Origin of the sequence: Streptomyces albidicamelliae (assembly GCF_025642175.1) — a bacterium.
Classification (GTDB): Bacteria; Actinomycetota; Actinomycetes; order Streptomycetales; family Streptomycetaceae; genus Streptomyces; species Streptomyces albidocamelliae.
Genome location: NZ_CP106797.1, coordinates 1 through 56,411 on the forward strand (window position 1 = coordinate 1; position 56,411 = coordinate 56,411).

Sequence of the window (56,411 nt, forward strand, 5' to 3'; positions counted from 1 at the left end):
GAGGCAAGCGAATTCGCTGCGCGAATTCTGGAAAGGCGCTTCGCGCCTTTCGCCCAACCCGCTCCGCGTGTTGGGGAATTCACGCTGCGCGTGAATAGCGGGTCTCCGCTTCGCTCCACCCTTAGGCCTCGGCCGCTGCGCGGCCCGAGGCGGGGGCGTCCGCTGCGCTCCCGCCCCAACCGGCTACGCCGGGCAGCGAGGAGAGAGGGTGGCTGGGGCCGGAACTCCCCTTACCCGCTCCCCCGGTGAGGGTGCATCAAAAACCTGTACCGGATGAACTCTGGAACCATACCCCACCCCCACTGCATCAACCCGGATCCGCATGTACCGATGGCAGAACCAGACCACTGCCCCGGCCGGTGCTTCAAAGTGAACACCGGATAGAGACTGGAACTAGGGCCTACTCCCGATGGCGCTCAATGTGGGCTACCCACGTCACGGCTTGGACGGTGCTGGGTACCTCTCCGATTCGCTGCGCGGCTTCGCGGTAGCAGTCGGCGAGCAGGTTGTAGCGGCCGGATGCTCCCAATCCCCGTTCCCGCTGGCCGTAGATCTCGCGTACCGCGATGTCGTGCGCGTGGCGGTCGATCACTACGGCTTCTGTATTCTCTGGGTCGGCGATGCATAGAAAGAAGCAGCCGGTTTTGATGTGCATCGGAAGAACTGTGCGGGGGTCTTCTCCTGCCATGATGCGGTTCGCCTTGTTGATTGCGTCGCGGACGTGTCCGCTTGCCTCTCCGTCGGCGAATGCCTTACGGGCCAATCGGCAATTTTCTGCCCACGATTTGTTGGCGGAGAGCGCTGCGAGCACTCCCGCGCCCGCTTCGGTGTCTCCTGAGGCGATGTCAGCGGCGAATCGATGTGCCGTGGCGTACCACTCGCGTCCGCGTCGCCGCTGGTCGGGCGTAGCAGTGGTCCACTTTTCAATGATGGCTCGGGTGTAGGTGGTGCGCTGGTTTTGGGTGCTCTTGACCGGGATCACGGGTGCCCTTTGGGGTGGGGTGAGCGCGCGCGAGGGGGCGTGAGGAGCGGGCCCGATGGGCGGCTCAACTCAGGCCGGCATGCGCGGGAAAGGGGGGCCGGGCAGGATGGTGAGCCCCTGCCCGGGGTGGGAGTGGGAGGCCCTGCGCGGGCCTCCCACTTCCGAGTGATCCGGTGGGGTTAGGTGACCGGCTGGCCCAGGGTGCGGCGTGCGCGGGTGCGCTGGTCGTGTGCGAGTCGCAGTGCGGCCGCGCGGAGGGTGGAGGCGGGGCAGGGCTCCAGGAGGGCGCGGGCGTGGATGGTGGCGCTCAGCATGGCGCCACCGCGCAGTGCGTCTCCCAGGTCGTTCAGGACGGTGCGGGCCGCTTCCACGGTGGTGGGATGGGTGACCGGGCAGGGGCACGTCCTGCGGCGTTCCTGGCCGAGGTTGAGCAGTGCGTCGCGCATGTCGGCGACGGGGATGCAGCCGGGGTGCCGGTTGATGGGCCTCGGGGTCTGGTCACCGTTGCGGCCGCGCAGGTGGGACCAGAACCGGTGGCCCTTCCAGCCGCAGAGGCGGCATTCCATGAACCAGCCCTGGTCGGCGCCCGGGTAGCCCTCCAGCGGCGTCCAGCCGAGCTGGGCGAGGCGCGCCATCGCTTCCACGGCCCGGATCAGGTTGGGCAGGGTGGGGCGCAGGTCGGGCACGAGGTGCTGGTACGTGCGGGTGGCGGCAAGTCCGGTGCCTGCGGTGCGCATGTCCAGGCCGACGGCGGGCCGGTCACCGGGCGCGGGAACGGTGGGCCGGCTTCCCCTGTCCGTCAGGGTCACGAGGTGCTCGGCTGCATCGAACCGGTTGCGGAACCGCGCCTCGATTCGGTGACCGGGAATGGTCGCGTACCAGCTGCCGTGGCGACGGTGCACGGTCCCGGTGGGGGTGCCGTCGACCGTGACGGGATAGCGGCCGTCCTGCGCGCGCTTATCGAGGGAATACCGCGTCTGCTGCTTTTCCATTGTTTTCCTGTTCTGTTTCTTTTCGTCTTCAGGTTGCCGGTCGGGGTACCACGCCCTTCCGGCATGAGAAACAATACCAAATTGGCGAACCGAAAACAGCGAAAACTCGCGGCTCAGGGATCTTTTTTATTTTCTTTTTCGGGGGTCGAATTACTCGCGTCCGGGCCTTTTTCGGGGTAAGCGGGGCGGGGCGCGGTGCCGGTCGTTGCCCCGACGCAAGCGAAGCGGCGTCGGTGCCCGGCGCCGCGCAGCGGGGTCGGCAAGGGAGGCGGGGTCGCGCAGCGAGGACACCGCGCAGCGGGGTCCGGTGCCCCGTCTCCCGCAGCACTCGGCCGGGGCGCGCAGCGAGGGCGGGAGCGCAGCGGACGCCCGGCCCCGGCCGAGTGGCAGGCGGCGTCCGGTGCCGCGCCCCGCCCCGCCTACCCCGAAAAAGGGCTCTGCTGCGCCCTGTCGCCCGCGCCGCGCCCTGCTACGCCCCGCTGCGCCCCGGTCCCGCCGACAGCGCGTCAGAGAGCCATAGCGCGGCGCCTGCTCCCTGCGTTGCGTCGGGCTATCCTGGTGGTGGATTCCTTTCTGTTTCGGAAGGTTTTCAGGTTGGCCGGTACCCCGTACCACCCGCCCCCTGGGGCGGTCGGGGGTGCCGGCCACTTCACGTGCTGGGCGGCTTCGCAATGCTTTTGCACACGCTCCAGAGCCCGTACGCCGGGACGTATGCTTTTCGACCATGGGAATCACGCCTGTGATAGCCACGCTCATCGGGGCGGGGTTCGGCTCGCTGACAACAGCGTTCGTGGCCGTAGCGGTTCAGAAGGCGACCTTGAGGCGCGAACGCGACCACAAGCTGTGGGAGCGTCAGATCGCTGTCATCGAGGAGATGATCAGGCACGAGCGGAACGTCGCCCAGGAGAGGCAACGGGTGATGCGCGACCCGGATCCGGGAGTCGACGTGTTCCTCTCCCTGCAGTCGGCTTTCGCCGAGGCTGACATAAGCAAGATCACGGCAAACCTGGAGCTGTACGGGTCGCCCGCACTGAAGGCGGCGCACCAGGCAGCTTTTGAAGCGTGGCGGGGTTGGCTTGTGGAGTTTGTCGGGTGGCAAAACTGCAGCAAGCGAACCGGCCCCGGGCATGCCGAGGAGGAACGTGCCGAGGCTGTGCGGGAGACGACCAAGCGGTGGCCGAGCGTTGAGAAGCTCTCGGCTAAGGCTGATGAGGCGTACGAGGACCTAGTCAGGGTTATGCGCGCCACCGCGGTTTTCGAGCCGGCTGTCAGTCGGATCGCGGCCCCCGAGCTGACTCGGTAGGGGAACTGGCACAGTTGTCATGACGATCACGCCTGTTGCCCTCGCTCTGATCAGTACCGGTGCCGGGCTCTTAGGGTCCGTCATCGGCACGGTGGGCGCCTTGGTCTCATCCAGCCTCTCTCAGCGCGCCACTCGCGACCGTGAAGCCGACTTCAAGGTGTGGGAGCGGCGGGCCGACGCCATCGAGGAGGCGCACCGAAAGATGCTCGCGCTCGGCAACGCCCGCGAGCTCGCCTGGGCCCGGAGAGAACTGCCCTCAGGTCTGAGTCCGGCAGATCTCGATCCAGGACACCAGGATGAGCAGTTCCGACTAGTCGTCACCAAGCTGACGCTCTATACGACGCCTGAGCTGGTGCGGGCATATCGCAACTCGAACGAGGCATTCCTGAAGTCGCTGCTCGGCATACAGAGAGTGCAGCTTGCTCTGGCCCAACCCGGCGGTGAGAGCGATCGACCGAGAAGGCAGCGGAATATCAACGCGGCAGTGGCTGTGGCCACCAGGGCAATCGAAGAGTCAAAGGCTGCCGACGAACAGCTTGAAGCCGCGCTCCGTACAGCGGCTGCGCTCACGGCCAGCCGCCGCCGTCGTTAGCCGGTCAGGCGGGGTGGTCCCGCCAGCCGCGGCGGGGGCGGCCTAGGTCACCGCGCAGCGCGGCGGGATTCCCAGCGCGGTGCCCGGTCGGCAAGGGCGGCCGAGGCCACGCCCGTCAGTTGAGCTGGACGCGGGTGAGGACGATGTGTGGCGGGTCGGCGTCGGCGACGATGACGTACTCGGCGATGCCGAGCGTGCCGTCCCGGCCGAGCGGCATGCGCCGCTGCTCGGGCCACTTCGCCGACGCGGAGCTGCCAGGCACCTCGCTCCGGGTTTCGTTGATCACGACGGTGGCGGCGACGATCGCGCCGAACACGTCGCCGGGCAGGGAGCCCTCCATGACGAGTTCAGTGACTTCGTCCGAGAGCAGGCACGGCCGGCCCTGCGGTTCCCCCTCCTCGTCGCGGTCACTCAACGGGCAGGCCCGCCTCGCGCCGACGGCGCACGATGTCGGCGACCGCCGTCGTCGACAGCGTGCCGTCCAGCGCGGCTGCGGTGAGCCGGTCCCCGGCCGGGTCGGTGTCGAGCATCGCCTCGCACCACCACCGGCGCAGCACGCCCTCGGCCTCCTCGGGCGCGGCGCCCAGCAGCTCGCGGTAGAACTCCATCCGGCGCTCACCGGTCAGCGCGCCTGCGATGCCCTCGGCGTTGCGCGGCACCCACTCCGGGTCCTGCGGATGGATCGGCTGTGCGGTCATCGCGGCGGCCCCTCTCGTTCCGCTCCGAGTCTGCCCTTTCACCTGGCTGCCGTCACGCCCGCCGGCACCCTGGAGGATGACGGCCACCGCGACGGTACGGCCCTGACACACGACGCCGCGGTGCCGGCCCCGTACTCCTGACCGCGAAAGGAGCCATAGCCATCGGCCGGCGCCGGAGCAGCAGATGCGGCACCCCGTGGGAGAGACCCGCGCCCCTGGGAAGGGAGCGCGGGTCTCACAGCAGGTCCGCTGGTCCTTGCGAGCCGTACCCGGCTGCGGATGCCCGTGAGGTCTTGCAGGGCGATACCGGGAGTCAGGGCAGGGTGACCGGTTCGTAGAGGAGGTAGTCGGATTGAGATGGGGCCGGGAGCAGGGTGTTCTGCTCCCAGGTGTCGTCGAGGAAGCCGGGACAGAACCACATGTTGTCGTTGACGCGCCGGAACGCGATGCGGAACCCCGCGGCGAGTCGCAGGTCGGTGAACCGGTGGTCGGCCGGGGGGACTGCCGAGTGCGGGCCCTTCTGCCAGGCGGGGATCTGGTCGGCGGGCCGGCCGGTGGGGCCGAGGTCCACGACGGTCTGGGCGCATGTGTCGTCGAGGGTGGCGACCCACAGTCCTCCCGAGGTTCCGTCCCAGGAGGTGGTGCCGGTCTCCTCGTCGTACTCGGCGACCAGCGGCTCGCACACGGTCACGCCGTCACGGGCGGAGACCCGCAAGCCGACCATGACGTACTTGGGGTCGAAGACGAAGGGCTGCGCGTAGTAGCGCAGGTAGTTGTGCTCCGTCCCGGTGGCGGGATTTTCCGCTTTGCGCGCGGTCATGAGCGTGGGCGACATGAGGGTGTTGCCGTCCGCCCACTCGGTCACGGTCTTCACCGAGGCGGGGTCGATGCGGCGGCTGCCGGGCACGGGCCGGCCAACGTAGAACTCCGCCTTGCCGCGCGACGAGGAGGAGGGGTCCCACGGGAAGGCCATGGCGGCGATCACCTGGCGGTTGTCCTCCACGACGAAGTACTTGGTCTCCGGGACCACGGCGTTGCCGTAGGCCGGGATTCTGTGGGTGAGCATGTCCTTTCTGGTGACCGCGTCCTGCCACTCCGCGACCCCGTACGTCAGCTCCAGGGCCGCGTTGACGCTCTGCGTCTGGAGCAGGAGCCGCTCGCGCAAAATCCGGGCGAAGTCGATCTCGGGCAGGTGGATGGCCTGACGGGCCTTGCTGAGTGCGGCATAGCCCTCGGCCTGGACGGCGGCGAGCTTGAAGAAGTAGCGGGCCGCTTCCCGGTAGTCGATCTCCTGCTTGTGTGCCATGAGATGGCAGAAGACATGCATCAGCGACTTGCCGAGCAGGTTGTCGCCGACGAGGACGCGGTGGAGGCAGTACAGCGAGTACGGCAGCCCGTTCACCTCGTCGGTGACCGACCGTGCCCAGCCGTCCAGTCCGTCGGCGTCCACCCGCAGAACCGGGCCGCCGTCGCGCTGCTCCCCCGGATCGGTGGGCATGACATTGATCGCCATCATCATCTCGATGCAGTAGCCGACCCGGTGCTCGTGCTCGGTGAACATCGAGATGACCGCGTTCCAGTCGACCCGGTCGTGGAGCTCGGCGATCTCCGCCAGCACCTCTTCGAGGAGCTGCTCGATGCGGGCGAGCTGCTGCTGGATCTCCGCGAGGGTGTCGGCCAGGCCGGCGATCGCGGTGATCGTCAGCGCGAACCAGTTGTTCATCTCCGTCCACATGCCCTGGACCTGGTTGGAGATGACCTGGAGATTGCGGTTGATCTCCCGCGCCATCCGGCGCTGGTCGGCGAGGATCTGGGACAGGAGTTTCTTGGCTTCCTCCTGGCCTTCGCCGATCTGGCCGATGAGGTCCTTGATCTGGTCGACGTCGGAGCCGATGCCCTGAATGTTGTCGTTGATCCCGCCGATGCTGTCCTGGATCTCCCTCTGCTCCTTGAGGATCTGATCCAGGATCTGCTGGTGGTTGTCGAGGATGTCCTCGACGTCCATGCCCGGCCCGCCGCCCGCGATGGAGTCCACCAAGTCGACAAGATCGATGATTGTGCCGATATGGTCGAGAAAGCGCCCGTGCCGCTGCCCCTTGCGCAGCGCCACTCCCGCCGGAGTGGCGAGGAAGTCCCGCGCGGTCATGGGGCGTACCGCCACCGTAGTGGTCACCCGTGTTCCCTCTCCATCGAGGATGGCGCGGCCGGTGCAGCCCGGCCGGCTCTCAGTCGTGGCGACATTAAGTGACGAGGAGACTGTGAAGGGTGCCGCGCGCCGGTCGTGGCATTGCGCTTCACCGGGAGGGCGGCGCGGGCCGCGGTGCTGCCCGACACGGGTAAGCGGCGTGGCTTTGCCCACGAGAACGGGTTCTGGCACAACTTCTGGGGAGCTATGCCGACCGGGCTTCTGTCTGCCTCATGACAACCCCCTGACGCTGCCGGTTCCCGGCGCACTCCGGCCCCGGACACCGAGCTTCGGCTCAACACCACAGAAGTTGTGCCAGAGCCCGTTCTCGTAACCAAAGCCAGTCTCCGCTGCACGGGAGGGAACTCGGCTGGCGCCGCATGGTGGCGGCAGGGTGAATCAGGCGACACGGTGAGGTGACGACCGTGCCGCCGTCCCATGCCTCCCCCGCCGCTGGCTTCCCGAGGTCGCATGGCCGCCGAACGGGTGTGCCGCGGGCGGCAATATCCTGGACGGTGCGGGTCCGGGCGTGCCCAGCCCGGACCCGTGGACAGTGCGCGCTGCTGTGCAGGGTCAGTCCGCGGCGTGCCGGCCGGAGCGTTCGACTTGGATGGCTTAGACGGCGGTGTCGTAGCGGGCGGCGAGGGGGGGTCGGCGTCCCGGATGCGCTCCCATCGCTCCTGTCGCACATGTGCGGCGTATGCGCGGGACGCGTCGGTGGCGGCAGCCAGCCGCTCGGGCGTGACCCGGTAGGCCGGCACCGCCCCACACCTCCCACGGCAGCCAGGCATCCGTCTGCGGGCTGTAGCGGGCGCGGGCGCCCCGGCCGACGTGGCCGGTGGCCTCCAACTGCCGGTAGGTCTCCTCCCCCATCAGTGAACACCTGCAGGTGCACCAGCCGCTTCGACCTCGAGGGTGCACAGCCCGGCCGGGTGGTTGGCGCCCCCCGCTTCTGCGGCCGCAACCGCGCCCGGATGGCCACGACTCTGAACCGCGCGGGCGATCTGGGCCACCGAGACACCGAACCTGGTTAGGGGGCAAAGGCCGAGGGCAAGGCAGACGGCCGGCCTGGCTGCTCCACCGCAGAGGTCCCGGGCCGCGAAGTCCCGGACCGCACAGCTGGGATTGGGCTCGCGTTCCGGGGGCACCGGCAGCGTGTGCGGGACGAGCACACGGGCGCAGAGTCGGACCCGGCCGCAGGGACAGCGGCCGGGTCCGACGATGTCCCCCCGGACCTCCTGCAACAGCTCACGGACGCGATCACGGCCATCCGCTCCCAGGGCGCCCTGCTCAGCGGCCTGGAACCAGGCGATCCCGGTCAGGCATCCGACGGCGACGCACCGCAGCCCGGACCGTCCTGACGGCGGGTGGCATCCCTGAAGACCTCAACTGCGCCCAGGCGTTACTGGGGAGGGCGGCCGGATACGGCGCCGTCGGGGTCGTCGAGCAGGGCCAGGCGGGCGGTGACGCGTTTGCCGACCGGCTGGCGCTGGGCCTCGAAACCCTGGGCGACGGCCATGACGATCTCCAGGCCGTGCTGGCCGATCCGGCCCGGGTCGGCCGCCTGGGCCAGGGGAAGCACCGGATCGCTGTCCCACACGATCACTTCCACCAGGTCGCCGTCGATCCGCAGCTCCAGCAGCACCGGGCCGGGTGCGTACTTCAGGGCGTTGGTCACCAGCTCGCTGACCACCAGCTGGGTCAGATCCATTGCCCGGGCGGACACCGGCAGGCCGTGCACACCCTGCACCTCGGCGAGGAAGCGGGCCGCGTGGTGGCGGGCTGCGGCGATGCAGGTACCGTCGCCCTCCAGAGCGACGGTCAGCTGTATCGGGGCATCCGCAGCGACGCCCTCCCCGTCCTCGACCGGTCCGGCCTGGCCCATGCACGTGCTCCTGTCGACGCAGGCGCAAGTACCCCGCGATCCCTGCCACACGCAGCCGTTACGGAAAGGTCATCGGATAGGGGTTCACTGCCAGCCGTTCATGGACACCCGGAAGGGTTACTGCGTTTCCCGTTGTGAGCCCCGAGCACCCCGTGCCGTTGTCCATCACGACCCAGACGGTGGACTGCATCACCGTGATCGCCCTGAGCGGCCAGATCGACTACACCGACCGCGAGCAGCTGCAGCAGGCCCTGGCCCCGCCCGGAAGCCATCCCCTGCGAGTGGTCGTCGACCTCAGCGGCGTCACCTTCATGGACTCCACCGGCCTCAACCTGCTCATCGGCGCCTATCACGCCCTCACCGCCGCCCACGGTTGGCTCCGGCTCGCCGAACCCGCCGAGACCGTGACCCGGGCCCTGCAGATCACCGGAATCGACAGACTCATCCCCTGCTACCCCAACCTCCAGCACGCCCTGCCCGACCACTGAAACCGGAGCACTGCGGGAGCGTTGCCCCAGCCGGCCGCCGCCCTGAGGGCCCGGCCGTGGAGCCACCGCCCCACGGCGCGGGGCCTTCTCGGCGGCGAGGTCCTCGGCGCAGGCCGTGGCCCAGGCGTCAGCGTCGGTCGCCCGCGGCTGCTCCTCCTGGTGGGGACCGGACGCGGGACGCTCCGCTGGGCACCGGACCCGCCGTCGCTGATCCCGCTCGCACCGCCAGGCACCGCGACCCGGTGCCGCGCGCGCAGCTCGCCACCGAGCGCCTGCCCGCCGTTCCTGCCGCCGAGCCGACCACCGGGCGCCGCAGACTCCGAGTCTGCCCACCACACCCGAACCGCGTGCAAGGCGGCACCCGCGGCACGTAGCGGGCGGGTCCGGCGCATCAGGCCTTCCGATCCTGCCTTTTCCTTGCCGGATGCGCCGGGGTGTGCGCGCCCGAGACCTCCGGCGACACGGCCCTGTCGTCCGCCATGACCACGGCCGTACCACCACGGGTCACAACCGCTGCCATCTCCCCCCGGGGTCTACCCCGGCCGGCCGGCGCCCCCGTACACGAGCGAATTCTCGGCGCGCGGCCATTCGCGGGGCCGGTGCTGCGCCCCCGGTCAGCTTCGGCAAATGCAGAAGGGATGACCAGCCGGATCGGTGAGAACCCGCGCCCTGGTTGCCTCATGAGGTTGATGGCCAGGCTTGCCTGCGCCTAGCTCCAGCAGCCGGGCTTCGGCCTCGTCCAGATCCACGACGTCGAAGCAAAGGTGCAGCTGCTGGGGAACGGTCTGGTCAGGCCAGCGCGGAGCCCGGTAGCCGTCGACCCGTTGAAAACCGATGAAGAGGCCGTCCTCACGGTTGAGGCCCGCAAAGTCCGCGTCCGACTTCGGGTGGGGTTCGAGGCCAGTGGCCTGCTGATAGAACGCCGCCAGAGCCAACGGATCAGGGCAGTCGAGTGTTATCGCGCTCAACTTCATTTGCAGGGGCATGGCACCTCCGGGGCGGTCACTGGATTTGCGCAATGATCACCCTAGAGACGGCGAGTTCGCACTCGGCAGGCTCCTACGCCTGCGCGTCAACCTCGACTACTAGCCCTGCAGGTCAGGTCGAAGTCGAGTTGCTCGACGTCCAGTAAGGTCCGGATTCACTCGTGCGGGTGGAGATCGATCCGGAATGCCGGGGCCCGCGGCAACGCGGACCGCTGGAGGTGGCGGTCCGCGCCGGTTCGTCTGCTGCCGAGCCACACAGTGTCATCGCCGTGGGGGGCGCCGTCTGCAGCGCCCCCCCTCGAACTCCGCCAGGGCCGTCAACGGCGGCGCACGAGCACCGCAATCAGGACGGCCACCAGCGGGGCAGCCACAGCCGCGACGGCCATAACCGGGTTGCTCAGCCGCGGGTGCACAGCGACCACATACCCGACGACGCCCAAGATCAGTGCGACAACGAGGGCCAGGAGCAGCAGCACGACCGGGTCGGCGCCCGGGTTCCCAGCAGGTGGCTGCTGGGGCCGGCGCTGCGGCTCGGGCTGGGGCTGCGGGTCGTTGTTGACGGTCATAGAGGGTCCCTCCCGTGAGCGCCCGCGGGTGGTCCGCGGGCGGCGCGCAGTCGGTCTGCGGGCTGAGTTCAGCCTCGGTGGGGCGCTGATCTTGCGGGAGAGGGAACGGATGGTACATCGCGATCGACAGCGGTCCGGCCCCTCTCGGCAGGGCGTTTCCGGGGTGTCAAGGCATGCGTGACAATCGGCAATCACGCTGGTGGATGGTGCTTGACGGAGGGTGGGCAGGCGGTGGGCGGAGCCGAGGGGACGGCCGCGTACAGGTACGCGGCCAGGCTGCGGGAGGGCATGAAGATCTACCGCGACGGCGGCGGCACCCAAAAGAAGATCGCCGCCGCCACGGGCATATCCGCGACCACCCTCTCGCGGTACCTGAGCGGGGAGCGGGTCCTCCCGCCGGACAGGCTGCGCGCCATCAGGGCCTACCTCGAGGCACAGCCCGTCGACTTCCCCGACGGGTTCTGGGAGGAGGTGGAGGAGCTGTGCGGCGAGGCGCACCGCGCCAGTGGATCCCCCAGTGTCCAGCGCGTGCAACTCGCAGAAGACCTCGCCCGCGCTGAGGCGGACCTCGCCCGCGCCAAGGAGAAGCTGGACCGAGCCCAGGAGCAGCTGGCCCAGGCACGGGGCGAGCACCAGCAGGCCCAGCAGATCGCCGAGGGGCGGCTGCATGCCCTCGAACGCCGGCTGCGCCGTCTCACCGAGCAACTGCGCAAAGCCCTGGTCCGCGCGCGGAACACGGAACGCGCACGCAAGTACCTCGAGAAGCGGCTCGCCGAACATGACCAGAGCCTGCGCCAGGCCCAGGACTACGCCCGCCGCATCGAAGCCGAGCTCGCCCAGCAGGAGGAGCAAGCTGAGCGGCTCGTGAAGGAAGTCGGTGTCCTGCGCAAGCAAAACCGCCAACTCATCGAAGAAAGTACCGCTGTTCCCGCCCCGTCAACGCAGCTCAGCGGCTACACCTACACGCCGCAGCACGTCTCCGTCCCAGTGCAGCCCGGCCTCGAGACAGTGGCGGCGGCCGCAGAACCCGTCGAAGCGGCGAGCCCTCCTCAGGGGCAGGTCGCCTGGCCGGATCTGCCATACGAGCCGTGCGAGCCGTACGGGACGACTTACCTGCTCCAGCAAGATCAGCTGAACTACGGGTACGGGTACGGGACGTCCGACGAGCGCACGTCCGCCGAACTACTGGCGGGCCGCTTCGCGGACACTCAACTGGTTGCGGCCGGCTACCCGCAGGCCGCAACGCTGGATCCCTACCCCCCGTACGACACACCGGCCGACGTGTGGACGTGGGACCCCGTGCACAGCGCATGGAACCTCGCGGAAGCGTTGGCCAGCCCTCTCCCCGCCCTGACGTACGACGAATCACCTCTGCCTGCACCTGCCATCTCCCCGGTGCTTGCCGCACGCCGAGAAGCCGAGGAACCACGGAACGGCGCCGATGAAGCACCGCCGCTCGCCCCGGCAACCCAGCACGCCCGCACAGGCCCCCGACGCCGCAGGGCAGGAGCGCTGCCCACTGCCGCTCTCATCGCTGCCCTCTTCGGCTCCCACCTGGGCTCCCACCTCAGGTGAGGCGACATGACCTGTACATACACCGTCTGTGGCCCGCCACTTCTGCGACCGCGACCAGTCTTCTTCACGGCCGGCCCGCGCAGCCCTACACGAGCGAGTCCCCGGCATGCGGCCTTTCACGGGGCCGGTGCTGCGCCCCCGGACGGCTAAGGAGGTGTCCAGGGGCGCAGCCGTCCGGTGGCCTCCGGGGGGAGAGGCCACCAGAGGGTCGCCACGGCCGTCGGCGTCGGGGCCGTGGCGACCGGCCCGGCGCACGCTACCGCTCCGACGCCGGCCGAGGAGGCAGCCGGGCAGCCCGGGGCGCCACGGCTCACCCGCGCGGCCGGGCACGCGTCACCGGTGACCTGGCGCGGCTGGTTCACCCGCCGATCCGGGCGGCTCAGTGCTCGCTGGTGTGTGCAGCGAGGGTGTGTGCAGCGAGCAGCTCCAAGAGCGCCAGAGCCCCCGACCATGCACGTCACAGCACTGCACACCCGTCGACACCGGCACACGCCAGCAAGCGTCGGCTGCGCAATCGCCAGTCATCAACGGGCAGATTGACGCAACCGTGTCCCGCGCCTCACATGATCGTTTCCTGAAGTGACGTGCGCGCACCGGTGTCGGCTTCGCCTTCGTCAGCAGCCGAACAAGCCCGTCCGACCGGTGATCGCCCTGTCAGGGGCGATGGCTCCTGGACCTCTCCGGCGCGAGGGCCAGGAGCCATCCACTCCGGTGCCCCCGCACGACAACCGGCGCTGTACATGCGGGAACAGGCGTCGGATGACGGAGGCGGCCCCACATGGCAGGTCACGGGCCCACTGCCTGGACGATGCCGACCACCACTGCGACCAGGACGCCGGCGGCGCTGACAGCGATACCCGACCGGCTGAGCAAGCCGAGTCCGACCGCCACGGCCGCGCCGACCACGACCAGCAGCAGCGCGACAAGCAGGCCGAGCGCGGTGATGACAGACACGAGATCCCCCTGAGGGTCAGGCTCACGGACCGTCCGCGAGCGCGCAGCGGCTGGAGCATGAAGCGTACATATGGCGTACGGAATGCGTACGTAGGTCAGTCGAGTGCACCGCAGCTAGAGCGGCCAGCGGCTGCAATGCTCACTTCTCACCGGCGCGAAACCGCCGGCCGCCCTGTGACTTCCGTCCGCCTCCGCCGCGCACCACGGCCGGCCGATCACCGCTCGCGGCCCTGCCTCCCCGCTCATAGGTTGTCGTTCGTGGAGCCCGGGCTGACAGGCGCGAGCGGACACGGGCCTCCACCACTGGGGTCGGCCCTGCCCGCCGACGGTGCGCGGGGCCACCCCGGTACACACCGGCCCACCCTTTCGAACGAGCCCGCTACCCGGGAATCCCCAGATGGGCGTCCGGGCGGCAGAACTCGCACGCGTGGAAGAACTTCCCATCGCCGGTGAGCGCTTGGCGGCCGTCGTCGGCGCTGATCGGGTTGGCGTCGCGCTGGATAACGGTGCAGTCGGCGCGGTGAACCGTGGCACCCAGCGGGTGCCCGGCGCGCAGCTGCTTCTCCACCACGAACCCGCTCGGGTCCTCTTGCTGTGCGGAGGCTTGAAGAGCCGGCCGCGGCTGCGGCGGCAGCCGTCGAGCGTCGGGCGGCTGCCTCGCCGCTGCCGTGAGCGCCTGACGGACCGCGGCAGTCTGCAGGCGCAGGTACGTCGCCACGGTCTCGGTCTCGGCGATCCGCTGATCGAGATACGCCAAGATCGCGCGGAGACGCGGCGGGTCAGGCGGTAGCTCGTTCACATGTTCGATTCTATGATGTGGTGCGTGCCCGGCCGCTTCCACCTACTGCTCGCCTCCCAGGGACAGCCCGGCCGGCACGGCTGGTGGAACAGCGAGAGCGTCGCCCGCGGCAAGCTCGCGCGCTGGGTCGGCGCCTACGGCACCATGCCCGGCGGGTGCATCACTCTCACCGACGAGGACACGGGCACGGTGCTGCAGGTCTGGCCTCTCGAGTAGCGCGACCAGACCGGCCGGGACCCGTGGGTGTGTGCCCGGTGCGGGAGGCACCGGGGCAGCGGGCTTGGTGGTGTGTGTCAGCGGGCCAGGGTGACCGTGACGGTCGCGTCGGGGCAGCCGGCGAGGACGTCGGTGAGCGCGGTCTGCTCGGCGGTGTCGATGGACAGGCCCCAGCGGGTCTTGTCGGCGACCCAGTCGGTGGCGTACTGGCAGCGGTACCCGGCGGCCGGCGGCAGCCACGTGGACGGGTCCTGGTCCGCCTTCGACCGGTTCGAAGCGGCGGACACCGCGATCAGGGCACGGTCGTCGCCGAGATCGTTGGCGTACGCCTCCCGCTCCGCCGCGCTCCAGGCGGAGGCGCCGGAGTCCCAGGCCTCGGCGAGCGGGACCAGGTGGTCGATGTCCAACCCGGTGGGGCCCTCGATGTAGCGGTCGTCGTAGGGCGAGTACCAGGCGCCCCCGATCAGGGAGCAGCGGTTGATCTGCTCGGGTGCGATGACGGCTTCGGCCTTGAGGACCTCGGCGCGGGTGTTGCAGCCGTCCTTGTCCGCGTCCACCCAGTGCTTGAACGCGGTGCGGACGTAGCCGGTCCGGTCCTCGGTGCGGACCGGGAGCTGGGCCAGGGCGTCCTGCACGGGCAGGGCCACGGTGTCCCCGGGCGCGGCGGCGCGGGTGGCGTGCCCGGTCGGGGTGGCGTGGGCGGTCGTCGGAACGAGGAGAGCGGTGAGCGCGGCGGCCAGGACGGCGGCGCGGGCGAAGCGCACGGACAGGGGTCCTCTCGAAGATCACAAACATGGTCGTGATCTTCGTAGCGGCCCCAGCACACGACGCGCCAGGCAAACCGGCACAGCACCACCCGATAGAGGAAGGCAGCCATCCGGGGTGGTCGGGAAGGTTCGGGCACTGCCGTGCACGAACCCACCGTCCTGGGCAAGATGCGGTGACATTGAGCCGACCAACGGGCTGCCCGCCTGATGTACCTCCCCAGCAACCGGAGATCGTTCCGCCTCGCCCTTTCTCCCGCCCCGGCCATGCGCATCCGATGAGCAGTCACACGCCGCCGGTCTTCTCGGAGGCCTGGCTGCGGAGCCATCTGGACGTCGCAGGTCAAGGCGCATCTGAGAAAGTTCGCGTACGGTCTGTCGATTTCGCGTGGCCCGTCCGACGTAGAGGCGTACCGACCAGACACACAGCCAAGGAGACCCGGCATGGCCCAGTACGCGATCCTCATCTTCGACACCCCTGCGGCCGGCGACTACACACCCGAGCAGCAGGCGGCGAGCAAGCGCCACGCCGACGACCTCATCGACTCTGGTGCCATGATCGCGGCATACGCGCTGCAGTCCGCCGACACGGCCACCTCGCTGCACGGCGATGTGATCACCGACGGCCCCTTCATTGACTCCAAGGAAGTCATCGCTGGCGTCTGCATAGTTGAGGCCCCCGACCTGGACGCAGCCCTCGATCTGGCGCGTCGTAACCCCGCCGTGCAGTGGGGTCGCGGCGGTGTCGAGGTGCGGCCCGTGGCGGGCGGCATCCCGCCCCTTGACCGATGACGGCTGCGACGGACCCGGGACAGGCGGTCGCCGACGCACACCGGCGCGAGTGGGCCTTGGTGCTCGCCGCGACGGTGCGCGTCGCCCGCGACCTGGACCTGGCCGAGGAGTGCGTGCAGGAGGCGTACGCCGCGGCACTGTCGGCCTGGAAAGGCGATGGCATCCCCCGCAATCCCGCGGCGTGGCTCACCACCGCGGCCAAGCGCCGGGCCATGGACACGATCCGCCGCGAGCGGACGTTGCGCTCAAAGCTGCCGCTGCTGGTGCAGGCCGCAGAAGCCGTCGACGAGCCTGCCTTGGACGAGCCGGACAAACAAAAGGACGGGGAGGCCGTGGACCCGGAAGATGGCGTACCCGACGAACGACTGCGGCTCATCTTCATCTGCTGCCACCCCGCACTCGCGCGGGAGGCACAGTTGGCCCTCACGCTCCGGCTGGTGTGCGGACTACCGACACCGGACGTCGCCCGGGCGCTGTTGGTGTCGGAACAGACGATGGCAGCCCGGATCACCCGGGCGAAGAAGAAGATCTCCGCCGCGCGCATCCCCTACCGGGTGCCGCGCCCGGCGGAGCTGCCGGACCGGCTGGCGGTCGTACTCGGGGTGCTCCACCTGCTGTTCAGCGCCGGGCACACGGCCCCCTCGGGCCCCACGCTCATGCGCACCGACCTGGCCGATCGCGCCCTGCACCTGGCACGCACCCTGCGGGAGCTCATGCCCGACGAGCCGGAGGTCCGCGGGCTGCTGGCGCTGCTCCTGGTCACCGACGCCCGGCGCGCCACCCGGACCGGCGCAGGCGGCCGCCTGCTGCGGCTCGAGGAGCAGGACCGCTCGCTGTGGGACCGCACCGCGCTGGCTGAGGCGCATGAACTGATTGTGGCCGGGCTGCGCGGAGGTCGCGCGGGACGCTATCTGCTGCAGGCGGCGATCGCCTCGTTGTACGCCGAGGCACCGACGTACGAGGAGACGGACTGGCCACAGATCGTGGCACTCTACGACCGGCTGCTGCCGCTGTGGCCCTCGCCGGTCGTCGCGCTGAACCGCACCGTGCCCGTGTCCATGACCCACGGTCCGGAAGTCGCACTGAAGCAGGTCGAAGCGCTGGAGGAAGACGGCCGGCTCGCCAGGTACCAATACCTGCCCGCGATCAAGGCGGACCTGCTGCAACGCCTCGGCCGTACCGAGGAGGCGGCAATCGCATACCGGCAAGCCCTCGAGCTGACCGACAACGAGGCAGAGCGAGCATTCCTCACCACGCGCCTTACCCACCAGGAGACCGGCCTGCGTGAGTAGATGCGGAAGCGCCGGCTATGGAAGCTGCGCACCAGGGGCTCATGGACCGGGTCACTTGCCCAGGCCCGGGCAGACCCGGGCCTGGTGCCCAGAGACCCGCAAGCGGCAGCGGCTTACCGCGGTGCATCGGGACGTGGTGGCCCGGGTGGACGAGCACGCGCTCGAGGCAGGTACGGCTGACCCACCTGTTCGGGCAACTGTCTCAGCGCCGCGGTCCGCGACGCAGGCGACGGGGCACGACAGCTGAGCTGGGAGTGCCCGCCTTCGGTGGCGATCTGTCGCCGAAGATGATCAGGCTGGCCCGGCACGCCTATCCGAACCTGCGGTTCACCGTCGCGACCGGCACTCGCGGCATCAGCAGCACCTTCAACAGCTGACAACCTGGGCCGGGCCGGCTGCAGCCGGGTCCGCAAGAGCTCCGGACCGGACCCGCAGGCAGCAGCGATGGGCAGCCGCCCCCCGCGCACGGGCACCCGGACCGCGCTGCCCGTAGGGAGCACAGCAACGCCCCCGAGGAACGTCCACCCGAAGCAGGGGCCGCCCCGGCAGACGGCGGAGCGAGGCGGGATCACCCGCCGGGGGCCGGCCCACTACGGTGAAAGGAGCAGGGCGAGGGCCTTGTGCGGAGATTGAGCAGCCAGGTAGGCCTGAGCGAGAAACATCCGGCTTTCGCGGGTGTCGGGGTGGTTAGCGCCGAGGACCTGCTGACATTGGGCGAGAGTGATCTCGAGTAGAGGAATGGCCCTGTCTAGGTCCTCCGCTTCGTAATGGGCGCCCGCGAGGTTGTGGCGGCTGGTGAGAGTGTCGGGGTGGGTGGCGCCGAGGATCTGCTCACGCTGGGCGAGGGTGGACTCGAGCAAGGGAATGGCTTTGGTCAGGTCCCCCGCGTCCCGGTAGGCGCAGGCGAGGTTGTTACGGCTGGTGAGAGTGTCGAGGTGGGTGGCGCCGAGGACCTGCTCACGCTGGGCGAGGGTGGACTCGAGCAAGGGAATGGCTTTGGTCAGGTCCCCCGCGTTCTGGTAGGCGCAGGCGAGGCTGTCCCGGCTCGTGAGAGTGTCAGGGTGAAGGTCGCCGAGGACCTGCTCACGCTGCACGAGGGTGGACTCGAGCAAGGGGATAGCCTTGACCAGGTCTCCCACCGCTTCGTAAGCGCAGGCCAGGATGTTACGGCTGCCCAAGGTGAGGGGGTGGGTGTCGCCGTGGACCTGCTCACATTGTGCGAGCGTGGTTTCGAACAGGGGGATCGCCCTGGTCAGGTCCCCCGCGTCCCGGTAGGCGCAGGCGAGGTTGTTACGGCTGCCGAGGGTGTCGGGGTCAGTGTCGCCGAGGACCTGCTCACGCTGGGCGAGGGTGGACTCGAGCAAGGGAATGGCCTTGGTCAGATCTCCCGCCGCTTCGTAAGCGCAGGCGAGGTTGTTGCGGCTGGTGAGGGTGTCGGGGTGAAGGTCGCCGAGGTCCTGTGCACGCTGCGCGAGGATGGACTCGTGCAGGGGGATGGCCTTGGTCAGATCTCCCGCCGCTTCGTAAGCGCAGGCGAGGTTGTTGCGGCTGCCGAGGGTGTCAGGGTGAGTGTCGCCGAGGACCTGCTCACATTGTGCGAGCGTGGTTTCGAACAGGGGGATCGCTCTGGTCAGGTCCCCCGCTGCTTGGTAGGCGCTAGCGAGGTTGTTGCGGAGCGTGAGGGTCTCGGGGTGGGTGTCGCCGAGGTCCTGCTCGTATTGGACGACAGTGGCCTTCAGCAGCGGAACGGTGCGCGCGTCGTGGCCTTGCAGACTAAGGAGGCGGGCGGCGACGTGGTAGGCCATGCCGAGAGCGCTGTTGAAGTGCCCTGGCGGGGTCGTGGCTGCCAAGGCGACAAGGTGGGGGCTGAGAGCATCTAACAGGGCGGCGGGCAGGTAATCCTGGTCCGGGGGTGGAGTCAGCCGGTGGAGCACAGCTTGTTCGGCGCGTAGCCGACCCGGTGGGCACGGCGGGGGCTGCGTACCGCCGGGGGTGGCGTGGGAGGTACGCAGGACGGTTTGGACTAGGCGGTGGACGCTGACGTGGGTGCCGGTGTCGGTGAGCATGCTGTAGGCGGCCAGAGTGCCGATCGCTTCCGCGGTGTCGTCTGAGTCGGTGCCCGGGGGCGCGAGCAACGTATGAGGGATGTCGTCGGGGGCGAGCCAGGCCGCGGTGTGCAGTACCTCCACGGCCAGCGGTTCGACGTCCTGAAGGGCGTCCAGAGTCACGTCCCAGATACGGGCCATGGTGCGTTCGGCGCGCGTTGCGAGAGCCTTCTTGTCGAGCTTCGACTCCAGGCGGCGTCTGTAAGCCTGCACGGTGATGCCGCGGTTTTGGGCCAGGTACGCACCGGCCTGTCTCAGCGCGAGGGGCAGGTTCCCCAGGTCGGCGGTGAGGGCACGGAAATCTGCCTCTTGCCGGGGTGAGGGAGTAGTGCCCGGGTACACGAGATTGTTCAAGAGCTTGGTGGCGTCATCGGGGCGGAGGACGTCCAGGGGCAGGATGGGGGTGTTGTCGGCCCAGCCGGTGGTGCGGCGGCTCGTGGCGAGGTGGTGGCCCCGGTCAAGCACGCCAGTGTACGGGAACAAGTGACGAGGGTTGTCCACGTTGTCGTAGATCAACAGCCAGTCGGAGTGCGTCCCCAGCCACTGCATGGCCCAGTCGACCCGCGCGGTGCGTTCTTCCGCATCGAATCTGCCGGGAACCAATTGGCCGGTGAGTTCAAGGAGAGAGGTCTCGATCTGCGCGGGCGACGCGGCGTTGACCCACCAGACCACCGGGTAGTCATCGCGGTACAGACGGGCGTACTCCGAGGCGAGGGTGCTCTTGCCCACGCCGCCCAGGCCGGTCACGATCACGGTGGTGGTGGCCGCTCCCTCCCGGTGGCCGGTCAGCGCACGCCTGAGCCAGACGAGTTCCTCGCCGCGGCCCACACAGTGACGGGCCGAGCGTAGGTTCGTGATCCTCGGTGCTGCCGTAGCCTTCTCCGCCGCGTCCAGCGCCTCCACCGTCGACCTGTCCTTGGACGGGGCATGACCCCCGCCGGACGCCAGCATCGCCTCCGGCGCACGGCGCCCGGTCGGGCGGCTGGCGTCGGCTTCTTCCGTTCGACCCGCCAGGAAGGGACTCTGTGGCGTTGCGTGGGGAGCTTCTTCTCCTGACCGAATTACGGCTCCCAAGGCCGCCGCACAGCGCCTCCGCATATCGCGGTCGAAGGCATCCCAGTCGTCCGACGGCTTGCCCGTCACCGGCCTCGTATCCATCTCCGCCAACGTCCAGGCCAGGCGGAACGCACTTTGCTGGCTGGGCTTACCCGTCAACAGGCGCCGCACCGTAGCAGTACTCAGCTTCTCGACGTTTCCGTTCTCGTCCTTCGTGGCACTCTTGTCCGCGATCTTCTTCAGGGACGGGAGGCCGGCTCGCTGTCTGAGGTCCTGCAGCCAGGTCAGCCAGTCACGCAGCGGTCCGTCCGGGACCGAGTCCGGAATGTCGATCGTGTCGCTGGCCGAGCCACCCAAACGATGCCTCCCCTCCCCGCCGTGGCTATTAGGTGCGTGCCACCACGGTTCACCACGATTCTTCTCGCACCACAGCGTATCGCCGTGAAACATCGGGCTGGCACGCGAGCGATGCTCAACTCACCGAAAACGCAGGGGAGGTGAGCAGCGTGAAGCTGGGCAAGGAGTGGTGGCGGACCGTGCGGTACGCCATCGGCGGGGAGCGCCGGACGGGTCGCCTGATCGGCATCCTGGTGACGGTGGGTGCCTTCATGGCACTACTGATCATCCTGAGTCATGGGTTCTCTGTGACGGTCGGCTGAAGCACACGCGGTGGTCGGTCGCGCCCCTAATACGGCATCGGCGGCGCACCACTCAGGAGGGCCCCAGTCGAGGTGACCAGGGCCCTCCATTCGCGACGCCCTCGCCGGCGTCCACGACTACGTCACCACCGGCTCCTCCCCCATGGCAGCCGCCTAGTGAACCCTCCCGACCCCCTGACCCACCCTTCCGGGCGCGCAACAGGACCGTCGGGACTGTAAAGGGGTCTCCAGCAAAGCGGCCCAAGAGCGAGAGTAGACCCCTTGCTACTACGGCGCCTTTGAATGAAAAGCTCCCCATGACCGGTCGCCACACCACCACTTCGAGGCAACGGGAAGGCGTCCGGTACCGCAGCCGGTCACGGAGCCGGTGACCGTGCGTCGCGAGGAACGCCCCCGCTGGTAGGCCTCGGCGCTAGCCCACGAACTGCCCTTCGGCCATGCGGTGCTCTCCCTCTCCACGGTCGGGGGCCAACGCACCCCACCCATCCTCACCAGGCTCTGAAGGCCGGAGGCCGGCCGTTGGGCTTGTCCCCGGATTCCCTGCCGACGCGCGGCACCAAACCGAGCCGCCCGGCCGAGAAGGATCGGGCGAGCCGAGTGGTGCCGGGTCAGCAGGCGTCGACGAGCTCGTCGATCTGGTCGGCAAGGCGGTGGTCAGGGTGATGGAATTCGCCGGCGGCTTCGTCCACCTTGAGACGTTCGACGGCTTTGCGCAGGACGCCGGAGGAGTCGATGTTGAGGTGCATCCACGCGGGCGGGGGGACGAAGTCGTCGTCTCGGGGGCCCAGGGCGAGGTACTGATGCCACCAGTGGTCGGCGTCCCGAAGGTCGCCGCGGCGCGTGTGGAACAGGTACAGGCAGTAGGCGGCTGTGGCGTTGCCTGCGCCGGCGGCGAACTGCCACCACCACAGGGCTCCGTCGGACTTCTTGGCGAGGTCGAGCAGGCAGCCGAAGTGGAGGGCGCCTTCGGGGTCGACGGGGCTGTCGGCGATGCGGGCCAGGTGGTCGGAGGCGTCGTCGCTGCGCAGCAGGTCGCGGCACAGTGCCTGCAGGGTGATGTCCGCGCGTTCCAGCCGGACGGGGTGGTGGCGCGCCGGGGTGGGGCGTTCGCCGAACATCAGGACTGCGGTGACGTCCCTGATGATGTCCTGTCTGAGGTCGTCCAGTTCTGCGTCGGTGACGGTGTCGGGGATGGCCGCCTGGTCGAGAATTCTGTCCAGCTTGCGCGGCACAGCTACTCCTTCTCCTCGTCGTCGCTCAGGTCGATGCCGAGTTTCGCGGCGATGTGCTTGCGGGCCTGGCGGCGGTGGGTGCGTACGGTGCCCGCGCTGATGCCCATGATGTCGGCGACGCGACTGCAGGGGTAGCCCAGGACGTAGTTCAGGATGATCACGTCGAACTGCCGCACCGGCAGAGCGGCTATGGCGGTGTAGAGGCCGAGCGGGGATTCCGCGTCGGCCAGCTGGGAGCGCATGGCGCCCAGGGTGGCGCGGACGGCGTCGTGGACGGCGGTCGTCCGGTCGTTCGCCGACGGAGCCGTGCTCCGGCCGTCGGCGGTGGGGGCGATCGTCATGCGGGCGTGCGTCTCCACCCGCAGCTTCAGCGCCCGCCACGCGTACGCTTCCGGGCCGCCCTCCTGGAACAGGACCGCGTCCCAGTTCAGGGCGAGGTGGGTGTAGAGCGAACGGACGACGGTCTTGGCAGCCCTCCTGTCGCCCAGGACGGTGGTGGCGTAGTCAACCTGGGGGCGGGCGTACATCCTGTAGAAGGCGTCCAGGCTCGCCTGCATGTCGTACTGGATGCCCTTCAGCGCCTCCAGTTCCTCGAACGAGGCGGGCAAGGCGTGAGCGCCGCTGTCCTCCGTGCCGGTCATGGGCTAGGCCTCCGCATCCCGGGAAGCAACCGCCACAGGGGCGTCGCTGGCGTCGGCACGCGGCGATTGAGTGTGCAGCAGCTCGGCCACACCGACCCGGGCGCCGGCCCGCAGGAGGCGACGCATCCCTGTTTGCAGGTCGGGGAGGAACACGCGCAGTGCGGTGATCACCACCAGCAGCGCGAGAAGATCGTTCACGGTCACGGGACCTCTGTCCTTCCTACCAACACAGCGTCAACTCACCCCACTTCCAAGGCGTGTGGCGCTGGAGGGCGCCTCGTTGGGCCCTCGGCCGCAGCATTGCGGACAGCGGGCCCCGAACGCGCATGACCACAGCGATCAAATTCTGACCCAAGGCGATCACTCGAATACACACGAGCAAACCCCAGCCTCCCAAGTTACCGCTTAGTCACCCATAGCGACCTGCGCGAACACTCCCCGGCGCACACCAGCGAGACCCGCGCGCAGAAGCCCCAACTCCGCCTACTGCAGGATGAGTTGTGGTCGACGTCACAGCACCGGAACGTTTCCTCTCGTGAACGGGTGGGGGGTGGCGTCCGTATAAAACGGACGCCACCCCCCACCCGTTCACCGCATCGGCAGCTGCTCGATCTGGACGAACGCGTCCGGCCGGCGCACGCGAACGGGGCCCCGGCACAACCGCCGGAGCCCCAAGGCCAGACAGCGCGTGCGCGCCGCGCGGGTCAGTTGGTACAGGTGTCGAGCATGGACGACAGTGCCGTCTTCTCCTGGTCGGTGGTGGTCAGCTTCCAGACGGACTTGATGTGCGTGTAGTCCTTGGCATACACGCACCAGAAGGCGTGGTTGGTGGGCTTCCAGTCGGCCGGCCCGCTGTCGGACTTCGAGGTGTTCGACGACTCCGAGGCGATCAGCAGCTGCGGGTCCTTCAGGTCGTTGCCGAAGTCCTTGCGCTGGTCGGCGGTCCAGGTGTCGGCGCCGGAACGCCAGGCCTCGGCCAAGGGGACCATGTGGTCGATCGTGGCCTTGGAGACCTCGGTGACCGTGGTGTCGTCGTAGACGGAGTACCAGGAACCGGATTCCGGCTGGCAGCTGCTCGGCTTGTCCTTCACGTCTTTCCCGTCACGGGCGAGGACAGCCTGACGGGTGGTGCAGCCGCCAGGCTGGCTGGACCAGATGTCGAACTTGTCCCGGGCGTAGCCGTCCATCGAGTGCGGGGCGGCCACCGTCAGGGCGGCCAACTCGGTGCGGGCGGTTTGTGTGGACGGCGGTGCTGGGGGCTCGGCCAGGGCCGGGGCGGCGCCAAGGGCGGTCAGGAGCAGGGCGGTTGCGGGCAGGCCGAAGACGGCGCGGCGCATGAAGTCTCCAAAGAGTGTGGGGGGTTGGAGATGCGCACACGAGAAAACCGCACCCGTGACGCAGCGCGCTACGCGCGTCGACCGGTTCCGACAACTCCCCCACCCCGCCTTCACCCTGCGGGCACGCCGGGTCAGCGGGAGGAGAGGCGGTACTCATCAACGGGAAATCCGTCCACCAGGCGCAGCACGGGAGGCGCGGCGTCGGTGCGCGTGCGGGCCTGGGCCCAGCTCGTGACGGTGCCGCTGCGCCGGCGGCAAGGTCGCGGACAGCAGCACCACGGGAGCCCCCGCCTGCCCCAGCCAGCGCAGCGCCTCGACGAGGAACTGCCGCATGTAGACGTCCGCCGCGTGCACCTCGTCCACGACGCCGTCCAGGCCCCCCCGACGAGGTACGGGGACTGCACTCTTTCAGGTTGTTCCAACCGGCTGCCGCAACTACGGACGAATGTCTAGCGTGAGAACGCACGACGACAAAAGCAGCCGCCCTGCCCTGACACGGCTATCTGCCGACTAGCGCTGAGCGCTGCAGACACACAACGAGGGGGAACTCATGTTGTTCGAAGCGATGACGGCGTTGGCCGCGGCCAGCGGCAGCGCGGTGGTGCAGGCAGCGGGCACGGATGCCTGGAACGGATTTCGGAAGCGGGTCGCGGCTCTGTTCGGCCGGGGCGACGCTCAGCGTGAGGCGGCGGAGCTGGAACGTCTGGATCACACCGCCCAGGTCCTGACCGCCGGAGGCGACGAAACTGCTGCGCAGCGGGCCCGTCAGGAGGGGGCGTGGCAGGCCCGGTTCGAGACGCTGCTGGAGGGCCTCGGCGAGACCGAGCGCGAGGAGGTGGCCGCTGAGTTGCGGTCGTTGCTGGAGTCGGTCGCGAAGGCGACGGGGGACAGCGTCAGCGGGACGGGCAAGGCCACCGCGCGGGAAGGTGGCACCGCAGTGAGCGGCATCAAACGGACGGGGGGCGCGCCGGGGGGCCCGGCACAGGCATCCCGCACCGGCGACGCCGAGGCGACGGGAGCTGGTTCCAGCGCCGTCTCCGGCATCGTCCACGACAGCTGAGCTGGGCAGAGAAGCGGAACAGCGGGGGTGTGAGGGTGGGATCGGACTTCGACGACCGCAGCCTGCAGCAGACCGGGACGCCCAGCGGTGGCGACGGGAAGCCGTCGGACGCGGCCGCGGACGCGGCAGCAGGAGACGCCGCGGCGGGCGGGGCGGCAGTACCGTCAGCCCCGCTTTCTGTCGAGGGAAGTACAGCCGGGGTGGGGCAGATCGCCTCGCATACGGGGGATGCCACGGCGGTCGGCCCGCACAGCGTTGCCGTTGCGGGTATCTACAACGCGAGGACGGAGTTGCCAGCTGAGGCTCTGCGGCCGGCGTCGGAGGTAGAGGCCCGGGACGGGCTGGACGACCTGCCGTGGCGCCCGGATCTCTTCGTCGGCCGGAATGGCGAACTCGATCGCCTCGATGCCGCACTGGCCCGCCCGGGTGTGGCGTTGGTGCAGGCCGTGCACGGGCTGGGCGGCATCGGCAAGAGCACCCTGGCCGCGCACTGGGCCACAACCCGGGACCACGGGCACCAGCCCGTGCGCTGGTTCACCGCCGACAGCCCCGCCGGCATCCAGCAGGGACTCGCCGACCTGGCCGTGGCGCTGCAGCCCGCACTGAAGGTGCTGCCCGTCGAAGCCCTGGCCGAGTACGGGCTGCAGTGGCTGGCCACGCATACCGGCTGGCTGGTTGTCCTCGACAACGTCAACGACCCCGCTCACATCAGCTCTCTGCTCGTCCGGGCGCTGGGTGGCCGTTTCCTGATCACCAGCCGGCTCGGCGACGGCTGGGGCGCCAACGTCTCGCTGGTCCGGCTCGACGTCCTGGACCCGGACGAGTCCGTGGCCCTGCTCACCTCGATCATCACCAGCACAGGTCCCCGCGATCTCGACGGCGCCGCGGAACTCTGCGCGGAACTCGGGCATCTGCCCCTGGCCGTCGAACAGGCCGCCGCCTACATCGCGCAGACCCCGTTCACCACCCCCCGCACCTACCTCCAGCTCCTCGCCGAACATCCCGCGCAGATGTATGGGCAGGCGGGCGCCCTGACGGATGCGGAACGGACCGTCGCCCGGGTCTGGAACATCACCCTCGACCACATCGCCACCCGCCAGCCCTCAGCCGTCGACCTGCTGCGCAGCCTGGCCTGGTACGCCCCCGACGCCATCCCGGCCACTTTGGCGACCCTCGGCGACGGCCAGCCCGTCCAGACGAACCAGGCACTCGGGCTGCTCACCGCCTACAGCATGATCAGCCCCGACCCCGCCACCGGCACGATCACCGTCCACCGCCTCGTCCAGGCTCTCGCCCGCACCCCCGACCCCACCGACCCACACCGCACCCCCGAACTCATCGACCAGGCCCGCGAAAACGCCGTCGCCCACCTCGCCCAGAACCTGCCAACGACTTCCCAAGACCCGCTGTCCTGGGACACCTGGCGCCAACTCCTCCCCCACATCGACGCCCACACCCGCCACACCCACGAAGACACCGACACCCCCGCCACCGCCTACATCCTTAACGAAACGGGACTGTTCCTCCGGCACCAAGGCCTCGTCCACCAGGCGATCAGCTACCTCCAACGCGCCCAGACCCACTACGAAGACGTGCTCGGTCCCGAACACCGGCACACCCTCACCGCCCGCAACAACCTCGCCAATGCCTACCAGGACATCGGCGACCACACCCGCGCCATCACCGTCCATCAACAGACCCTCGAAGACCGCACCCGGATCCTCGGCCCCGAACACCCCGACACCCTCACCAGCCGCAACAACCTCGCCAGCGCCTACCAGGCCGCCGGCGACCACACCCGCGCCCTCCCCCTCCTCGGGCACAACCTCGAAATCCGCACCCGAATCCTCGGCCCCGACCACCCGAACACCCTCATCAGTCGCAACAACCTCGCCAGCGCCTACCAGGCCGCTGGCAACCACACCCGCGCCATCACCCTCCTAAAGCAAACCCTCGAAGAGCGCACCCGGATCCTCGGCCCCGAACACCCCGACACCCTCGCCACCCGCAACAACCTCGCCAGCGCCTACCAGGCCATCGGCGACCACACCCGCGCCAGCACCCTCCTCGAGCAAACCCTCGAAGCCTTCACCCGAATCATCGGCCCCGAACACCCGAACACCCTCACCACGCGCAACAACCTTGCCTACGTCTACCAGGCCATCGGCGACCACACCCGCGCCAACACCCTCCACGAGCAGACCCTCGAAGACCGCACCCGGATCCTCGGCCCCGAACACCCCGACACCCTCGCCAGCCGCAACAACCTCGCCAGCGCCTACCAGGCCATCGGCGACCACACCCGCGCCAGCACCCTCCTCGAGCAAACCCTCGAAGCCTTCACCCGAATCCTCGGCCCCGACCACCCGAACACCCTCACCAGCCGCAACAACCTCGCGTACGCCTACCAGGCCGCCGGCGACCACACCCGGGCCAGCACCCTCCTAAAGCAGACCCTCGAAGACCGCGCCCGGATCCTCGGCCCCGAACACCCCGACACCCTCACCACCCGCAACAACCTCGCCAGCACCTACCAGGCCGCCGGCGACCACACCCGCGCCATCCCCCTCCTCGAGCAAACCCTCGAAGCCTTCACCCGAATCCTCGGCCCCGACCACCCAAACACCCTCACCACCCGCAACAACCTCGCGTACGCCTACCAGGCCGCCGGCGACCCCACCCGCGCCATCCCCCTCCATCAGCAGACCCTCGAAGACCGCACCCGGATCCTCGGCCCCGAACACCCCGACACCCTCACCAGCCGCCACAACCTCGCCAGCACCTACCAGGCCGCTGGCAACCACACCCGCGCCATCCCCCTCCTCGAGCAAACCCTCGAAGACCGCACCCGGATCCTCGGCCCCGAACACCCCGACACCCTCACCACCCGCAACAACCTCGCCAGCACCTACCAGGCCGCCGGCGACCACACCCGCGCCATCCCCCTCCTCGAGCAAACCCTCGAAGCCTTCACCCGAATCCTCGGCCCCGACCACCCAAACACCCTCACCACCCGCAACAACCTCGCGTACGCCTACCAGGCCGCCGGCGACCCCACCCGCGCCATCCCCCTCCATCAGCAGACCCTCGAAGACCGCACCCGGATCCTCGGCCCCGAACACCCCGACACCCTCACCAGCCGCCACAACCTCGCCAGCACCTACCAGGCCATCGGCGACCACACCCGCGCCAGCACCCTCCTCGAGCAGACCCTCGAAGAGCGCACCCGGATCCTCGGCCCCGAACACCCCGACACCCTCACCACCCGCAACAACCTCGCCAGCGCCTCCCAGGCCGCCGGCGACCACACCCGGGCCATCCCCCTCCTCGAGCAAACCCTCGAAGCCTTCACCCGAATCCTCGGCCCCGACCACCCGAACACCCTCACCACCCGCAACAACCTCGCCGGCGCCTACCAGGCCGCCGGCGACCACGCCCGCGCCATCCCCCTCCTAAAGCAGACCCTCGAAGACCGCACCCGGATCCTCGGCCCCGAACACCCCGACACCCTCACCAGCCGCCACAACCTCGCCCACATTCACCGCTTGGCGGGCGACTTGGACCAGGCCATCATTCTGTTTCGGCAGAATCTAACTCTGTGCGCAGGGCGGTTCGGGACCGATCATCGGCTGGCCAGAGTGATCCGGCAGGCCTACACGTTGGCGTGGCAGAAGCGGGCTGTAATCGGTGCGAAGCTGGAGTTCAGGCCGACGTCTCGAAGCTGAGGACGCCCAGCGGACCACATCGCGCACACCGTCGCCCGGCCCCTACGGTGCGATGCAGGTATCTGGACGACATCCCTCGTCCTGGTCGCTCCCGCGGCCAGCTCGCCGACGCCCCGCCGCTTGGGAGGAGCTCAACCCCTCACCTGCGGCTGGCCAAGGCCCAGGATCACCGCGTGGACAGGTGGTACTCGCCGGCGCAGAAGCCGTCCGCCAAGCGGAGCGCGGGAGTCGCGACGTCGGTGCGGATGCGCGTCGACGCCCATCTGGTGACGGCACCACTGTGGCGGTCGACCTGACGGCGGGCACGTTCGCGGTTCGGGTAGGGGCGGTGAGCCATTACCCCGCAGTCTGGCAGACCGACACGGCCCGACCTGTCGGGTTGTCAACCCGTGGGGGCTCCCCTGCCCGTCCTGGTGACGGGAGCGCGGCAGTCCCTCTCGGCACTCCCAGGGACGACAAGCCTGCCCACCAGGAACTTTCGAGCTGAGCCGACCCCTCGGACGGGCTCGGCTCGCTCATTTGAATGAACATCAGCGGAGGTCGGAATGGTGAACCGTTCCGCCGGGACAGGCGCACGTCATGAAACTTCTGCGTAGACAGCGGCCCAACACCGGTGCGGTCACGCTGCTCGCTGCCGTCGTCCCGACCGTCCTGGCCGCATCACTGATCGGATTCGCACCCGCCCATGCCGCGACCACTGCGGGCGCCTCCACCGCGCACCGGGACCAGATCGCCTGCCCGCGCGGCTTCGTCTGCATCTACCCCGAGATCAACTTCAACGGCCAGCCCTACGTGAAACGCACCGTCGACGGTTCCGTACGGCACCTGCCGGACTACATCCGCGGCAACGGCAGCTCCGTCATCAACAACAGCAGCCGCACCGCCCGCGTCTACCAGAAGGACAACTACTTCGGCCGGCACGTCTGCGTCGGACGAGAAGGCGGAACCATCAGCGACCTGCGCTCCTACCAGCTCAACGACACCACCCACAGCCTGCGCAACAACGACACACCCTGCGGCGCCTGACCGCCTCAAGGCACTGACGCCGCGACAGATCATGGCGCATCGGCGCGCGTGAGCCGGTACGGCAGGCGGGGCCGCCCCACAACGTGGGGCGGCCCCGCCTTGGGCGCCGGCTCACCGGCCGGCGTCACCTACCGCCACTGTAGGGGGGTCAGTGGCGGTACCCGCCGCGGTGGTCACCGCCGTGGCGGTGGTCGCCTCCACGGTGGTCGTGGTGCCGGCCCCAGGAGACCTCGTCGACGAACCGGTCCCGGTCGTTGCGCAGGGTCGCGGTGTCGGAGTAGTTGTCCCACACGTAGTTCCGCCGGTCCTGGAAGACGTCGGTGCGGCTGTCACGGCCGATACCGGTGTGGACGCGGACGGTGGAGCGCCCGTCCAGTCGGAAGTGGTCGAAGGTGTAGCTGTGGCCGTCCTCGTCCTCGAGGGTCCAGCCGTCCAGGTTCACCACCCGGCGCGTGGAGTTGGTGATCTCCACCCACTCCCTGTTCAGCGACCGGTTCGAGCGGTCGTCGCGGCCCGGGGAGTCGTACTGCACCTCCGAGATGAACACCGCGGCGCGGGCGCGGCCCGGGTGGTGGTCGGCCGCCGAAGCCGGCAGCGCCACCGCACCCACAGCGGCGGCCGCGACAGCGGCGACAGCGGTCATACGACGAACAGAAGAAACGGACACCAGGGTCCCCCTTCAGTGCGCACACCCCAGCCCGGCCCGGGCACCAGAAACCGCAGGCCAGGAGGGTGCGTTGTGCTGGTGTGCAACCGGTCGGCCGCACACCCACACCCTGCAACCCCCACCCCCACGATGTGAGGGAAATGCGCACGTGATTACAGATTCACCAGATATCCGTGACACTCGCGTGTAACAACCATCTATGCGACAGATATCCCAGATTGACGACACATCAGGTGCAGTCGACGCGAGATCATGGGCCTGGGGCGGCAAGCCGCCAGGACGCGCCACCCCGCCACCGCAGACGCGTTCACCCGAAAGTGAGTAACAGGCCTCAGTGTCTTGCAGCCGACGCAGCCTCACCCGCCGGTCCCGGCCAAGCTCCGCAAAAGGCTCTTCGCGATCGTCGGCGGCGGGCATGCTGCGCGGGTGGAGGAGTTCGAGTTCGACTGCTGGCAATGCTGGGAGACCAACTACATCCGAGGGCGTCCCAAGGGTTTCTGGTCCACCACCCATTACGAACTGCCCGGGGAGTGGACGTGCTGGTCGTGCGGCGCTCTGAACACCACCCCGGACGACTAACCGTCGTCGGCGCGCTAGCCCTGCTCGGCGCGGAGTGCCTGAAGGGTTCTCTCGCAGGCACGGGCGATGTGCTCGCGAAATGGAGCGACCCGGGGATTGGTCACTTCGCGGCGTAGGACGGCGAGGGCCTCGATCCATTCGATGGCGTCCTCGGGCAGCGTGTAGGGCTCGCCGCTCAGGCGTCGTGCCGGCTGCGCTCGGGACGGGGCGGATCCGGGGTCGGGACGCGTGACGGTACGGACCACCGTCTCGGTGCGCTCCACCACTTCTCGCACCGGCTCGCGACTGCGGCCGCCCTCGCTCACCGGACGGTCGGCGCGGGCCTCGGCCGAGCGGACCTCCCATGCCCGGCGCCGGTGCACCGGGGAGCAGTATCGCGGCGGCCGGCCTCGGCCGCTGTAGGCGACCGGCTCGCCGCACCACTCGCACGAGCGCTCCAGCAGCTGCTCGCGCACGGTCGTCGTCTCGTGACTCTCACCCAGTACCGCCGTGTCGGGTGTGCGGTCATCCGGGGATCCTGGGCTTACTTTCGTCACAAACGAAATTGTGATGTCTCATTCGCCATGGTCAGGGGCGGGTGCAGGCGATTCCGTGCGGGGTGCCAGCAAGGTGTGGTGGAAAGCTTGTTGCATGACGTGGTCCCTGCCCGAGCCAATGCTGACCGTGGCCGTGGACAGTCCGGAGCTGCCCGCGGGGTGGGCGGCGGAGCCGAAGTGGGATGGGTTCCGCGCGGGCGTCTCCGTCGATGCGGGCACCGTAGTGCTCCGCTCCCGGCGCGGCGCCCAGATGGGGCCGGCGTTCCCGGAGATCGTGGCGGGCACGAGCCAGCTGCCGGATCAGACGGCTCTGGACGGTGAGCTGATCGTGTGGGACTGGGAGCAGGGCCGGCTTTCCTTCGAGCAGCTGCAGAACCGGCTGCACCGCCGCGGAGCCGCGGCCGTCCGGGCGGCCGACCGGTGGCCGGCCCAGTTCGTGGCCTTCGATCTGCTGCGCATGTCCGGGACCGACACCACCGCTTGGCCCTACATCCGGCGCCGGGCCGCGCTCGAGGAGTTGTTCACCACGCGAGGGCTGCTGGCGCCGTGGGCGCTGTGCCCGTCGACCACCGAGCCCGCTCTGGTTCGCGAGTGGCTCACGTGGGGATCGGTCCGCATCGAGGGCGTCGTCTTCAAACGGCTCGACAGCCCATACCGGCCGGCGGCCAGGAGCTGGCGCAAGTACAAGACGAGAGAGACGACAGAGGCCGCCGTCGGCGCCGTCACCGGCCCGCTCACCGCCCCGAGCACGCTCCTGCTCGGCCGCTACGACACCGCCGGCCACCTGCAGTACGTGGGCCGCACCACCACCCTCGCCCGGACCACCGCCAGTGCCGCCGCCGCTCTCCTCACCCCGGCCAGCAACGGCCACCCGTGGGCGGGCTGGACGTTCTCTGCGGGGTGGGGCAGCCGCCAGCTGCTGGACGTCACATTGGTGAGGCCCGACCTGGTGGTCGAGGTCGGTGTCGACGTCGCCCGCGACGCGGGCGGCCGGTGGCGGCACCCCGCCCGCTTCCACCGCACCCGTCCCGACCTTCAACCGGGCGACATCGAACGCTTGTCCTCACCGCTCGACTGATACAGCCCACTCGGGTACGACGCGCCAGTGCGTGCGCGGTGCGACGAGCACCGCAGGAACATTTTTTTGGGGACGTGGTGATACAGGCGCTTCCAGGCGACTGAGGGGTGTTGTCCAGTCGGAAAGCAACCCCTGGAGAACCAGATGCCCGAAGAGATGCACGGCGAGTACCCGGCATCCTCCGAGCCGTCCATGCAGGTGTCGTCCGGTACGGCCGACGACAGTGCATCGGACGCTCGGTCGTCGGCCGCGACGCCTCGCATCCTCTCGACCGAAGCGCATGAGCAGTTGGTGCGCGCTATGGAGCAGAAGGAGATGCACGTATCGCGGATGGCCCGGAAGGCCGGCCATGCGAACGCGGAGGACATGTGGCAGCGGGTCATCATCGCGTACCACGCACGGATCTTGAACCACGGACCGGTCGACCACCTGGACTCGTACCTCAACCGCTGTGTGACCAACGAGTTGTCCAAGCTGAGGACCTCGATCGACGTGTTGATCGGCGACCAGGCCCTCGATCTGACCCAGGCCGATGACCCTCAGGTCGCGAACGTCCTCTACTACAACCACGACCTGATCGAGGCCGTACGCGGGATCAGGGAGTCCGGCGTGCTGAACAAGCGCGAACTGGACGTGTGGGTGCTGGGTCAGATCCTGGGCGAGGACAACAAGGTCACCGCGGAATGGCTCGACCCGCCCAGCACCAAGGCGCGGGTCGCAACGATCAAGTGGAGGGCCCTGCAGAAGCTCAATAGGGCGTGGAGTGCGGGCAAGTTCAAGCACCTGGGGTTCGAGCCACCACGGAACCCACAGGACTGACGCGGTAGAGCGCGCCGCTCCGGTACGAGACGGTCACGCCGCATTCGTACCGGGGCGGGGCGAGCTAGCTCGCCCGGCTCCGGTTTCTGCTGCAACAGAAACCGGAGCCAAGGCTGGCCTGACTGTCAGGACTTCTAGGAGATGAAGTCGAGGCCAGCCGCTCACTGGAGGAGCGATCGTGCGGAACACTTTTCTTAAGGTACTCGCGGCGTTGTCCGCCGTCTGGGCGTGGATCATGGAGGCTCTCACGCCCAAGTCGGCTGTCAGGCTGCCAAAGCTGGTCCTTGCGCCGGAGATCGGGGAGCCCGTTGTTACAGACCTGCCGGAGCAGGTGGCTCGGAGGTAACGACGACCTGCAATCAGGTTGGGGGCCCCACGTGATCGGGGGCCCCTTCCGCGTCTGAAAGCGGGTACAGGGGCCAGCGGGCCGGTGACCAGCCGGAGCCACCGCAGCGCCCCCGCTGACGAGGACGACATGAACGGCTTGATCTCCGACCTTCTGACGATGGGCGTACCGCTGAAGGTCGTCATACCGCTGATCGGGGTCAGCGCGCTGATCCTGCTCATCCGCACCGGCGCCAACGCGGCCGCCACCGTGATCAAGGCGATGCACCCTGGAGACTCCGCCGACGCCGTGCAGATGCACGCCGCCCGGCTCACGCACCGCCGGTGGAAGGCACAGCGTCGCGACTGGAATCGGCGTGCTCGTGCCGCACGCCGGGCCTGCATGCGCGCCGGTCTCCGCGCGTGGTACGCCCGCCACCGCAAATCCCGCTACGACTCCAGCCCCATCACGCTGCCCCGGCTCGTCCTGCCTCCCGAGGAGCTTCGCCCGGAACTGCCCTCCGCACCGTCTCGGGACACCGACCACAGAACGGCGCTTGCCTCATAGCGGGCACCTTCAAATCCGAGGGCTCTCACCAGACACCCTTCCGTCCACGAGTGGGACGCATGGTCACGGCACCAGCAGGGGCGTTGGCAGCGCGCAGCGCGAGGGGAGATGTACTGGGCGGATTACCGCCGAGCTGACGACCGGTGAAACAAAACAGACCCGCCGCTCCTGGTTGCAAGAAGCGGCGGGTCTGCTCTGACGCAGGCGATGCATCCGCTCTGGGGGACCCACTCGATCTCGCGGATGCTGGTGATGCCTACGGGATCCGGCCAGGTGCTTACCGGGTAAGCACCCAGGGCTCAGTCGAGGAGCAGCTCGACTAGGCCTTCGATCTGCTTCGGCGTGAGGCGGCGCTTGAGATCCGCGGCGAGAGCCGCCAGATCGTCGTCCAGGCGCTGCTCGTCGGAAACGGTGGCGAGTTCGCCGTCCGGGCTTTGGGGGGCGATCGTCGCAGGAGTGCTTACCGGGTAAGCACCCTTCGGCTTCCGGCTGGACGCGGCTTTCTGCTTGGCCCGCTGTGCCAGGGCCTCGTCCGCAGCGCTCTGCTGCTGCTGTTCGGGCAGCTGGCCGACGGTACGGGCGACCTTGACCGGGAGCGCCTTGTCTTCCAGTGCCTGCTTGAGTTCGGGCGTGAGTTTCAGCAGGGCGAGACGCTGGGTGACCCAGCCACTGGATTTACCGAGTGCGCGGGCTACTGCGCGCTGCGAGCCGTGGACCTGGACAAGCTGTTCGAGGGCCTTGGCCTCGTCGAGTGGCTCCAGGTCTTCGTGCTGGACAGCTGCGATGAGGGCGGTCTCCAGCAGCGTGTCGGCATCCTGGGCGAGCGCGTCATCGACATGGACGGGGACATCGTCGAGGCCGGCGAGCTTGGCGCCCGCGAGGCGGCGGTTACCGTCGACGACGACGTACTCGGCCGACGCGAGGTCCTGTGCGTGATCGGGGTGCGCGGCGAGGAACGCCTCGCGGGTGACGATCGTGAGGGGCTGGATGATGCCCTTGCTGGTGAGGCTGTCCGCCATTTCCTCTATGGCAGCGAGAGTGGCGCGGGGGTTGTAGGGGTTCGGTGCCAACTTGTCGACGGGGACCCGCAGGGAGCTGTGCGAGACGGCCGGGGCCGTCGAGGTCTGTCCGGCGAAGGCGGCGAAGCTGGCGGCGCGGCTGCTCATCGGCTGGGCGACGGCGTCGAATGTGGCGGATCCGCCGAGGGCCTCGGACTTCTTCATGACAGCCTCCGGGCGATCTCACGCATGTGGTGGGCCTGGTCGGATTCGGGGGCGTAGGCGAGCAGTGCGCGCTGGAGCCGTACGGCTTCGCGCTGCTCCTTCAGGTCGCCGATGACCGCAAGGACGGGTGGAGAGCCGAGGCTCTTCCACTTGTCGAGCGATGAGGTGGCGATGAAGCCGCGCCGCGAGTCGTACTTGTTGACCACGAGTCCGAGCTGGTCGACGTTGATCTCGTAGTCGCCGGCCAGCGAGTCGACCTGGTTGATGAGCATGCCGTAGGCCTGCGCGGAGGTGTCTTCGGCTTCGACGGGGATCACCAGGCCGGACGAGCCGGGCTTCTCTCCGTCGCGCCGGCGTCCGTAGAAGATGGCGGCGTCCATGGCCAGCCCGAGACTGGGGGGCGAGTCGATAACGATGACGTCGAAGTGCTCTTCCAGCGGGGCCAGGGCCCGTTCGAGTGCGGCGTGCCGGGGTCCGCGGAACATGGTGAGGCCGGAGTCCAGCAGGAAGGCATCGAATGCTGCGGGCAGGATCCGCAGCCGGTCGCCGAAGCGGGCTTCGTCTATGACGACGGTGAGGTCCAGCAGGGGAGTGCGGGCCTGCTCCCTGTTGAGCATGTGGGTGATGAGGCTCTCGGCGCCTGCCGGGATGGCTTTGAGCCCCAGTTGGTGGGAGAGGTGTCCTTGGGGGTCGTAGTCGACCATGAGGACGCGGAGCCCGAGACCGGCTGCGGCGGTGGCGAGTGCCGTGGTCTTGCCGGCCTTGTCCTGCGGTTCCTGGCGGGCTTCGGCCAAGGCCTGGGCGAGGCCTGCGGTCACAGCGGTCTTGCCGACGCCGCCTTTCTGGTTGCAGACGATGATGCGGCGCGTGGGGGCGGTCTCGTCGTCTGCGGGGTTCTGCTCGAGCCACAGGGCCACGGACTGCGCGAGGCCCTGGATGTAGGAGACGCCGCGGGTGGCGCAGTCCTGCTTGAAGTCGTCGTACAGGCCTTCGGGCAGCCAGGTTCCAAAGGACTCGGCTCCCGCGGTGTCGATCGCAGGGAGTGCTTCGGGGTGGGCGCGCCAGGCGTGGATGCCGTCGGTGACGGCGTCTTGAACGTCGGTGCTGAGCTGTGCTGCCCGGACTTTGAGGGCTTGCCGGAGGGGAGCGGGCAGCTTGGATACGAGCTTCTCGCGCTCACCTCCTGTTGTAGGAGATGCCATGCGCGGCAGCATACTGCCGCGCATGGCCGGTCATCGACTGAAGGGCGGCAATTTTCACCCAGATTGACGTTAGCTCCTGCCGGTTGGTGGTGCTTACCGGGTAAGCACCACCAACCGGCGTGGTGACTGGTCCAGTGGCGGACGTATCGCCATGCCCGTAGGAGCCAGCAGACCCGACTACGGGTTGGGGTGTGCTGCAAGCCAGTCCTGCAGTTCTCGATGGCGGAACTGGTACGCCACGCCGGAGATCCGCAGTAGGCCCGCCCCGTAGGCCCAATTCAGGAAAGGTCCCAAGCGCCACGGCAGCTGTCTCCGGGAGCAGCAGAGGAAGACCAAGTACCGCCGTCCAACGTCCTCCGTTCCCAGGTAAAACCCGGATACGAGTCCGGCCCCCACGCCATTAAGGACGCCGAGGGCGGGCCCCATCATGAACCCGAACGCAAGCCAACTCCCGAGGCCGGTCACGGAAGCGGTCACCAGCGCGACGATCAAGGTGTCTCGGAGCGGATACCGAGGATCTGTCGGCGGAGCATCACGAAGAGGCGCTGTCAGCCCTTGCAGGAATCCGACCGTCAGCCCGGAACCGAGTCCGATCACGGACCCGACCACGAGACCAGCTCGGAGACCGTCCACGAGACCGACCAGCAGGCCGAATACGACGCCAACCATGAGGCCACCCAAAAACTGGAGGGCGATCGCCGGGGCAATCTGACGACGGCCTGCTGGAGTTCGGAGAAGGTGAACCTGGAGAGTCTCGGGATCTCCGACGGGGCGGCTGGCATGCCAGACGAGACCAACAGCTACGAGTGCCCCGAGTGTCCCTCCAGCCAATTGGGAGGTCGACAGGCCTATGGGCACCTGGGTCAACCACAGGGCGTAAAAGACTGCGGCTGCAAACGCAGCTATAAGGGCATCAGCAGTACGGACCCGCCGGGGGCCAGCCATGGGCCACAGACGGTGCAACACCAGGTCGGTACCGCTTCCGGTGGCTGCGGGGGTTGTCGCAAGGTGGGCGGCGAGTGCTGCGAGCCAGCGGTGCGTGCGGTCGGGTCGGTAGCCACGGGGGTGTGTGGGGTGTTGGCTGCTGGCTGCGGACAGGTAGAGAGCCAGGAGGTGGTCGCGGACCGCGCTGGGAGAGGCCATGGCGATCAGGTCCGCGGGATCACGGAGGTAGGCGAGGGTCTCGGGATGGCGCTCTTCGTAGGCGGTCACGGCCAAGTTGAGCCGCCATGGCGTGTCAAGGGCTCGAGCCAGGGTGCCGCCGGGCACGGTGGCAAGCGTGTCGAGAACCAACCTCCAGCGGTCGGGCCGGACGCTGCGTGCGGTCAGATACGCATCGGCCTGGGTGGGCGTTACGGCGGTGATCTCGATCCGAGCAGCCTCCCTCATTCGCACATCGAGGGCGGTCAGTTGCTCGTACTGAGCAGTGCGGCAGGTGAGGATGACGGGGGCGCTGCCAGTTGGGTCCTGATAGGTGTTGAGCTGCTGCAGAGCCCGGGCAGCGCGGCGGCGGGCGGCCGGGGTGTCATCGGTGTCCATCTCGTCCAAGCCGTCGAGGACTGGCAAGATGCGGCGCTGCTCGACCAGTACTGCCGCATCGGCGGCGGTAACACCGCGGTCTCGGTAGTGCTGGTGGACCTTTTCGGTCAGCCACTCCGTGAGAGGGCGGTCAGACTCCCACCCAGCGAGGGAAAGGCGGATCGGTATGGGATCGGCCGGGGTGCGGTTGGGGTGACTCAGCAGGCCGAGCAGGAGGTCCAGGGCTAGCAGGGTTTTACCGGCACCTGGTTCCCCGGTGATCACGAGGCGGGCTGGCCGCAGACTCTTGTAGTAGCTCACGATGTCGGTGAAGCGGCCATAAGGAGCGCCACCGGTGGCGTTGTTGGCGGGTTCGGCGCGAAGGTTGAAGGCCAAGTCAATCCGGTGGGCGCCAGGGCCTAGTAGTTGCGCGCGTTGAAGTGTTTCTGCTGCGGCGACCGAGTTGGCCAGCATGGTTGCCTTCGCCTCGAGGTCGGCCGCGGCCTCTTCGCGGTCTTCTCGGTAGGCAGCCCAAGCTAGATAGGCGGCCGGCATGGTGGGGGCAAGGGCAACCAGCGTGGCGGACAGCCGGGCAACCTGGAAATGCTTGGCCAACCACAGTGCCACCGTGGCGGCCAGCACCTGCAGAAGGAGATAAGTGGTGGCTGCCCGACGGTTCCGCCGCGATCGTTCCATGGCAGGCATGTTTCCCAACACAGCAGGTTGGGCGGGCCATTCGCCGTCTTCGCTGCCGGACTGTGACAGTGCTGTAGGTACCCACATGCCAAATGTGGGGGTGACCGGTGATGCCAGGTACGAGGCAAGAGGTCCGGAGCTGTCAGAGACAGCGTGCATCGGCAAGGCGGGCAGCCTCACCCACCATGAGGATCGGGGTGCGCCCGGAGCCGTGTGCGTCGTTGAAGGCGGGCACGGACGGGACATGATCGCCGAAGCGGCGGCGGATGGAGTCCAGGACGACGGTCGTCGCGTCGGCTTCGAGGGCGCGGTCGCCGCCGGCTTCGGCTCGGATCGCGCCGAGTATGCAGACGCGTCCTTCGTCGTCGGTGAGGGCGCCCGCGCACCAGCCGGCGCTCCGCATGCGGTGCTGGGCGCGCTCGAGGAGGGCCGCTACGGGCGTGGTGTAGGCGGCGGGCGGCGGTGGTGCGGGTGCGTCGGGGACGATGATGATGTCGGCCAGGTCGACGGGGTCGAGGGCGAGGTGGGCGGTGTTCACCTCGTGGGCGATGGCCGCCGCTTCCAGGCGCAGGGTCATGTCGGCTTCTCTGGCGGCGAGGCGTGCTTCCAGCGTGAGCGGCTGACCGGCCGGGGCGGTGGTCTGCTGTGGCTGGGCGGTGCGGAGGGCGGCGGCCACCTTGTGTCTCCTGGGGTCGGTCAGTGGAGCGAGGCGAGGCGGGCGACGGCGGTGAGGGCGCTGGTGATGATGGGGGCGAGGCCGGTGGAGGCGAGGCAGAAGCCGAAGGCGATGCAGGCCGCGGCCGAGCCGAGTCGTACGTAGCCCTGCCGGATCAGCACGATGACGATGCCGAGGAGCAGCGCGGCGGCGGAGACGGAGACGATCACTGGGGTCCTTTCGGGGCGGGGGATGCGTGTGGCCCCCGGCTGGAGTGCCGGGGGCCACGTGGCGGTGATGGGGGTCAGTCGGTGTCCAGGCCGGGGGTGAGGGTGGCCGGGGTCGGGGCGGGGGCGTAGAGGCCGTGGTCGACCTGGGTGAGCTTGCCGGTGGCGAGGAGGTCGCTGAGGGCGTTGCGGACGGTGCCGGGCGTTGCGTCGACGGCTGCTCGGATCTCTTTGGCGGTCATCTCGCGGGTGACGACGGCCAGGATCTGGTCCTTGACAGTCGTTTTCTTGGGCTTGGTGTGCACCGGCGGCTGGGTGAACGTGGCGATGCTCTCGGCGGGGCTGCTGGGGGCCGGGATGGGGGCCGGGCTGCCGTCGGTGTCGGACGGGGGTGGCGTGGTCCAGTCGTGCCACAGGCCGAGCGCGGTCAGGGCGTCGATCTCGCGGTCGGTGAGGGTGTTGATGGCGCCGCTGGCCGGGAAGATCTCGCCGAGGCCGTCGGGGGAGCCGTCCTTGGGGAGGTGGACGTGCAGGCAGCGCATCATGGTGGCGTCGGAGCCGGTCACGGTGTGGCCGACGCCCTGGGTCGGGTCGCCGGGCACGGTGCTGGCGGTGCCGTTCATGCGGTCCAGCAGAGTCATGGAGGCGTTGAACCGGTCGGGGATCTCGGCGAGTTCGGCGTCTCCGGCGAGGCCGCCGGTGGCTTGCCGGGCGGCGATGCCGCCGGAGATCCGCAGGACGACGCCGATGCCGCCTTGGACCTGTTCGCGCAGGCTGGCGTTGCCTCCGAGCTTGGTGAGGTTCAGGGACTGGCCGGCGAAGACGATGCCGATGCCGAACTTGCGGCCCTCGCGGGCGAGGATGTCCGTCCACTCTGCGATGTCGTCGCCGAAGAGGGGGTCGTTGACGAGGCTGTTGAACTCGTCCAGGACCAGGACCAGGCCGGGGTAGGGGGAGTGGGCGGAGAAGTCGTGCCCGGCCTCGGTGTTCATCTCGCCGCGGATGTCCATGAGCGCGAGGGCGGTCTTGAGCATCCACCAGGTGAAGAGCGCGCCGGATCCCTGCCGGTCGACGTGCCGGCCGACGGCGGACATCTGCGCGTCGGGGCGGGCGGAGGTCACCCAGTTCGCCAGGCCCGCCAGGGCCCAGGCCGCGCACATCAGGGCGAGCGTGACGGTCTTGCCTGAGCCGGTCACGCCGACGAGGAAGCCGTGCAGGGTGCCGGCGGCGGACTGCATGCTCACCTTGGCGTCGCTACCGTCGTGGGCGGTGCCGATGGTGTAGCGGCCGTAGGCGTCGAGGGTGAGCAGGTCGCGGGTGGCGCGGCGGGAGGCCTTCAGCGGGGCGGACTCGTACAGGGTGACGAGGACTTCCCGGCCGCGTGATTCGGCGACCAGGCGGAGCTCTTCGGGCTCGACGCCGAACGCGGAGCAGAGCTGGCCGTGGGAGACGCGGGCGACCTCGCCCGGCTCGACGGCCGCGAGGATCATGCCGCGCGCCGGGAGGTCCCCCTGGGCGGGGTACTGGCGTACTTCGACGATGTGACTGCCGGGGATCGCGCCGCCGGGCCGGGCGACCTTCTGCGCCCAGACGTCTTCGATGCTCTGCCCGTGGCTTCGGCGGGTGGAGGTGACGGTCAGGCGCATGCGGCCGGGGCCGGTGTGGGGGATGTCGGTGACGGTGACGCTGTCGGTGGGCACGCCGAACGCGGCGGCCGCGGTGACGGGGTCGATGCGGGGCACGGGCTTGCCGACGGGGGCGACGATGTCGGCGGTGAAGTCGGGGTGGGCGGGGGAGATCAGCTGCTCGATGTTCTCCAGCCACGTTCCGGGGGCGACTTCGGCGTCGTCCCACAGGCGCATGACCAGGCCGGTGAACCCGGCCGGGTAGGCGGCGGGGGTGTCGTTGGGCGGGGTCCAGGTGGAGCGGGTGATGGGCAGGGCTGCGGTCATCAGGCCGCCCCAGCCCAGGGCGAGGGCGGTCTCCCACCAGGGCCGGCCGGGTACGGCGGCGCAGGCGGCGTAGACGGCGCCCGCGGTGACGGGGCCGAGGAGGCGCTGGGCGGACTTGATGGTGCGGGCGAAGTCGCGGGTCTTGGTCTTGCGGTAGAGCCACCACAGGCTGCCGCCGCTGATCGCGGCTGCTGCGGCGTGCGCGGCCGGCAGGTCCATGGAGGGCACGACGGCGAGGGCGGCGGCGGATGCTCCGTAGGCGGCCATCTCGACTTTCGCCCGGGTGGGCATCCTGCGCATCACAGCGGATCAGTCCCTTTCGCGTTCGGAGGGGGGCGCCAGTTGCCCGCGGGGCGCGGGGCCCCGGGTACGGGGCGGTGGGTGGTCGGGGAAATGCCGTGGGGCCGCGTCCGGTGGTCCGGGCGCGGCCCCACGAGCGGGGTTCGGTGGGGTCAGGGCAGCTGGTAGAAGCCGGGGCGGGCCTGGCGGGCCTTGGATGCGGTGGCGGCGTCGTGGATGGCGCCGTACTCGGCCCGGTGCTCGGCCTTGAGGTTTCCGGCGGCCTGGTGGACGCCGTCGACCGCGCCCATCAGGTTCTTGCAGCCGCCGACCACGCGCCCGAACGCGCCGGCGACGTCGGTGACGGCGGCGACGTGTGCGGGGTCGACCTCGGCGGCCGCCGACAGTTCGGCGACGCGGACGGCGGTGGCTGCGTTGGCCCGCATGCGCTGCGCGATGAGTTCCGCGTGTTCGAGCAGGTGCGCTGCCGTGGTCTGCAGGGCGGTGAACTTCGTGGCGAGGCCCATGTAGCCGTTGGCGTCGCCGTCGTCGCCGACGGGTGCAATCTGCCCCATGCGCGTGCTCCCTCTTGTTGTCGGTGTGGGGGTCAGTTCTCGTTGTGGATGCGGGCGGAGGGAGCGGCGAGACCGGCGTCGGCGTTCGCGGCCTGGGTGGGCCGGTAGTCGCGGGCCATGTCCGCTTCCTCCGCCTCGGCGAGCTCTGCTGCCTCGAGGGCGTCGCGGGCCATCTGGTCGGCTGCCTTGATCAGTTGTCCGACCTGTTCCATGAGCACGGTGACGGCCCGGGTGGTGCGCTGGCCGCGGACGTTGTGGGTGTGGGCCAGGTCGTGGGCCATCGTCTCCAGGTCGCCCAGCAGACGGCGCGCCTGGAGGGAGAGCACGGTGCAGTCGTCGTGTGTCTCCATCCCGGAGGTGGTCAGTTCGGTCAGCGTCTTGAGCGCCTGGTCGAGGGTGATGTCGGTGGCGTGCCGGGCGGCCATGCCGTGGGTGGCGGGCACGGACGCTGTGACGGGCGTGGGGGTGCTGGCAGTTCGGGCGGGGGCAGGGGGCACGGCGATCGGTTCCTTTCGGCGGGTGGTGCCGGGGCGCGGCCCGGCCGGGCGCTGCGGCGCGCGTGGGAGGGCCGGCTGGCTCTGCTGCGGGAGTGGCTGCGGGGCTCGGCCGGATGCGTCGGGCTCCCACCGGGGGCGGTGTGAGCGGGCGGGGCCGGCCTGTTCCACGGTGATCGTCACGGCCGGTCCGGAGTCGGCGTCGAACGGTGAGTCCCGAGGGGTGTAGGTCCCGGCTCCCGGCCCGGTGCCAGGCCCAGGGCCGGGTCCGGGTCCGGGTCCGGGCCCGGGTCCGGGTCCCGGTCCGGGAGTGGAGGTCTTGCCCGAGGGGCCGGACGGCTTCGTACGGCGGGTGCGGTCGCTCGACGAGCGGGGGCGGGGGCCGCCGGTGTCCTTCCAGCGCTCACGACGCTTTTCCCACCGGCCGGACACCGTTTCCCACAGCGCCTGGGAGAGACCGACGCGCTCGTGCGGAGCCTTCCAGCCGTCGTTGACGCGGGCGGGGCCGCCGGTCCCGCCGCTGCCCTTGGCCGAACCGCCAGCGGAGCCGCGGGAGCGGGGAGCCTTCCACTGGTCCCGTTTGCGGTCGCCGAGCTTGTCCCAGAACGTCGGCGGCGTCTTGGAATTCTTGACCGCGTCACGGACTGCGGCGCCCGTGCCCGAGCTCTTCGTCTTGGTGGAGCCGGTGCCGTTGCTCTTCTTGCCCTTGCCCCACCAGTCGGCCGCGACCTGACGCGGCGAGCGCCGTCCTGAGTCACCACCGCTGGAAGAACCGCGGCCGCCGCGGCCGCCGGCGCTGTCCGCGCCGCTTCCCCGGCCGACGCCACGACCCGAGCGGCTGCCGGGGTTCCCGCCCTGCCGCCGGACTTGCCGGAGCCGGCACGGCCGGTGCCGGTCCCCGTGCCGCTGCCGGTGGGGCCGCTGTTCCGCCCGTGTGCGCTGCCGTTGCCGGGCCGCCCGGCGGAGCCGCCACCGCGGCCGGTACCGGGGGAACCCGCGCCCGTGCTGCCGGTGTTGGTTCGGGACGGTTCGCGGCGGCCCGCGGGGACGCTGTGCGGGCCGGTGCGCCCCGTTCGCGTGCTGGCCGGACCGATGCCGGCCGCGCCGCGTCCTGCGCCGCCTGCGCCGCGTCCAGCTGTGCTGGTGCCGCGTCCCAGGGTGCTGCGCCCGTAGTCGTGGCTGGACTGCGGGACGCCGCCCCGGCGGGCCTTCGCGCGGGCGGCGTCGGCTTCCGCGCCGTGCCGGTTGGCATCGGCGTTCGCCTTGGCCGCGAGCAGTTCGATCTCCCGCTGGTGCGCGGCCGCCTCCGCCCGGCGGGGTCCGGACTCCTTGATCCAGGTGTGCAGGCCCTCGAACGCGGCGAGCGCGATGGCGAGGATGGCGGCCAGGGAGAGCGCGCCCGCGCGCGGCGGGCCGGCGTCAGGGGCGGCCGCGGGGTCTAAGCCGTCGCTGCGCAGCGCGGCCGGAACGGCCGGCGGCGGGGGCGGCGGATGCGGGACGTCGGGGGCGTCGAAAGCGGAGATTCGAACATGCCCGGTGTCCGCTGCGGGCGGCGGGACGGCCGCGCCGAGGCTGGGCGGCGACGGCACGGGCGGGGGCGGAGGCGAGCCGATCCGGGGCAGATGGCGCACGTTGTCGGGGCGGTCATCGTCCGACATGCGCCCTCCTCTCGTGGTGACTGCCGGTGAGGGGAGGAGGCCGTCTCGCACGCGTACGCGTACGCGTGGTTGGGACCCCCGTCAACCCCCATTTCGGCGGTGATGATGATGACGATGACGATTACTGGCAGTGATCCCGGTAGAGGCGTTCCAGCTCCGCGGAGAGCGCGTTGAAGGTGGTGTGGTCGCCGGTGACGCGGACCTTCTGGATCGCCGAGACCTTCAGCAGATCGAGCCAGGCCCGGAAGAATTCCTCCGGGCCTCGCTCGCCTGCCGCGCGGGCCTGTTCGAATCGGGCGTTCCAGTGGGCGGCCTTCTTCGGGGACATCGCAGCGGGCATCAGGCGCCTCGCCGACGACCGTTGGAGGGGCCGAGGAAGTCACCCAGCAGCTTGGTCTGGCCGGCCGCGCCATCGTCCGAGTCGGAGTCGGCCGGGGCGATGTGGCGCAGCGTCTGCTGGGCGCTGTTGTGCGCAGCGGCGTGCAGCTGCTGCTTGCGCCGGGCCTTCTCCAGGGCCTTGTCCTGCCGGCGCTTGGCGACGACTTCCGGCTGGGTCTCTTCGTAGGCGGCGACGGTGCCGTTGATGGCCTTGGCGGCCTTGCGCATGGCCCGGGCGGCGTCCCGCAGCGGCTTGACCCGCTTACGGGCGCGGGCCCCGGCCGAGAGGCCCCAGGGCAGGTCGCCGTCCAGGCGGCGGGCCTTCAGGTCGGCCTGGATGGCATCGGCGAGGGCGTCGTAGGTCTGGGCGTCGTTCAGCAGGGAGCCGCGGTGCTGGGCCTGCCAGCCTTCCCGCTGGCCGGGCAGCGCGAGCGCCTGCACGCCCGTGGTCACACGCGATGCGATGTCCTTGCTCATCAGGGGCTTCTCCTTACAGGGGCGGGTGTCTGCTGTACTGGTGGGGCTGTCGACTTGCTTCCGGCAGTCGCAGCCGAAGGCCAGCCCAATTCGAGTGGGCTGGCCTTCACTGGTGTGTGCCGGACGGGCGTCAGGGCCGGTAGCCGCCGGTGAGCAGGGCGGCGGCTTCCTGCCGGTACTCGGACGCGGTGGCGGGACTGACCTGCAGGGCGTCCTGAATGGCCGCCAGCGGCACGCAGCGGGCCACCTCCCGCTGGACGGCGTCCGGTTCACCGACCGGGACGACGTGGTTGGCGAGAGCCAGCCGTGCGACCTTGCGCACGGCGCGTTCGCGGGGGCTCAGCCGTGCATGGTCCTCGGCTTCGACCGCGCGCCGCTCGGCTTCGGCGGCGGCGAGCCGCGTTTCGGCAGCGGCCAGTTCGGTGTCGGCCTCATGCTTGCGGGCGTCCTGGATCCGGGCGGCGGCGAGCGCCTGGCGCTCCGCCTCCTGGGTCGCGAGCCGGTCCGCTTCGGCCGCGCGGCGCCGCGTTTCGGCAGCGGCCTGCTCCATTTCGGCGGCGGCCCGGTCGGCTTCGGCAGCGCGCCTACGCGCTTCGGCGACGGTGGCCGTCTCGATCGCCCGTGCCTCTGCTGCGGCGGCTTGGTCGGCCTCGGCCGCCTCCTTCCGCTTCTGGGCTGCCAGGTGCTCCAGCTCGGCCGCGCGCGCCTCGGCGGCGGCCTGTGCTTCCCGTTCCTGGGCCGTCTTGCGCTGGGCCTCGGCCTCGCGGGCGCGGGCCTCGGCGATCACCGCGGTCTCCAGCGCCGCCTCCTCGAGCGCAGCGGCCCGCTCAGCGGCACTGACCTGGGCCCGGGCGTGCGCGCGGGCCTGGCCGGTCTGGCCGTCGACCTCGGCGCGCACCGCTTCGACCTTGCCCTTGGCACGCAGGCGCTCGGCTTCGGATGCGGCCTTGGCGATCTCGCTGCGGGTCTCCGCGTCCAGGCGGCGGCGCTCGGCCTCCTCCGCGCGTTCCTGGGCTGCCTGTTCCTGTTCCTCGGGCATGGCCAGGGCCTGGTCGACGGTGTAGCCGTAGGGGGCCATCTTCATCGGCAGCAGTTCGTCCTCGCTGGCCTGGGAGATGTCGCCGCGGTGCTTGCGCTTGAGCCACTGCTCGTAGGCGATGAGCTGCTGGTCGCGGCGGATCATCTCCGGGTAGGAAGTGACGCCCCACAGCCGCATCCGGCGGAAGATCCGGGCGGTTGCGACCGGGGCGAGGACCCACCGCAGCCACGGGATCGAGTCTCGTTCTTCCCGGTCGGGCCGGACGACACGGTCGATGGCGGTGCGGCCGAGTTCGACGACCGTGATGAAGAGGACCGGCACGACGCCGTGGGCGCCGGCGGCGACGTAGTCGAGGAGCTTCCAGGCCCCGGCGGGGGCCCCGGACGCGGCGTTGAGGACGACGGTGGCGGCCGTCAGCAGCCACACCGGGTAGCGGATCCAGCTGATGGGGCGCTTGAGCCAGGCCATCAGCAGGTCGACCGCGATCATCACCATGATGCCGACGTCGACGCCAACCGCGAACAGCTGGCCCTTGCCCAGTGAGCCGAACCGCAGCTGCTGGTAGGCGAAGTCCGCGACGTGCTCGAAGGAGAGGTACAGGCCGATGCCCGCGAGGGCGAGCGCGGCGACGACGATCGCTGCGGCCGTCCACTTCTGGGTGCCGGTCAACCCCGCCGGGGACACGTCCGTTCCGGTTCCGTTTTCCGTCTCCGAAACGGACTCCGCTGCGCCCGAAACAGAGCCGGGTGTTCCCGAAACGGCGACGGGCGGGGACGAAGTGCGGGTCTCGTACGCGGCGGGCCGCGGCAGGTCGGTGATGCTCACCGGGTGGTCTCCTCAAGGCGTGGTCGACGTGGGGTCGAAACGGCGGGGGCTGCTCCCGAAACGCGAGCGGCTGTCCCCGAAACAGCGGTGCGTGGGCCCGAAACTCAGTCCGCGACGGCCGGTCGGTGCGGGGCGATGACCTGCCCGTCGGGGAGCAGTTCGCCGGTGTCCTCGAAGAGCAGGACGCCGTTGCAGAGCAGGCTCCAGCCCTGCTCCGGGTGGGCGGCCACCACGCGGGCGGCCTTGGCGTCCGCGCTCTGCGCGGACGGGCAGGCCGGGGTGTGCAAGCACAGGGAGCGGGGCTGACGGGTGGGCTGCAGCAGGGCCGGGGTACGCATGAATGCCTCCAAGGGGCGCGGGGTGTGGACGGTGCTTCTGCTGGCCGCCGCCTCGCCGCCGCAAGCTGCGCCGGCCAGGCGGCGGCGGTCGGGCTACTTGGGCTTGCGTTCGCCGAGATTGATGCGAACGCGGGACTTCTCGCTGGCGGGCCGCTGTTCGGCTCCCCTGGACCGCGCCCGGCCCCACCGCGTTGAGGTGAACGGCGGGACCGGGCGGGTCAGGCAACCGACAGAGGTGGCGATGTCGGTCGTCAGCGCTTGCTGCGCTGGCGGGTGAGGTAGGCGTCTTGCAGCCGGGTGAAGGACTCACGCAGCCTTTGGCCGTCCTGACAGTTGGGGGTGTCGCGGGTGCAGCCCTGGCAGGCATCGGCGTGCGCCTGATAGGCGAGGTGCGCTGCTTGGTAGCGCCGGTGAAGGTCGTCAGGCACGGGCCTGTCTTTCTCGCTGGTGCCGACGGGCGGGGTGGAGGTCGGTGACGCGGTGCCCGGCATCCCATGCGGCCGCGGCCGCCAGCGCGGCGGCCGCCAGCAGCAGGCGGGCCAGGGGATGCGCGGGGCCGACCGCGGACGCGGCTCGTGCGGCGCGGTGCTGCGCCGCACGAGCCGCGTCTATGAGCGCCGAAGTCACTTCGGGCGCTTCTCCGACTGGTCGTTGACCTCGCGCACCTTGCGCGACAGCTCGGCGCGCTCTTCGTCGTCCAGGGCCGGGTCGGGGATGGGGTTACGCATCAGGCCACCGCCCGTCCGACCGTCTGGGCGCGGCCCTGGCCGCAGCGGCACTGCCAGAATCCGCACAGGCCGCAGGCGTCCTGCTCGTCCTCGGTCAACGCGGCGAGACGGGCGCGCATCTCCGCGAGCGTGCGCGGCGCCCGCCGCTCGGCGGGGATCGCCGCGTCCTGGGCGCGAACCACGGCCAGGAGGTGCGCGCCGAGGGCGGCACCCGGCTCGGCGTCGTGGCTCGAGCGGGCCGGGCGGGGGGTGCGGTGGGAGTTGATGGCGGTCAGGACCCGGGTGAACGAGTCGTTGCCGGACTGTGGTGCCCGCTGCATCGGGCGTGTGATCATCGTCGTGTTCAAGAGAGTGCTCGCTTTCTTGATCACGGACGGCCTCGGGAGGTCGAAGTTTCGGGGCCGTCCACCTTTCGACTGGCCGAGCGGCCCGCCGCGGCCCTTCTCCCACCCTCCTGCGCGCTCTGGCGGGTGGGAGAGGGACCGTGGCGGGCTGTCAGGCAGCAGCCGCGTATACCGGCAAGTCCACGGCGGGTCGGATGAGGTAGTCGCTGGTCGTCCAGACGCTGCCCACGGCGAAGGGCTGCCCGTCGGGGCGGAGAGTGTCTCGGACGATGACCGCCCACCGCGCGGCCGCCCGGCGCAGCAACTGCGCGGCGTCGGCCGGGACCGTGACGAGCGCCAGGACCTCGAAGCGGCCATCGACGTTCTGATAGATCGCTCCGGGCCGACGGGGACCGATCTCGGACTCCACACTCGGGTGGAGACGGGGCAAGATGCTGTGCACGTGGTCTGTCCTCTCGCGTGGGAGACCGCGACAAGAACCCCCAGGGAGGCCCCCCTGGGGGTTCGCCGCGAACAGGCCCCCGCCATGCAGGCGGGGCAGTGCGCCCTGCGCACTCCGCCGGCCACCGCACCGAACAGAACGCGGTCGGCGGCGGGCAGCGCAGGCTGCCAGATGGCGCGGCGCCTCGAAGAGGCGCCAGATCTCAGACAGACGCGGACCGCTCCCCGTCCGGGAGATCCATCCGAACAGGTCATCTGCAGTGAAGGTCGTGCCGCGTCGTTCTTTAGCGTCGTAGGGGTGTCGGCCCTCCGCGCTCCTCGTCAGTAATGAACGCTCGGCGGGTCTTACCCCACCAAGCCGCCCAGTTGGGCGCCCGACGGATCTACGCGTGCCGACTGCCACCACCAGAGGTGATGGCGCCTCACGACGGGTCTCCACTCACCTCGGCCGGTGTGATCACGGCCGTCGTAGCTGTGGTGGATCACGCTCTGGAGTTCTCAAGCGCACGGCGCTTATGCACCTAACAACCTTCCTAGGTTGAATCATCCATCCTAGGAAGGTTGTCGCCGAGGAAGAGATTGACATGCGAGCGCGACACCGTCAACACCTTCCTAGGAAGGTGTTGCTTCGGCGTGTCTGATCTGCGAAGGTGGTGCCCATGACCGAGACCACAAAGGGGGCGCACGGCGTTGCCAGGCGCGTCGCCGATGCCCTCCTGGCGCAGATCGAGAGCGGCACTCTGCGCCCTGGCGATCAGATCCCGACGATCGCCGCCCTAGCTGAGAAATACGGCGTAAACAAAAACACGGTCAGCAAAGCGATTGTGACCTTGAAAGCCTCCGGGGTTCTCTCTGGACTTGCCGGTGGTAATACATGGGTTCGTGTACCGCCGCCGCACAAGAGCCGAAGCAATGAGCGCTATCACGCAGAAAAGGCATCGGTCCGGCTGGATGAATCGCAGCGCTCAAGCGCGGGGGTCTCGGAAGCCGACTCGGGAATCCCTCTGAGCGCCCTCTATGAGGACAAAGCTGAATACGCCGTCATAGAGGCGCCCGAAGAAGTGCGGGATGCTCTGAAGCTACCCGCGGGAGCTTCAGTACTGCGTCGCGTCTACACGAGGCGGCATGCACAGAAGGCCGGCGTCGACCGCTCGACGAGCTACCTTCCTTATGACCTGGTCAGTGGGAGTCCGGACCTGCTGGACGCCACAAAGGAACCGTGGCCTGGGGGCACGATGCATCAGCTGTACACGATCGGTGTGGAGTTGGGCAAGATTGTCGACCGCGTCACGGCGAGCATGCCAAGTCCTGAGGAAGTACGAGACTTTGACATTCCGCCGAGTGTCCCCGTACTGCGAATCCGAAAAGTCAGCTATTCCATCGATGGCAAGCCAGTCGAAATGATGGATATCCCGATCCCTGCGGACCGGATCGAGTTGACCTACACGACGCCCTTGGAGCTCTGGAAGTAATGCCGCTCATCAGCATCATCACACCCGTCTATGACGGGGGGCAGCAGTACATGTGCGAAGCGTACGAGTCGCTGAAAGCGCAAAGTCTCCCGGACGGTTGGGGATGGGAGTGGATCGTGCAGGAGGACGGACCTGGCAGCCCCGCGTCGGTCCTGCCCTCCGATGACAGGATCTCAATCGGTACGAACCGCAAGGGCGGCGCGGCCATGGCCCGCAGCATCGCCATGTCCCGCGTGCGCGGCGACCTCGTTCGCGCCCTAGACGCGGATGATTTGCTGCCCGCTGGAGCACTCAGTCGGGCCATCACCACGCTCACGAACCACCCAGACGTCGCCTGGTGCGTATCCGCGTGCCTCGACCTTCTACCTGACGGCTCGCTCCTCCCCGGCCCTCATGATCCCCCCGCAGGCATCCTGGCAGAGGGCGTCATGCTGGCCGGCTATAAGGCCGGGCGCTTCCCGGTCGTCGGAACAACGCTCACGGCCTACACCGACTTGGTGCACGTCGTAGGAGGCTGGCCAGCTGTTCCGGCCTCGGAGGATGTTGCGCTGCTTCTGTGCTGCGAGGCGGTGTCGCAGGGTTGGATGATCGATGAACCCGGCGCCATCTATCGCAAGCACTCGTCGCAGGCGACAGCACAGCAGGCTCACTGGGACCCGGATGAGCGAGCCGCACTCGATGATCTCCTACTGCCGCGACTTGAGGCTCTGCGGAGTCTCGGCTGGAGTTGGAAGCCGAAGGTTCCCCTCGATGACCGAGGGGCATCCTCGTGACCAAGACCATCTCAATCGTCACGCCGGTCCATGGCCCGGGGCTTCAATTCATCACCGAGGCCTACAAATCTATTGACGCTCAGGCTCTCCCCGGTGGGTGGTCGTGGGAGTGGTGCGTGCAGGAGGACGGAGACGGGGTCGACGCTGCGGCCCAGCTCCCAACAGACGATCCGCGAATTCACATTGATTCGTCGCGTCGGGGGGGACCCCATGTGGCACGCACCATGGCCTTTGCCCGGTCCACCGGCCGTTACGTCAAGAATCTCGATGCTGACGACAGATTGGCACCGGGTGTCCTCGCACGCGACATCGCTGTGCTGTCCTCTCGTCCGGACGTCGGCTGGACCACATCGCGTGTGCTCGACCTGATGGACGACGGGACGACGCGCGCCTTCGAAGGCGACCCAGAACCGGGTCTCCTCCCCCGCGGTAGCAACTACGCATTTTGGGAGCATCACCGCCGGCCTCAGGTCCATCCGGCCACCCTGTGTGTGCGCCGGTCTCTCCTGGCACTGCTGGGCGGATGGATGGCCCTGCCCGCCTCTGGCGATACCGGGCTCCTTCTCGGCCTGGATGCCCTGGCCCCCGGCTGGTTCAGCGAGGAGACCGGCCTCCTGTACCGGAAGCATGCAGGCCAGATCACCACGCACCCGGCTCATCGCGCTGGGTCCGAGTGGGAGGCTCGCATGTCCTTGATTCAGGAGCATGCCGTAGCCCTGCGGGCGTGGTCGGGAGATGAAACGTCTCTGACACGCCGGACGTGATTGATGATCGCTGAGTAGCTTCTGATGTAGCGTTCGACGTAACAGCGAATGAAGGGAAGCGATGGATCACGCAGTCGATGAACTCCTGCGCCGTTCGCCGGATTTGCCCCCGCCTGCCGTTCGGTCTCTCCTTCGGCGGGCACACCGCTTGACGCAGCAGGAAGTGGCAGAGGCCCTAGGCGTGCATCGAATTCAGGTAGTGCGGTGGGAAGGCGGCCAGGCCGAGCCGCGCAATCCCCACCGCCGCACGTACGCCCGCCTACTCGCAGGCCTCGCTGAGCAACACCCCGAAGTGCTTTCGCGCGCGGAGGGTGACTGACATGCAGCGCGCACGTACCCCATAAGCGAAGGGGCCCCGTCGCCACAACGGAGCCCCTCCCAAGTCGACTCTCGCCCTGACAAAGCCTCGAGTCGTGTCCGGTGAGGTGACCTCGCCGGGGTGATACCCGTGAGCCCTAGAGCCCGCGTGGTCACCTATACCCAGAGTATGCGCACCAGATTGCGCAACGCCACTACTCCGGGATCCACGTAGGTCACATTTGCTGGTCGCGGCTCCCCTACCTGGGGAGATGGCCCAGTTGCACAACCCGCTCCACGGTCCGAACGCCACGCGGACCTCCGTTGCTTCCACTCCGGCCGCTGTTGGTATCCCTCATGAGGGGGCGGCATGACCGTGTCGAAGCGCCCCAAGTCGTCGCCTACGCGTCCGAAGGCGTCGGCGGCCAGCCCGGACCAGGTGGTCGAGCTGTACGGCCCGGACGCCGACGGCTGGTACGACACCCGCGTCATGGACTGGATCGCTCTGTGCGAGCAGCTCAAGGACGGCGAGGTTCGCGCCTACCTGATCTTGCGGAGCCTAGTGGTCGAGAAGTTCAAGAATCACGTCCGCGTACTCACGCTGCAGTTGCTGTGCGAGCTGCTCCCTAGCCCGAGCGGCGGACCGAGCAGTCTGACCCGTGTCAGGGGCGTCCTCGATGGCCTTACCAAGGTCGGGCTGGTGACCACTCCGGAGGGCCTGCCGCTCAAGACTTCGTCCCGCGCGAGCGCTCTGACCAAGACGCTGCGCATCCGGATCAACGACCGGGCCCCGGCGGGTTACGCGGGCTGGCGGAATTCCGAGGACAAGCTGAAGGCGCTCGGTACCGCTCTGGCCGACCTGGTAGAGGACGACGCCGGTGCCGGCGCTGGTACCGACTCGGCCCCTAGCCGGGCCTCCTCTGGAGCGGGTCGGATTTCCGACCCGCAGCCACAGCCGGGTCGGATTTCCGACCCGGCGGGTCGGATTTCGGACCCGGCGGGTCGGATTTCCGACCCGTTGAGTCGGATTTCCGACCCGGTTGTGGTGTCTGACCAGGTCAAACGCGGTCTTCCTCTGGTTTTTCCCTCCGGATCTTCCTCTGGTCTCTCTCCTGTCGCAGGTCACGCTGAAGCAACTGGAGACGTCCCGTCGGACGGAGAGAGAGAGAACGAGGCTGCGCCAGGGGGACAGACGCCCTCCGGTACTGACGTCCCTCAGCAGCGGGCAGGGTCGGGCGAATACGCAGCAGCGGGGAGCCGGGTCGTAGCTGCGTACGCGGCAGCCCTCGGGCGACCAGTGCTGAACGGCACCAGGAGCCGGCTGGAGGGCCAGGCCGTCGAGCTGCTGGCACAGGGCCTGCCGGAAGGCTGGCTGTGTGACCGGGCCCGAGAGCTGGCAGCGCGCGGTTGGTCTGATCTCGCCCGGCACGCGGAGCGATCCACCGCGCCGCTGCCTTCCGAGGCTCCAGCCGCAGGACGCCCCGGCCTGCCCCAATGGTGCGGAGAGTGTGGTGAGGGCACTCCGGCGGCGAGGCTCAACCCGCGCTTCCGCACGCTCGGTGAGCTGGGCTCGGGGGAAAAGTGCCCGCGCTGCCACCCGGCTCTTGCCGCAGCCTCAGGGACGTACGGCCCCTGAGCGCCGCGCTCGCGGCCGATCACCTGGCTTGGCGTCAAATCCCCCGCCGGGCTGGCTGATCGGCCGCGAGAGGCCCGTACAGTCGAACCTTGAAAGGACATCCCGCCCATGGGCCTGGTCTCCGACGGCCTTGACCGTGCAGCGCAGCGCGCCTTCACCCGCCCGATCCCGAAGTCCGCGGGCGCGCAGATTCGTTACCTGGTCAAGCAGCTCAAGGGCACCCGCCCGGTGGCCGAGCTGCTCGGCGTCTCACAGCGCACGGTGGAGCGCTACGTGAAGGACCAGATCCGCCGGCCCCGCGCCGACCTCGCCCAGCGTCTGGCCGACGCCGTCCGCGCCCGCTGGCAGCCCCGTATCCGCGAACAGGCCCGGCGCCAGGCAGCCACCAGCACCGGCCTCATGATCGACACCCGCGCCCGGTTCGGCTTCACCGCCGCGCCCGGCAGCACCGACGACGCCCGCCTGCGCCACCTCACCCTCGCCCTGCCCCCCGAGCACGCCGCCCGCCTCTTCGATGCCCAGGACGCCGGCGCCACCGAGCAGCAGCTGCGTGCCATCACCGCCGAGGCCCTGGGGGAGGTCTACTTCCGCGACGGCGGCCGCCGCGCGCACGGTTTGGAGGTGGAGTTCACCGACGTTGAGCAACTTGACTTCGGTCTCTAGCCGCGGGCGGCTGATCTGGCCTGGCCACCGTCGGGACCTTGCGGGTGCACTCAGCGGTCATGGCCATGCTGAAGCCCTGCACCACTGCGGAAGCTGTTGGCCGCCCCCGGCCGGGTGTTCGACCGGGCGCAGGTAAGCGGTAGGGGTGGAGAAGCGTGTGCGGCCGCCGTCTGGGACCCGTCCGTCAGGCTTTGACCAGAGCCGGGAGCACTCTGCACGACACGCGCTTGTGGGGTCCCATTGTCGGAGGGTGCGTGTACAGTTCGGCGGCTCATGCCGGGCGCTGTCTGAGGCGGGGTTTGCGCAGGTGTGAACCCCTGGCAAATCACCCGAAAGCTGCCCGCGTGCGAGTGCGGTCGTTCACCCAAACCGGTGTGTGACTTCCCTCACGCTCGCACGCGGCTACATGGGAAAAATCGGGAACTACCAGCACGCTTTCCGATGTCGGGCGTCTGATCCACGCAGATCAACATGTGACTACCTGTCGCATGAGTGCAGCAAGGCAAGGCATAGTGGGGACATCGCCGCCGCCGAGTGTGACGGGCATCACAAAAGCCCGGATTCACTTGCGTACGCGGCGGTAACCGCATTCGGAAAAAAGGAAAGCCCCACCCGACGCCCGCGAAGCATCCAGGTGGAGCTCTCCTACGCACACCGTGTGCAGTGCGGCCGACGTGTTCAGTCGGTCAGGCCCCGGCCGTCAGGTCGGGGCTTTCCGCTACCAGGACCAGTTCCGCGCGATCTCGTAGACCACGTGGGCCAGAAGTCCCAGCCATCGGGCGACCCGCTTGGGCCGGTCCCGCTTGCTGCAACAACGGCAGTGCCCCTCAGACTTGTCCAACTCGGTCATCGGGACCCTTACCCCACTTCCTCTGGAGACTGCGGATTTCGCAGCTTCCTTCGGGAGCCCACGGCCTTTCGTGGACCCCCCGGGGGAGTCCACGCGTGTGCACAGGCCCAGGGATAAGGGGTGAGGTGACCTTACCGGAGTGCAACGGATCCCGTTTCCCGTCAACTTCTCCCCTAGCAAAGAGACGTGTGACACCCCGTGCCAGACCAAGCGGTCGCATAGCTCCGCAGCCCAATGCTCAAGCAGGGCTCAAGTCGCCTAGCTGGGAATGTTCGTGACGGTACGTCTGATACGCGGTGCCAGTTCCCCCGGCGGGCGTGCCGAAGCTCACACAGGAAGCGCGCGTTAGGGGTGAGCGTGCACCTGCGTGCTTCCGTTCGCGCCCCCTCACGCATCGACGCGACCGCGCCGGCCCAAAGAAGTCGA

58 protein-coding genes and 1 pseudogene are annotated in these 56,411 nt (G+C 69.3%); 23 read left to right on the forward strand and 36 right to left on the reverse strand.

From position 1 onward, the window contains the following. Positions 1-400: 400 nt before the first annotated feature. Both N8I86_RS38580 and N8I86_RS38585 read right to left on the reverse strand, forming a co-directional pair. Positions 401-982: a DUF7178 family protein gene (locus tag N8I86_RS38580; protein WP_263280311.1), complete on the reverse strand. Its 582-nt coding sequence runs from the start codon at positions 980-982 to the stop codon at positions 401-403. 179 nt (positions 983-1,161) lie between these two features. After that, positions 1,162-1,974, reverse strand: a complete 813-nt coding sequence (locus N8I86_RS38585; RefSeq protein ID WP_263280312.1) for a hypothetical protein — start codon at positions 1,972-1,974, stop codon at positions 1,162-1,164. Positions 1,975-2,698: 724 nt separating this feature from the next. Between N8I86_RS38585 and N8I86_RS38590 the strand changes: the two genes are divergently transcribed. After that, positions 2,699-3,277, forward strand: coding sequence for a hypothetical protein (locus N8I86_RS38590; RefSeq protein WP_263280313.1), 579 nt, complete (start codon positions 2,699-2,701; stop codon positions 3,275-3,277). Positions 3,278-3,296: 19 nt separating this feature from the next. Further along, the gene (locus N8I86_RS38595; RefSeq protein ID WP_263280314.1) at positions 3,297-3,869 is read left to right on the forward strand and encodes a hypothetical protein; all 573 of its coding nucleotides are present in this window, start codon (positions 3,297-3,299) and stop codon (positions 3,867-3,869) included. A gap of 115 nt (positions 3,870-3,984) precedes the next feature. Here N8I86_RS38595 and N8I86_RS38600 read toward each other — a convergent pair whose 3' ends face one another. The 4 genes from N8I86_RS38600 to N8I86_RS38615 all read right to left on the reverse strand — a co-directional run bounded on the left by N8I86_RS38600 (position 3,985) and on the right by N8I86_RS38615 (position 8,637). Then, the gene (locus N8I86_RS38600; RefSeq protein WP_263280315.1) at positions 3,985-4,284 is read right to left on the reverse strand and encodes a hypothetical protein; all 300 of its coding nucleotides are present in this window, start codon (positions 4,282-4,284) and stop codon (positions 3,985-3,987) included. Beyond that, positions 4,277-4,567 carry a hypothetical protein gene (locus N8I86_RS38605; protein ID WP_263280316.1) on the reverse strand — a complete coding sequence of 97 codons (291 nt, stop codon included), beginning with the start codon at positions 4,565-4,567 and terminating at the stop codon, positions 4,277-4,279. Before N8I86_RS38605 ends, N8I86_RS38600 begins: the two co-directional genes overlap by 8 nt. Positions 4,568-4,880: 313 nt before the next feature. Next, positions 4,881-6,740, reverse strand: a complete 1,860-nt coding sequence (locus N8I86_RS38610; RefSeq protein WP_263280317.1) for a methyl-accepting chemotaxis protein — start codon at positions 6,738-6,740, stop codon at positions 4,881-4,883. Between the two features lie 1,414 nt (positions 6,741-8,154). Further along, on the reverse strand, positions 8,155-8,637 hold the full coding sequence (locus tag N8I86_RS38615; RefSeq protein ID WP_263280318.1) for an ATP-binding protein: 483 nt from the start codon (positions 8,635-8,637) through the stop codon (positions 8,155-8,157). 152 nt (positions 8,638-8,789) lie between these two features. On the opposite strand from N8I86_RS38615, the gene N8I86_RS38620 reads away from it, so the two are divergent. Beyond that, on the forward strand, positions 8,790-9,125 hold the full coding sequence (locus tag N8I86_RS38620) for an STAS domain-containing protein (RefSeq protein WP_263280376.1): 336 nt from the start codon (positions 8,790-8,792) through the stop codon (positions 9,123-9,125). A gap of 60 nt (positions 9,126-9,185) precedes the next feature. Here the strand turns inward: N8I86_RS38620 and N8I86_RS39155 are convergent. The 3 genes and pseudogenes from N8I86_RS39155 to N8I86_RS38635 form a co-directional block, all read right to left on the reverse strand. Further along, a pseudogene (locus N8I86_RS39155) lies at positions 9,186-9,626 on the reverse strand (hypothetical protein); the annotation flags it as partial. A 113-nt stretch (positions 9,627-9,739) separates the two neighbouring features. Then, on the reverse strand, positions 9,740-10,111 hold the full coding sequence (locus N8I86_RS38630; protein WP_263280319.1) for a VOC family protein: 372 nt from the start codon (positions 10,109-10,111) through the stop codon (positions 9,740-9,742). A 317-nt stretch (positions 10,112-10,428) separates the two neighbouring features. Then, a complete protein-coding gene (locus N8I86_RS38635; RefSeq protein WP_263280320.1) occupies positions 10,429-10,677 on the reverse strand; it encodes a hypothetical protein in 249 nt (82 codons plus the stop codon). Positions 10,678-10,965: 288 nt separating this feature from the next. On the opposite strand from N8I86_RS38635, the gene N8I86_RS38640 reads away from it, so the two are divergent. Further along, a complete protein-coding gene (locus N8I86_RS38640) occupies positions 10,966-12,252 on the forward strand; it encodes a helix-turn-helix domain-containing protein (protein ID WP_263280321.1) in 1,287 nt (428 codons plus the stop codon). A 786-nt stretch (positions 12,253-13,038) separates the two neighbouring features. Here the strand turns inward: N8I86_RS38640 and N8I86_RS38645 are convergent. Together N8I86_RS38645 and N8I86_RS38650 are read right to left on the reverse strand one after the other, a co-directional pair. After that, a complete protein-coding gene (locus tag N8I86_RS38645) occupies positions 13,039-13,206 on the reverse strand; it encodes a hypothetical protein (protein WP_263280322.1) in 168 nt (55 codons plus the stop codon). Between the two features lie 379 nt (positions 13,207-13,585). After that, positions 13,586-14,005: a DUF6233 domain-containing protein gene (locus N8I86_RS38650; protein WP_263280323.1), complete on the reverse strand. Its 420-nt coding sequence runs from the start codon at positions 14,003-14,005 to the stop codon at positions 13,586-13,588. A 24-nt stretch (positions 14,006-14,029) separates the two neighbouring features. On the opposite strand from N8I86_RS38650, the gene N8I86_RS38655 reads away from it, so the two are divergent. Continuing rightward, a complete protein-coding gene (locus N8I86_RS38655) occupies positions 14,030-14,221 on the forward strand; it encodes a hypothetical protein (RefSeq protein ID WP_263280324.1) in 192 nt (63 codons plus the stop codon). 77 nt (positions 14,222-14,298) lie between these two features. On the opposite strand, the gene N8I86_RS38660 is transcribed toward N8I86_RS38655, so the two are convergent. Continuing rightward, entirely contained in the window at positions 14,299-14,985 is a 687-nt protein-coding gene (locus tag N8I86_RS38660) for an HNH endonuclease family protein (protein ID WP_263280325.1), read from the reverse strand. Positions 14,986-15,429: 444 nt separating this feature from the next. Between N8I86_RS38660 and N8I86_RS38665 the strand changes: the two genes are divergently transcribed. The 3 genes from N8I86_RS38665 to N8I86_RS38675 all read left to right on the forward strand — a co-directional run bounded on the left by N8I86_RS38665 (position 15,430) and on the right by N8I86_RS38675 (position 17,446). After that, positions 15,430-15,777 (forward strand): YciI family protein, encoded by a 348-nt coding sequence (locus N8I86_RS38665; RefSeq protein WP_123441603.1) that lies wholly within the window; start codon positions 15,430-15,432, stop codon positions 15,775-15,777. Further along, positions 15,774-17,069 carry an RNA polymerase sigma factor gene (locus tag N8I86_RS38670; protein WP_263280326.1) on the forward strand — a complete coding sequence of 432 codons (1,296 nt, stop codon included), beginning with the start codon at positions 15,774-15,776 and terminating at the stop codon, positions 17,067-17,069. Before N8I86_RS38665 ends, N8I86_RS38670 begins: the two co-directional genes overlap by 4 nt. 254 nt (positions 17,070-17,323) lie before the next feature. Beyond that, positions 17,324-17,446 carry a class I SAM-dependent methyltransferase gene (locus N8I86_RS38675; protein WP_404830898.1) on the forward strand — a complete coding sequence of 41 codons (123 nt, stop codon included), beginning with the start codon at positions 17,324-17,326 and terminating at the stop codon, positions 17,444-17,446. Positions 17,447-17,659: 213 nt separating this feature from the next. On the opposite strand, the gene N8I86_RS38680 is transcribed toward N8I86_RS38675, so the two are convergent. Further along, a complete protein-coding gene (locus N8I86_RS38680) occupies positions 17,660-20,587 on the reverse strand; it encodes a tetratricopeptide repeat protein (RefSeq protein WP_263280327.1) in 2,928 nt (975 codons plus the stop codon). Between the two features lie 149 nt (positions 20,588-20,736). On the opposite strand from N8I86_RS38680, the gene N8I86_RS38685 reads away from it, so the two are divergent. Beyond that, entirely contained in the window at positions 20,737-20,889 is a 153-nt protein-coding gene (locus N8I86_RS38685; protein WP_263280328.1) for a hypothetical protein, read from the forward strand. Positions 20,890-21,497: 608 nt separating this feature from the next. On the opposite strand, the gene N8I86_RS38690 is transcribed toward N8I86_RS38685, so the two are convergent. The 5 genes from N8I86_RS38690 to N8I86_RS38710 form a co-directional block, all read right to left on the reverse strand. Further along, positions 21,498-22,121 (reverse strand): hypothetical protein, encoded by a 624-nt coding sequence (locus tag N8I86_RS38690; protein ID WP_123441600.1) that lies wholly within the window; start codon positions 22,119-22,121, stop codon positions 21,498-21,500. Positions 22,122-22,123: 2 nt separating this feature from the next. Beyond that, complete coding sequence (locus N8I86_RS38695; protein ID WP_263280329.1) at positions 22,124-22,762, reverse strand: RNA polymerase sigma factor; 639 nt, start codon at positions 22,760-22,762, stop codon at positions 22,124-22,126. A gap of 3 nt (positions 22,763-22,765) precedes the next feature. Next, complete coding sequence (locus N8I86_RS38700) at positions 22,766-22,966, reverse strand: hypothetical protein (RefSeq protein WP_263280330.1); 201 nt, start codon at positions 22,964-22,966, stop codon at positions 22,766-22,768. A gap of 500 nt (positions 22,967-23,466) precedes the next feature. Further along, on the reverse strand, positions 23,467-24,099 hold the full coding sequence (locus N8I86_RS38705) for an HNH endonuclease family protein (RefSeq protein WP_263280331.1): 633 nt from the start codon (positions 24,097-24,099) through the stop codon (positions 23,467-23,469). 156 nt (positions 24,100-24,255) lie between these two features. Next, a complete protein-coding gene (locus N8I86_RS38710; protein WP_263280332.1) occupies positions 24,256-24,462 on the reverse strand; it encodes a hypothetical protein in 207 nt (68 codons plus the stop codon). A gap of 187 nt (positions 24,463-24,649) precedes the next feature. Between N8I86_RS38710 and N8I86_RS38715 the strand changes: the two genes are divergently transcribed. From N8I86_RS38715 to N8I86_RS38730, 4 genes are all read left to right on the forward strand, one after another. Next, complete coding sequence (locus N8I86_RS38715; RefSeq protein ID WP_263280333.1) at positions 24,650-25,159, forward strand: hypothetical protein; 510 nt, start codon at positions 24,650-24,652, stop codon at positions 25,157-25,159. Between the two features lie 290 nt (positions 25,160-25,449). Continuing rightward, complete coding sequence (locus N8I86_RS38720; RefSeq protein WP_263280334.1) at positions 25,450-28,884, forward strand: tetratricopeptide repeat protein; 3,435 nt, start codon at positions 25,450-25,452, stop codon at positions 28,882-28,884. Positions 28,885-29,057: 173 nt separating this feature from the next. Continuing rightward, positions 29,058-29,180 carry a hypothetical protein gene (locus N8I86_RS38725; RefSeq protein ID WP_263280335.1) on the forward strand — a complete coding sequence of 41 codons (123 nt, stop codon included), beginning with the start codon at positions 29,058-29,060 and terminating at the stop codon, positions 29,178-29,180. Between the two features lie 283 nt (positions 29,181-29,463). Continuing rightward, positions 29,464-29,910: a peptidase inhibitor family I36 protein gene (locus tag N8I86_RS38730; protein WP_263280336.1), complete on the forward strand. Its 447-nt coding sequence runs from the start codon at positions 29,464-29,466 to the stop codon at positions 29,908-29,910. Between the two features lie 148 nt (positions 29,911-30,058). On the opposite strand, the gene N8I86_RS38735 is transcribed toward N8I86_RS38730, so the two are convergent. Continuing rightward, on the reverse strand, positions 30,059-30,553 hold the full coding sequence (locus N8I86_RS38735) for a lamin tail domain-containing protein (protein ID WP_263280337.1): 495 nt from the start codon (positions 30,551-30,553) through the stop codon (positions 30,059-30,061). A gap of 450 nt (positions 30,554-31,003) precedes the next feature. On the opposite strand from N8I86_RS38735, the gene N8I86_RS38740 reads away from it, so the two are divergent. Continuing rightward, on the forward strand, positions 31,004-31,156 hold the full coding sequence (locus N8I86_RS38740) for a hypothetical protein (protein ID WP_263280338.1): 153 nt from the start codon (positions 31,004-31,006) through the stop codon (positions 31,154-31,156). 14 nt (positions 31,157-31,170) lie between these two features. Here the strand turns inward: N8I86_RS38740 and N8I86_RS38745 are convergent, their stop codons facing one another. After that, complete coding sequence (locus N8I86_RS38745) at positions 31,171-31,692, reverse strand: hypothetical protein (RefSeq protein WP_263280339.1); 522 nt, start codon at positions 31,690-31,692, stop codon at positions 31,171-31,173. 118 nt (positions 31,693-31,810) lie between these two features. Between N8I86_RS38745 and N8I86_RS38750 the strand changes: the two genes are divergently transcribed. The 3 genes from N8I86_RS38750 (at position 31,811) to N8I86_RS38760 (ending at position 34,481) form a co-directional block, all read left to right on the forward strand. Next, positions 31,811-32,770: an ATP-dependent DNA ligase gene (locus tag N8I86_RS38750; protein ID WP_263280340.1), complete on the forward strand. Its 960-nt coding sequence runs from the start codon at positions 31,811-31,813 to the stop codon at positions 32,768-32,770. A gap of 144 nt (positions 32,771-32,914) precedes the next feature. Then, a complete protein-coding gene (locus N8I86_RS38755) occupies positions 32,915-33,589 on the forward strand; it encodes a sigma-70 RNA polymerase sigma factor region 4 domain-containing protein (RefSeq protein ID WP_263280341.1) in 675 nt (224 codons plus the stop codon). A gap of 475 nt (positions 33,590-34,064) precedes the next feature. Next, the gene (locus N8I86_RS38760; RefSeq protein ID WP_263280342.1) at positions 34,065-34,481 is read left to right on the forward strand and encodes a hypothetical protein; all 417 of its coding nucleotides are present in this window, start codon (positions 34,065-34,067) and stop codon (positions 34,479-34,481) included. Between the two features lie 299 nt (positions 34,482-34,780). Here the strand turns inward: N8I86_RS38760 and N8I86_RS38765 are convergent, their stop codons facing one another. The 16 genes from N8I86_RS38765 to N8I86_RS38840 all read right to left on the reverse strand — a co-directional run bounded on the left by N8I86_RS38765 (position 34,781) and on the right by N8I86_RS38840 (position 49,531). Further along, a complete protein-coding gene (locus tag N8I86_RS38765) occupies positions 34,781-35,704 on the reverse strand; it encodes a ParB/RepB/Spo0J family partition protein (RefSeq protein ID WP_263280343.1) in 924 nt (307 codons plus the stop codon). Further along, positions 35,701-36,906 carry a ParA family protein gene (locus N8I86_RS38770; RefSeq protein ID WP_263280344.1) on the reverse strand — a complete coding sequence of 402 codons (1,206 nt, stop codon included), beginning with the start codon at positions 36,904-36,906 and terminating at the stop codon, positions 35,701-35,703. The genes N8I86_RS38765 and N8I86_RS38770 overlap by 4 nt, the downstream gene beginning before the upstream one ends. Before the next feature lie 177 nt (positions 36,907-37,083). Next, entirely contained in the window at positions 37,084-39,120 is a 2,037-nt protein-coding gene (locus N8I86_RS38775; RefSeq protein WP_263280345.1) for an NACHT domain-containing protein, read from the reverse strand. Between the two features lie 142 nt (positions 39,121-39,262). Then, complete coding sequence (locus N8I86_RS38780; protein WP_263280346.1) at positions 39,263-39,796, reverse strand: DUF6197 family protein; 534 nt, start codon at positions 39,794-39,796, stop codon at positions 39,263-39,265. A gap of 20 nt (positions 39,797-39,816) precedes the next feature. Beyond that, a complete protein-coding gene (locus tag N8I86_RS38785; RefSeq protein WP_263280347.1) occupies positions 39,817-40,005 on the reverse strand; it encodes a hypothetical protein in 189 nt (62 codons plus the stop codon). Between the two features lie 74 nt (positions 40,006-40,079). Continuing rightward, a complete protein-coding gene (locus N8I86_RS38790; RefSeq protein ID WP_263280348.1) occupies positions 40,080-42,245 on the reverse strand; it encodes a hypothetical protein in 2,166 nt (721 codons plus the stop codon). 161 nt (positions 42,246-42,406) lie between these two features. Next, on the reverse strand, positions 42,407-42,808 hold the full coding sequence (locus N8I86_RS38795; RefSeq protein WP_263280349.1) for a hypothetical protein: 402 nt from the start codon (positions 42,806-42,808) through the stop codon (positions 42,407-42,409). 32 nt (positions 42,809-42,840) lie between these two features. Then, positions 42,841-43,251 (reverse strand): hypothetical protein, encoded by a 411-nt coding sequence (locus N8I86_RS38800; protein ID WP_263280350.1) that lies wholly within the window; start codon positions 43,249-43,251, stop codon positions 42,841-42,843. Between the two features lie 1,830 nt (positions 43,252-45,081). After that, positions 45,082-45,300, reverse strand: a complete 219-nt coding sequence (locus N8I86_RS38805; RefSeq protein WP_263280351.1) for a hypothetical protein — start codon at positions 45,298-45,300, stop codon at positions 45,082-45,084. Beyond that, positions 45,300-45,815 (reverse strand): hypothetical protein, encoded by a 516-nt coding sequence (locus tag N8I86_RS38810; protein ID WP_263280352.1) that lies wholly within the window; start codon positions 45,813-45,815, stop codon positions 45,300-45,302. Before N8I86_RS38810 ends, N8I86_RS38805 begins: the two co-directional genes overlap by 1 nt. Positions 45,816-45,945: 130 nt before the next feature. After that, on the reverse strand, positions 45,946-47,523 hold the full coding sequence (locus N8I86_RS38815) for a DUF2637 domain-containing protein (RefSeq protein ID WP_263280353.1): 1,578 nt from the start codon (positions 47,521-47,523) through the stop codon (positions 45,946-45,948). Positions 47,524-47,783: 260 nt separating this feature from the next. After that, positions 47,784-47,972, reverse strand: a complete 189-nt coding sequence (locus tag N8I86_RS38820; protein WP_317633659.1) for a DUF5999 family protein — start codon at positions 47,970-47,972, stop codon at positions 47,784-47,786. A gap of 296 nt (positions 47,973-48,268) precedes the next feature. Further along, complete coding sequence (locus N8I86_RS38825; RefSeq protein ID WP_198960541.1) at positions 48,269-48,445, reverse strand: hypothetical protein; 177 nt, start codon at positions 48,443-48,445, stop codon at positions 48,269-48,271. Further along, positions 48,438-48,644, reverse strand: coding sequence for a hypothetical protein (locus N8I86_RS38830; protein WP_263280355.1), 207 nt, complete (start codon positions 48,642-48,644; stop codon positions 48,438-48,440). The genes N8I86_RS38825 and N8I86_RS38830 overlap by 8 nt, the downstream gene beginning before the upstream one ends. Positions 48,645-48,744: 100 nt before the next feature. Beyond that, complete coding sequence (locus N8I86_RS38835) at positions 48,745-49,065, reverse strand: hypothetical protein (RefSeq protein WP_263280356.1); 321 nt, start codon at positions 49,063-49,065, stop codon at positions 48,745-48,747. A 175-nt stretch (positions 49,066-49,240) separates the two neighbouring features. Continuing rightward, on the reverse strand, positions 49,241-49,531 hold the full coding sequence (locus N8I86_RS38840; protein ID WP_241841355.1) for a hypothetical protein: 291 nt from the start codon (positions 49,529-49,531) through the stop codon (positions 49,241-49,243). 658 nt (positions 49,532-50,189) lie between these two features. On the opposite strand from N8I86_RS38840, the gene N8I86_RS38845 reads away from it, so the two are divergent. The 6 genes from N8I86_RS38845 to tpg all read left to right on the forward strand — a co-directional run bounded on the left by N8I86_RS38845 (position 50,190) and on the right by tpg (position 55,135). Further along, the gene (locus N8I86_RS38845) at positions 50,190-51,002 is read left to right on the forward strand and encodes a GntR family transcriptional regulator (protein ID WP_263280357.1); all 813 of its coding nucleotides are present in this window, start codon (positions 50,190-50,192) and stop codon (positions 51,000-51,002) included. After that, a complete protein-coding gene (locus N8I86_RS38850) occupies positions 51,002-51,775 on the forward strand; it encodes a glycosyltransferase family 2 protein (protein WP_263280358.1) in 774 nt (257 codons plus the stop codon). The genes N8I86_RS38845 and N8I86_RS38850 overlap by 1 nt, the downstream gene beginning before the upstream one ends. Continuing rightward, complete coding sequence (locus tag N8I86_RS38855; RefSeq protein ID WP_263280359.1) at positions 51,772-52,539, forward strand: glycosyltransferase family 2 protein; 768 nt, start codon at positions 51,772-51,774, stop codon at positions 52,537-52,539. Before N8I86_RS38850 ends, N8I86_RS38855 begins: the two co-directional genes overlap by 4 nt. 61 nt (positions 52,540-52,600) lie before the next feature. Beyond that, positions 52,601-52,858, forward strand: coding sequence for a helix-turn-helix transcriptional regulator (locus N8I86_RS38860; RefSeq protein ID WP_263280360.1), 258 nt, complete (start codon positions 52,601-52,603; stop codon positions 52,856-52,858). A 348-nt stretch (positions 52,859-53,206) separates the two neighbouring features. Next, on the forward strand, positions 53,207-54,472 hold the full coding sequence (locus tag N8I86_RS38865) for a hypothetical protein (RefSeq protein ID WP_263280361.1): 1,266 nt from the start codon (positions 53,207-53,209) through the stop codon (positions 54,470-54,472). 108 nt (positions 54,473-54,580) lie between these two features. After that, on the forward strand, positions 54,581-55,135 hold the full coding sequence (tpg, locus tag N8I86_RS38870; RefSeq protein WP_263280362.1) for a telomere-protecting terminal protein Tpg: 555 nt from the start codon (positions 54,581-54,583) through the stop codon (positions 55,133-55,135). Positions 55,136-56,411 lie beyond the last annotated feature (1,276 nt).

Bases quoted from the DNA above. Each gene is read 5' to 3' on its own strand.
- N8I86_RS38665 (WP_123441603.1), top strand. From the start codon at position 15,430: ATGGCCCAGTACGCGATCCTCATCTTCGACACCCCTGCGGCCGGCGAC.
- N8I86_RS38760 (WP_263280342.1), top strand. From the start codon at position 34,065: ATGAACGGCTTGATCTCCGACCTTCTGACGATGGGCGTACCGCTGAAG.
- N8I86_RS38860 (WP_263280360.1), top strand. From the start codon at position 52,601: ATGGATCACGCAGTCGATGAACTCCTGCGCCGTTCGCCGGATTTGCCC.
- N8I86_RS38790 (WP_263280348.1), bottom strand. From the start codon at position 42,245: ATGCCCACCCGGGCGAAAGTCGAGATGGCCGCCTACGGAGCATCCGCC.
- N8I86_RS38730 (WP_263280336.1), top strand. From the start codon at position 29,464: ATGAAACTTCTGCGTAGACAGCGGCCCAACACCGGTGCGGTCACGCTG.
- tpg (WP_263280362.1), top strand. From the start codon at position 54,581: ATGGGCCTGGTCTCCGACGGCCTTGACCGTGCAGCGCAGCGCGCCTTC.
- N8I86_RS38865 (WP_263280361.1), top strand. From the start codon at position 53,207: ATGACCGTGTCGAAGCGCCCCAAGTCGTCGCCTACGCGTCCGAAGGCG.
- N8I86_RS38750 (WP_263280340.1), top strand. From the start codon at position 31,811: ATGCTGACCGTGGCCGTGGACAGTCCGGAGCTGCCCGCGGGGTGGGCG.
- N8I86_RS38605 (WP_263280316.1), bottom strand. From the start codon at position 4,567: ATGACCGCACAGCCGATCCATCCGCAGGACCCGGAGTGGGTGCCGCGC.
- N8I86_RS38795 (WP_263280349.1), bottom strand. From the start codon at position 42,808: ATGGGGCAGATTGCACCCGTCGGCGACGACGGCGACGCCAACGGCTAC.
- N8I86_RS38735 (WP_263280337.1), bottom strand. From the start codon at position 30,553: ATGACCGCTGTCGCCGCTGTCGCGGCCGCCGCTGTGGGTGCGGTGGCG.
- N8I86_RS38835 (WP_263280356.1), bottom strand. From the start codon at position 49,065: ATGCAGCGGGCACCACAGTCCGGCAACGACTCGTTCACCCGGGTCCTG.
- N8I86_RS38670 (WP_263280326.1), top strand. From the start codon at position 15,774: ATGACGGCTGCGACGGACCCGGGACAGGCGGTCGCCGACGCACACCGG.
- N8I86_RS38810 (WP_263280352.1), bottom strand. From the start codon at position 45,815: ATGAGCAAGGACATCGCATCGCGTGTGACCACGGGCGTGCAGGCGCTC.
- N8I86_RS38765 (WP_263280343.1), bottom strand. From the start codon at position 35,704: ATGAAGAAGTCCGAGGCCCTCGGCGGATCCGCCACATTCGACGCCGTC.
- N8I86_RS38595 (WP_263280314.1), top strand. From the start codon at position 3,297: ATGACGATCACGCCTGTTGCCCTCGCTCTGATCAGTACCGGTGCCGGG.
- N8I86_RS38775 (WP_263280345.1), bottom strand. From the start codon at position 39,120: ATGGAACGATCGCGGCGGAACCGTCGGGCAGCCACCACTTATCTCCTT.
- N8I86_RS38850 (WP_263280358.1), top strand. From the start codon at position 51,002: ATGCCGCTCATCAGCATCATCACACCCGTCTATGACGGGGGGCAGCAG.
- N8I86_RS38755 (WP_263280341.1), top strand. From the start codon at position 32,915: ATGCCCGAAGAGATGCACGGCGAGTACCCGGCATCCTCCGAGCCGTCC.
- N8I86_RS38635 (WP_263280320.1), bottom strand. From the start codon at position 10,677: ATGACCGTCAACAACGACCCGCAGCCCCAGCCCGAGCCGCAGCGCCGG.
- N8I86_RS38770 (WP_263280344.1), bottom strand. From the start codon at position 36,906: ATGGCATCTCCTACAACAGGAGGTGAGCGCGAGAAGCTCGTATCCAAG.
- N8I86_RS38585 (WP_263280312.1), bottom strand. From the start codon at position 1,974: ATGGAAAAGCAGCAGACGCGGTATTCCCTCGATAAGCGCGCGCAGGAC.
- N8I86_RS38695 (WP_263280329.1), bottom strand. From the start codon at position 22,762: ATGACCGGCACGGAGGACAGCGGCGCTCACGCCTTGCCCGCCTCGTTC.
- N8I86_RS38640 (WP_263280321.1), top strand. From the start codon at position 10,966: ATGAAGATCTACCGCGACGGCGGCGGCACCCAAAAGAAGATCGCCGCC.
- N8I86_RS38845 (WP_263280357.1), top strand. From the start codon at position 50,190: ATGACCGAGACCACAAAGGGGGCGCACGGCGTTGCCAGGCGCGTCGCC.
- N8I86_RS38705 (WP_263280331.1), bottom strand. From the start codon at position 24,099: ATGCGCCGCGCCGTCTTCGGCCTGCCCGCAACCGCCCTGCTCCTGACC.
- N8I86_RS38615 (WP_263280318.1), bottom strand. From the start codon at position 8,637: ATGGGCCAGGCCGGACCGGTCGAGGACGGGGAGGGCGTCGCTGCGGAT.
- N8I86_RS38590 (WP_263280313.1), top strand. From the start codon at position 2,699: ATGGGAATCACGCCTGTGATAGCCACGCTCATCGGGGCGGGGTTCGGC.
- N8I86_RS38630 (WP_263280319.1), bottom strand. From the start codon at position 10,111: ATGCCCCTGCAAATGAAGTTGAGCGCGATAACACTCGACTGCCCTGAT.
- N8I86_RS38805 (WP_263280351.1), bottom strand. From the start codon at position 45,300: ATGCCCGCTGCGATGTCCCCGAAGAAGGCCGCCCACTGGAACGCCCGA.
- N8I86_RS38715 (WP_263280333.1), top strand. From the start codon at position 24,650: ATGTTGTTCGAAGCGATGACGGCGTTGGCCGCGGCCAGCGGCAGCGCG.